The sequence below is a fragment of the Streptomyces sedi genome (assembly GCF_006335015.1).
Taxonomy (GTDB): domain Bacteria; phylum Actinomycetota; class Actinomycetes; order Streptomycetales; family Streptomycetaceae; genus Streptomyces; species Streptomyces sedi.
On the sequence record NZ_VDGT01000005.1, the window covers coordinates 110,678 to 167,834 of the forward strand.

50 protein-coding genes and 2 pseudogenes (2 of these 52 cut by a window edge) are annotated in these 57,157 nt (G+C 73.0%); 30 read left to right on the plus strand and 22 right to left on the minus strand.

The annotated features are described in order from the left end of the window. The 8 genes from FH715_RS08855 to FH715_RS08895 form a co-directional block, all read left to right on the plus strand. Positions 1–607, plus strand: partial view of a phosphoadenylyl-sulfate reductase gene (locus tag FH715_RS08855; protein ID WP_139642580.1) — the 3' portion only. The gene continues 107 nt to the left of window position 1, outside the view; the window shows 607 of its 714 coding nt (coding positions 108–714); the start codon falls outside the window, past its left edge; it ends in the stop codon at positions 605–607. A 46-nt stretch (positions 608–653) separates the two neighbouring features. Continuing rightward, the gene (gene cysC, locus FH715_RS08860; protein ID WP_139642582.1) at positions 654–1,199 is read left to right on the plus strand and encodes an adenylyl-sulfate kinase; all 546 of its coding nucleotides are present in this window, start codon (positions 654–656) and stop codon (positions 1,197–1,199) included. A gap of 77 nt (positions 1,200–1,276) precedes the next feature. Then, positions 1,277–2,212: a sulfate adenylyltransferase subunit CysD gene (gene cysD, locus FH715_RS08865; RefSeq protein ID WP_139642585.1), complete on the plus strand. Its 936-nt coding sequence runs from the start codon at positions 1,277–1,279 to the stop codon at positions 2,210–2,212. Continuing rightward, complete coding sequence (locus tag FH715_RS08870; RefSeq protein WP_139642588.1) at positions 2,212–3,558, plus strand: sulfate adenylyltransferase subunit 1; 1,347 nt, start codon at positions 2,212–2,214, stop codon at positions 3,556–3,558. Before cysD ends, FH715_RS08870 begins: the two co-directional genes overlap by 1 nt. A gap of 209 nt (positions 3,559–3,767) precedes the next feature. Then, entirely contained in the window at positions 3,768–4,883 is a 1,116-nt protein-coding gene (locus FH715_RS08880; RefSeq protein WP_139642594.1) for an ABC transporter substrate-binding protein, read from the plus strand. Between the two features lie 66 nt (positions 4,884–4,949). Further along, positions 4,950–5,747: an ABC transporter ATP-binding protein gene (locus FH715_RS08885; RefSeq protein WP_139642598.1), complete on the plus strand. Its 798-nt coding sequence runs from the start codon at positions 4,950–4,952 to the stop codon at positions 5,745–5,747. Then, positions 5,734–6,684, plus strand: a complete 951-nt coding sequence (locus FH715_RS08890; RefSeq protein ID WP_139642601.1) for an ABC transporter permease — start codon at positions 5,734–5,736, stop codon at positions 6,682–6,684. Before FH715_RS08885 ends, FH715_RS08890 begins: the two co-directional genes overlap by 14 nt. Continuing rightward, on the plus strand, positions 6,681–7,451 hold the full coding sequence (locus FH715_RS08895) for a sirohydrochlorin chelatase (protein WP_139642604.1): 771 nt from the start codon (positions 6,681–6,683) through the stop codon (positions 7,449–7,451). Before FH715_RS08890 ends, FH715_RS08895 begins: the two co-directional genes overlap by 4 nt. 59 nt (positions 7,452–7,510) lie before the next feature. Here FH715_RS08895 and FH715_RS08900 read toward each other — a convergent pair whose 3' ends face one another. The 3 genes from FH715_RS08900 to FH715_RS29515 all read right to left on the minus strand — a co-directional run bounded on the left by FH715_RS08900 (position 7,511) and on the right by FH715_RS29515 (position 9,414). Then, entirely contained in the window at positions 7,511–8,113 is a 603-nt protein-coding gene (locus FH715_RS08900) for a winged helix-turn-helix domain-containing protein (RefSeq protein WP_425472699.1), read from the minus strand. After that, on the minus strand, positions 8,110–9,045 hold the full coding sequence (locus tag FH715_RS08905) for a TauD/TfdA dioxygenase family protein (protein WP_139642610.1): 936 nt from the start codon (positions 9,043–9,045) through the stop codon (positions 8,110–8,112). Before FH715_RS08905 ends, FH715_RS08900 begins: the two co-directional genes overlap by 4 nt. A gap of 285 nt (positions 9,046–9,330) precedes the next feature. Further along, positions 9,331–9,414, minus strand: coding sequence for a putative leader peptide (locus tag FH715_RS29515; RefSeq protein WP_369333353.1), 84 nt, complete (start codon positions 9,412–9,414; stop codon positions 9,331–9,333). A 466-nt stretch (positions 9,415–9,880) separates the two neighbouring features. Here FH715_RS29515 and FH715_RS08915 point away from each other — a divergent pair, with 466 nt between their 5' ends. Beyond that, positions 9,881–10,387, plus strand: a complete 507-nt coding sequence (locus FH715_RS08915; protein ID WP_139642611.1) for a cysteine dioxygenase — start codon at positions 9,881–9,883, stop codon at positions 10,385–10,387. 13 nt (positions 10,388–10,400) lie between these two features. Next, a complete protein-coding gene (locus FH715_RS08920) occupies positions 10,401–10,877 on the plus strand; it encodes a rhodanese-like domain-containing protein (RefSeq protein ID WP_139642614.1) in 477 nt (158 codons plus the stop codon). 484 nt (positions 10,878–11,361) lie between these two features. Here the strand turns inward: FH715_RS08920 and FH715_RS29520 are convergent. Beyond that, positions 11,362–11,913: pseudogene (locus tag FH715_RS29520) on the minus strand (NAD-dependent epimerase/dehydratase family protein); the annotation flags it as partial. A gap of 154 nt (positions 11,914–12,067) precedes the next feature. Between FH715_RS29520 and FH715_RS08930 the strand changes: the two are divergent. Beyond that, on the plus strand, positions 12,068–12,616 hold the full coding sequence (locus FH715_RS08930; protein WP_246108642.1) for a GNAT family N-acetyltransferase: 549 nt from the start codon (positions 12,068–12,070) through the stop codon (positions 12,614–12,616). A gap of 169 nt (positions 12,617–12,785) precedes the next feature. On the opposite strand, the gene FH715_RS08935 is transcribed toward FH715_RS08930, so the two are convergent. Continuing rightward, positions 12,786–14,009, minus strand: coding sequence for an SAV2148 family HEPN domain-containing protein (locus FH715_RS08935; RefSeq protein ID WP_139642620.1), 1,224 nt, complete (start codon positions 14,007–14,009; stop codon positions 12,786–12,788). A gap of 123 nt (positions 14,010–14,132) precedes the next feature. On the opposite strand from FH715_RS08935, the gene treY reads away from it, so the two are divergent. Together treY and FH715_RS08945 are read left to right on the plus strand one after the other, a co-directional pair. Then, positions 14,133–16,550 (plus strand): malto-oligosyltrehalose synthase, encoded by a 2,418-nt coding sequence (treY, locus tag FH715_RS08940; RefSeq protein WP_139642622.1) that lies wholly within the window; start codon positions 14,133–14,135, stop codon positions 16,548–16,550. 280 nt (positions 16,551–16,830) lie between these two features. Then, positions 16,831–17,730: a lytic polysaccharide monooxygenase auxiliary activity family 9 protein gene (locus FH715_RS08945; RefSeq protein ID WP_139642625.1), complete on the plus strand. Its 900-nt coding sequence runs from the start codon at positions 16,831–16,833 to the stop codon at positions 17,728–17,730. Positions 17,731–17,910: 180 nt separating this feature from the next. Here FH715_RS08945 and FH715_RS08950 read toward each other — a convergent pair whose 3' ends face one another. Beyond that, on the minus strand, positions 17,911–18,477 hold the full coding sequence (locus FH715_RS08950) for an FHA domain-containing protein (protein ID WP_139642628.1): 567 nt from the start codon (positions 18,475–18,477) through the stop codon (positions 17,911–17,913). Between the two features lie 230 nt (positions 18,478–18,707). On the opposite strand from FH715_RS08950, the gene FH715_RS08955 reads away from it, so the two are divergent. Both FH715_RS08955 and treZ read left to right on the plus strand, forming a co-directional pair. Further along, positions 18,708–19,643: a GNAT family N-acetyltransferase gene (locus FH715_RS08955; protein WP_139642631.1), complete on the plus strand. Its 936-nt coding sequence runs from the start codon at positions 18,708–18,710 to the stop codon at positions 19,641–19,643. Positions 19,644–19,705: 62 nt separating this feature from the next. Beyond that, the gene (gene treZ, locus FH715_RS08960) at positions 19,706–21,454 is read left to right on the plus strand and encodes a malto-oligosyltrehalose trehalohydrolase (protein ID WP_139642634.1); all 1,749 of its coding nucleotides are present in this window, start codon (positions 19,706–19,708) and stop codon (positions 21,452–21,454) included. Positions 21,455–21,518: 64 nt separating this feature from the next. Here the strand turns inward: treZ and msrB are convergent, their stop codons facing one another. The 4 genes from msrB to FH715_RS08980 form a co-directional block, all read right to left on the minus strand. Next, on the minus strand, positions 21,519–21,926 hold the full coding sequence (gene msrB / locus FH715_RS08965) for a peptide-methionine (R)-S-oxide reductase MsrB (protein WP_139642638.1): 408 nt from the start codon (positions 21,924–21,926) through the stop codon (positions 21,519–21,521). 48 nt (positions 21,927–21,974) lie between these two features. Beyond that, positions 21,975–23,369, minus strand: coding sequence for a UDP-N-acetylmuramate--L-alanine ligase (gene murC, locus FH715_RS08970; RefSeq protein ID WP_139642640.1), 1,395 nt, complete (start codon positions 23,367–23,369; stop codon positions 21,975–21,977). Between the two features lie 80 nt (positions 23,370–23,449). Beyond that, positions 23,450–23,917: an indole-3-glycerol phosphate synthase gene (locus FH715_RS08975; RefSeq protein ID WP_139642644.1), complete on the minus strand. Its 468-nt coding sequence runs from the start codon at positions 23,915–23,917 to the stop codon at positions 23,450–23,452. A gap of 136 nt (positions 23,918–24,053) precedes the next feature. Beyond that, entirely contained in the window at positions 24,054–24,893 is an 840-nt protein-coding gene (locus FH715_RS08980) for a dihydrofolate reductase family protein (RefSeq protein ID WP_139642647.1), read from the minus strand. A 66-nt stretch (positions 24,894–24,959) separates the two neighbouring features. Here FH715_RS08980 and zapE point away from each other — a divergent pair, with 66 nt between their 5' ends. From zapE to FH715_RS08995, 3 genes and pseudogenes are all read left to right on the plus strand, one after another. After that, positions 24,960–26,039 carry a cell division protein ZapE gene (zapE, locus tag FH715_RS08985; RefSeq protein WP_281290723.1) on the plus strand — a complete coding sequence of 360 codons (1,080 nt, stop codon included), beginning with the start codon at positions 24,960–24,962 and terminating at the stop codon, positions 26,037–26,039. A 225-nt stretch (positions 26,040–26,264) separates the two neighbouring features. Further along, a pseudogene (locus tag FH715_RS08990) lies at positions 26,265–27,552 on the plus strand (MbnB/TglH/ChrH family RiPP precursor modification enzyme). Between the two features lie 5 nt (positions 27,553–27,557). Continuing rightward, positions 27,558–28,448 carry a TIGR04222 domain-containing membrane protein gene (locus tag FH715_RS08995; protein ID WP_246108654.1) on the plus strand — a complete coding sequence of 297 codons (891 nt, stop codon included), beginning with the start codon at positions 27,558–27,560 and terminating at the stop codon, positions 28,446–28,448. 23 nt (positions 28,449–28,471) lie between these two features. Here FH715_RS08995 and hemQ read toward each other — a convergent pair whose 3' ends face one another. The 3 genes from hemQ to hemE all read right to left on the minus strand — a co-directional run bounded on the left by hemQ (position 28,472) and on the right by hemE (position 31,756). After that, on the minus strand, positions 28,472–29,182 hold the full coding sequence (gene hemQ, locus FH715_RS09000; protein ID WP_139642652.1) for a hydrogen peroxide-dependent heme synthase: 711 nt from the start codon (positions 29,180–29,182) through the stop codon (positions 28,472–28,474). Then, positions 29,179–30,591 carry a protoporphyrinogen oxidase gene (gene hemG / locus FH715_RS09005; RefSeq protein ID WP_139642655.1) on the minus strand — a complete coding sequence of 471 codons (1,413 nt, stop codon included), beginning with the start codon at positions 30,589–30,591 and terminating at the stop codon, positions 29,179–29,181. The genes hemQ and hemG overlap by 4 nt, the downstream gene beginning before the upstream one ends. Before the next feature lie 133 nt (positions 30,592–30,724). Further along, on the minus strand, positions 30,725–31,756 hold the full coding sequence (gene hemE, locus FH715_RS09010) for a uroporphyrinogen decarboxylase (RefSeq protein ID WP_246108643.1): 1,032 nt from the start codon (positions 31,754–31,756) through the stop codon (positions 30,725–30,727). 90 nt (positions 31,757–31,846) lie between these two features. Here hemE and FH715_RS09015 point away from each other — a divergent pair, with 90 nt between their 5' ends. From FH715_RS09015 to FH715_RS09045, 7 genes are all read left to right on the plus strand, one after another. Next, positions 31,847–32,479 (plus strand): DUF3000 domain-containing protein, encoded by a 633-nt coding sequence (locus FH715_RS09015; protein ID WP_170184677.1) that lies wholly within the window; start codon positions 31,847–31,849, stop codon positions 32,477–32,479. Positions 32,480–32,668: 189 nt separating this feature from the next. After that, positions 32,669–33,328, plus strand: a complete 660-nt coding sequence (locus FH715_RS09020; protein WP_122399705.1) for a response regulator transcription factor — start codon at positions 32,669–32,671, stop codon at positions 33,326–33,328. An 87-nt stretch (positions 33,329–33,415) separates the two neighbouring features. Further along, entirely contained in the window at positions 33,416–34,675 is a 1,260-nt protein-coding gene (locus FH715_RS09025) for an HRDC domain-containing protein (protein ID WP_139642660.1), read from the plus strand. Between the two features lie 125 nt (positions 34,676–34,800). Continuing rightward, complete coding sequence (locus tag FH715_RS09030) at positions 34,801–36,012, plus strand: thiolase family protein (protein ID WP_139642663.1); 1,212 nt, start codon at positions 34,801–34,803, stop codon at positions 36,010–36,012. A 46-nt stretch (positions 36,013–36,058) separates the two neighbouring features. Then, positions 36,059–38,185, plus strand: coding sequence for a 3-hydroxyacyl-CoA dehydrogenase NAD-binding domain-containing protein (locus tag FH715_RS09035; protein ID WP_139642667.1), 2,127 nt, complete (start codon positions 36,059–36,061; stop codon positions 38,183–38,185). Positions 38,186–38,195: 10 nt separating this feature from the next. Continuing rightward, positions 38,196–38,615, plus strand: a complete 420-nt coding sequence (locus FH715_RS09040) for an NYN domain-containing protein (protein ID WP_139642670.1) — start codon at positions 38,196–38,198, stop codon at positions 38,613–38,615. Positions 38,616–38,689: 74 nt separating this feature from the next. Further along, on the plus strand, positions 38,690–39,094 hold the full coding sequence (locus FH715_RS09045) for a VOC family protein (RefSeq protein ID WP_139642672.1): 405 nt from the start codon (positions 38,690–38,692) through the stop codon (positions 39,092–39,094). Between the two features lie 216 nt (positions 39,095–39,310). On the opposite strand, the gene dxs is transcribed toward FH715_RS09045, so the two are convergent. The 9 genes from dxs to acnA form a co-directional block, all read right to left on the minus strand. After that, on the minus strand, positions 39,311–41,233 hold the full coding sequence (gene dxs / locus FH715_RS09050) for a 1-deoxy-D-xylulose-5-phosphate synthase (protein WP_139642675.1): 1,923 nt from the start codon (positions 41,231–41,233) through the stop codon (positions 39,311–39,313). A gap of 137 nt (positions 41,234–41,370) precedes the next feature. Then, a complete protein-coding gene (locus tag FH715_RS09055) occupies positions 41,371–42,600 on the minus strand; it encodes a sugar ABC transporter permease (RefSeq protein ID WP_139642678.1) in 1,230 nt (409 codons plus the stop codon). Beyond that, entirely contained in the window at positions 42,600–43,442 is an 843-nt protein-coding gene (locus FH715_RS09060) for an ATP-binding cassette domain-containing protein (RefSeq protein ID WP_139642680.1), read from the minus strand. Before FH715_RS09060 ends, FH715_RS09055 begins: the two co-directional genes overlap by 1 nt. Before the next feature lie 84 nt (positions 43,443–43,526). Further along, a complete protein-coding gene (locus tag FH715_RS09065; RefSeq protein ID WP_139642682.1) occupies positions 43,527–44,630 on the minus strand; it encodes a substrate-binding domain-containing protein in 1,104 nt (367 codons plus the stop codon). A 269-nt stretch (positions 44,631–44,899) separates the two neighbouring features. After that, the gene (locus FH715_RS09070) at positions 44,900–46,081 is read right to left on the minus strand and encodes an ROK family transcriptional regulator (RefSeq protein ID WP_139642685.1); all 1,182 of its coding nucleotides are present in this window, start codon (positions 46,079–46,081) and stop codon (positions 44,900–44,902) included. Between the two features lie 174 nt (positions 46,082–46,255). Beyond that, complete coding sequence (locus FH715_RS09075) at positions 46,256–47,161, minus strand: carbohydrate ABC transporter permease (RefSeq protein ID WP_139642688.1); 906 nt, start codon at positions 47,159–47,161, stop codon at positions 46,256–46,258. Between the two features lie 75 nt (positions 47,162–47,236). Then, a complete protein-coding gene (locus FH715_RS09080) occupies positions 47,237–48,295 on the minus strand; it encodes a carbohydrate ABC transporter permease (protein WP_425472693.1) in 1,059 nt (352 codons plus the stop codon). Between the two features lie 16 nt (positions 48,296–48,311). Continuing rightward, positions 48,312–49,724, minus strand: a complete 1,413-nt coding sequence (gene ngcE, locus FH715_RS09085) for an N-acetylglucosamine/diacetylchitobiose ABC transporter substrate-binding protein (protein ID WP_139642690.1) — start codon at positions 49,722–49,724, stop codon at positions 48,312–48,314. A 314-nt stretch (positions 49,725–50,038) separates the two neighbouring features. Further along, complete coding sequence (acnA, locus tag FH715_RS09090; protein ID WP_211367501.1) at positions 50,039–52,759, minus strand: aconitate hydratase AcnA; 2,721 nt, start codon at positions 52,757–52,759, stop codon at positions 50,039–50,041. 324 nt (positions 52,760–53,083) lie between these two features. Between acnA and FH715_RS09095 the strand changes: the two genes are divergently transcribed. From FH715_RS09095 to FH715_RS09115, 5 genes are all read left to right on the plus strand, one after another. After that, a complete protein-coding gene (locus FH715_RS09095; RefSeq protein ID WP_139642696.1) occupies positions 53,084–53,593 on the plus strand; it encodes a hypothetical protein in 510 nt (169 codons plus the stop codon). Further along, entirely contained in the window at positions 53,590–53,955 is a 366-nt protein-coding gene (locus tag FH715_RS09100; protein WP_139642698.1) for a transcriptional regulator, read from the plus strand. Before FH715_RS09095 ends, FH715_RS09100 begins: the two co-directional genes overlap by 4 nt. A 38-nt stretch (positions 53,956–53,993) precedes the next feature. Beyond that, positions 53,994–54,887 (plus strand): ABC transporter ATP-binding protein, encoded by an 894-nt coding sequence (locus tag FH715_RS09105; RefSeq protein WP_139643083.1) that lies wholly within the window; start codon positions 53,994–53,996, stop codon positions 54,885–54,887. Further along, positions 54,884–55,798, plus strand: a complete 915-nt coding sequence (locus tag FH715_RS09110) for an ABC transporter permease (RefSeq protein ID WP_139642701.1) — start codon at positions 54,884–54,886, stop codon at positions 55,796–55,798. The genes FH715_RS09105 and FH715_RS09110 overlap by 4 nt, the downstream gene beginning before the upstream one ends. Positions 55,799–56,041: 243 nt before the next feature. Next, on the plus strand, positions 56,042–57,157 hold the 5' portion of the coding sequence (locus tag FH715_RS09115; protein ID WP_139642704.1) for a UDP-N-acetylglucosamine 1-carboxyvinyltransferase. It continues 414 nt past the right edge of the window; the window shows 1,116 of its 1,530 coding nt (coding positions 1–1,116); the start codon lies at positions 56,042–56,044; the stop codon falls past the right edge of the window.

Here is a 57,157-nt window from a genome sequence, read left to right on the forward strand (position 1 = left end):
GGCCGCCGACACCTTCGGCGACCGGTTCTGCGTGACCTCGTCGATGGAGGACGCGGTCGTCGCGCATCTCGCCTCCCGCGCCAGGCCGGGTGTGGACGTGGTCTTCCTCGACACCGGCTACCACTTCACCGAGACCATCGGCACCCGCGACGCGGTGGCCGCCTCGATGAACGTCAACGTGCTGACGCTCACGCCCGAGCGGACCGTCGCCGAGCAGGACGCCGAGTTCGGCCCGCACCTGTACGCGCGCGACCCGGACCGCTGCTGCGCGCTGCGGAAGGTCGCGGTCCTGGAGCGCGGCCTGGCCGGCTACGAGGCGTGGGCCACCGGGCTGCGCCGCGACGAGTCGCCGACCCGGGCCCACACGCCGGTCGTCGGCTGGGACGAGCGCCGGGGCAAGGTCAAGGTCGCGCCGATCGCCCGCTGGACCCAGGAGGACGTGGAACGTTACGTCGCCGAGCACGGCGTGCTGACCAACCCGCTGCTCCAGGACGGCTACGCCTCGGTCGGCTGCGAGCCCTGCACCCGCCGCGTCGTCGAGGGCGAGGACGCGCGGGCCGGCCGCTGGTCGGGGCTCGGCAAGACCGAGTGCGGGCTGCACGGCTGATGGGCGAGACGACACCGACGGGCAACGGGAGACGAGGAGTACGGAGATGAGCGGGACCGACCTGGGCGCCACCGTCTGGCTCACCGGCCTGCCCAGCGCCGGCAAGACCACCCTCGCGCGGGCGCTGGCCGAGCGGCTGACCGCCGAGGGCCACCGCGTCGAGGTGCTCGACGGCGACGAGATCCGCGCGTTCCTCTCCGCCGGCCTCGGCTTCTCCCGCGAGGACCGGCACACCAACGTGCGGCGGATCGGCTTCGTCGCCGAACTCCTCGCCTCGCACGGCGTGAAGGCCCTGGTCCCCGCGATCGCGCCGTACGCCGACAGCAGGGAGGCCGTCCGCAAGCACCACGAGGCCGCCGGCACCCGCTATCTGGAGGTGCATGTCGCCACCCCGGTCGAGGTCTGCTCCGCACGGGACGTCAAGGGCCTGTACGCCAAGCAGGCCAGCGGCGAACTGACCGGGCTGACCGGCGTCGACGACCCCTACGAGGCCCCCGTCGACCCCGAGCTGCGGATCGAGACCCACGAGCGGCCGGTCGCCGACTCGGCCGCCGCGCTCCACGCGCTGCTGACCGCGCGGGGGCTGGCGTGAGCGGCACGGCGCGGAGCACGGAGCGCGCGGCCCCGGGTGGCGCGAGAGACCGAACCGGCGAACGAGAGGAACCCCCCATGACGGCGGCAGTCCCGGTCACCGAAGGAACCGGCGGGCCCTTCGCCCTCTCCCACCTGGACGTGCTGGAGTCGGAGGCGGTCCACATCTTCCGCGAGGTCGCCGGGGAGTTCGAGCGTCCGGTGATCCTCTTCTCCGGTGGCAAGGACTCGATCGTCATGCTGCACCTGGCGCTCAAGGCGTTCGCGCCGGCGCCGCCGCCGTTCTCCCTGCTGCACGTCGACACCGGGCACAACTTCCCCGAGGTCCTCGCCTACCGCGACCGGGTGGTGGCGCGGCACGGGCTGCGGCTGACCGTGGCGCTGGTGCAGGACCTCATCGACAGCGGCGAGTTGCGCGAACGCCCCGACGGCACCCGCAACCCGCTCCAGACCGTTCCGCTGCTGCGGGCCATCGAGGGCAACCGCTTCGACGCGGTCTTCGGCGGCGGCCGGCGCGACGAGGAGAAGGCCAGGGCCAAGGAGCGGGTGTTCTCGCTGCGCGACGAGTTCGGCGGCTGGGACCCGCGCCGGCAGCGGCCCGAGCTGTGGCAGCTGTACAACGGGCGGCACGCGCCCGGCGAGCACGTGCGGGTCTTCCCGCTCTCCAACTGGACCGAGCTGGACGTCTGGCAGTACATCGCCAGGGAGAAGATCGAGATCCCGGAGATCTACTTCGCCCACCGGCGCGACGTCTTCCGCCGCGACGGGATGTGGCTGGCCCCGGGCGACTGGGGCGGCCCGAAGGACGGCGAGCCGGTGGCCTCCCGCCGGGTGCGGTACCGCACCGTCGGCGACATGTCCTGCACCGGCGCGGTGGAGTCGGAGGCGGAGACCGTCGAGCAGATCATCGTCGAGATCGCCGCCTCCCGGCTCACCGAGCGGGGCGCGACCCGGGCCGACGACAAGCTGTCGGAGGCCGCCATGGAGGACCGCAAGCGCGAGGGGTACTTCTGATGACCGCGGCCGAGACCGCCGACACGGCGGCGATATCCGCCACCTCCCTGCTGCGCTTCGCCACCGCCGGCTCCGTCGACGACGGCAAGTCGACGCTGGTGGGGCGGCTGCTGCACGACTCCAAGTCGGTGCTCAGCGACCAGCTGGCCGCCGTCGAGCTGGCCTCACGCAACCGGGGCCAGACCGCGCCCGACCTGGCGCTGCTCACCGACGGGCTGCGCGCCGAGCGGGAGCAGGGCATCACCATCGACGTGGCCTACCGCTACTTCGCCACCCCGCGCCGCCGGTTCATCCTGGCCGACACCCCGGGGCACGTGCAGTACACGCGCAACATGGTGACCGGCGCCTCCACGGCCGAGCTGGCGATCATCCTGGTCGACGCGCGCAACGGCGTGGTGGAGCAGACCCGCAGGCACGCGGCGGTCGCCGCGCTGCTGCGGGTGCCGCAGGTGGTGCTGGCGGTCAACAAGATGGACCTGGTGGGGTACGAGGAGCCGGTCTTCGCGCGGATCGCGGAGGAGTTCGGCCGCTACGCGGCCTCGCTCGGCCTCCGGGACGTGACCGCGATCCCGATCTCGGCGCTGGCCGGGGACAACGTGGTGACGCCCTCGGCCACCATGGACTGGTACGGCGGGCCGACCGTGCTGGAGCACCTGGAGACGGTGCCCGTCGCCCACGACCCGTCGGCCGAGCCGGCGCGGTTCCCCGTGCAGTACGTGATCCGGCCGCAGTCCGCCGACCACCCCGACTTCCGCGGCTACGCGGGGCAGTTGGCCTCCGGCGTGCTGCGCGTCGGCGACCGGGTCACCGTGCAGCCCTCCGGGCTCACCAGCACGGTCACCGGGATCGACGCGCTGGGGCAGGCGGTCGACCTGGCCTGGGCGCCGCAGTCGGTGACGGTCAGCCTCGCCGACGACCTGGACATCTCCCGGGGCGACCTGCTGGCGCCCGCCGGCTCCACCGCGCCGACCAGCCAGGACGTGACGGCCACCGTCTGCCATCTGCACGACCGTCCGCTGCTGCCGGGCGCCCGGGTGCTGTTGAAGCACACCACCCGCACCGTCAAGGCGATCGTGCGGGAGGTCCCGTCCCGGCTGACGCTGGACGACCTCTCCCCGCACCCGGAACCGGGGCGCCTCGAGGCCAACGACATCGGCCGGGTGGTGCTGCGCACCGCCGAGCCGCTGGCGTTGGACGACTACGCGCTCTCCCGCACCACGGGCTCGTTCCTGCTGCTGGACCCGGCCGACGGCGCGACACTGACCGCCGGCATGGCGGGCGAGGCGTTCGCCGACACCGCGACGGGGCCCGAGGCGGGCGCCACGGACGACGGGTGGGACTTCTGACCATGCTCAGGGATGTCTTCTCGACCTTCGCCAAGGAGGGCGGACGCGTCGGCAGCGGCGCGCTCGGCGCCGGCCACGGCGGGATAGCGCGATGTGCCGGCTGAGTTGACGCACCCCCGCGTCCGCTCCGCCGCCGTCCCGCCCCTTCCCGTCCGCCACGTCGTCCGACGCGTGGGCCACCGCCCACGTCCCCGAGAGGAACCCGCGCCATGTTCGCCACGTCACGCCGCTCCCGCCGGAGAGCGCCGCTGCTCGCCCTCGCCCTGCTGCTCACCCCGTTGGCCGCCTGCGGCTACGGCTCCGACGCCGAGGACGACGAGCCGGCCTCCGACGGCGCGGCGAGCGGTCCCGCGCTCTCCACCGACGAGGTGCGCATCGGGTACTTCGCCAACATCACCCACGCCACGGGCGTGATCGGCCTGGGCAACGACGGCGCCATCCGCGAGGAGCTGGGCGGCACCGAGATCTCCACCCAGGTCTTCAACGCCGGCCCCTCGGCCATCGAGGCGCTGAACGCCGGCGACCTGGACCTCACCTTCATCGGCCCCAACCCGGCGATCAACGGCTACGCCGGCTCCGGCGGCCAGAGCCTGCGGGTGGTCGCGGGCGCGGCGTCCGGCGGCGCCTCGCTGGTGGTCAACCCGGAGACGGTCGACGGGCTCGACGACCTGGCCGGCAAGCGGATCGCCACCCCGCAGCTCGGCAACACCCAGGACGTGGCGCTGCTCAGCTATCTCAACGACGAGGGCTACGAGGTGGACCCGCAGAGCGGCCGGGGCGACGTCTCGGTGCTGCGGATCGCCAACTCCGAGATCCCGGCGGCCTTCGACGGCGGCGACATCGACGGCGCCTGGGTGCCGGAGCCCACCGCGGCCAACCTGGTCAGCCGTGGCGCCGAGACCCTGCTGGACGAGGGCGAGCTGTGGGACGACGGCCGCTACGTGGTCACCCACGTCATCGCCTCCCAGGACTTCCTGGAGGAACACCCCGACGTCGTCGAGGCAGTGGTGCGCGGCGTGGTGCGGACCAACGCCTGGATCAACGACAACAGGGACGAGGCCAAGACGCTCTTCAACGAGGCGCTGGGCCGGATGCCCGGCGGCAGTGAGCTGCCCGCCGAGGTGCTGGACCCGGCGTTCGACCACGTCGAGTTCCTGGACGACCCGCTGGCCGAGACGCTGCGGGTGGGCGCGGAGAACGCCACCGAGGTCGGGCTGCTGGAGGAGACCGACCTGAGCGGCATCTACGACCTGTCCCTCCTCAACGGGGTGCTGGCCGACGAGGGCCTTCCGGAGGTCGGCGACGCCGGCCTGGGCGTCGGCTGAGTCGCGCACCGCTCCTCGCGGCCATCCGCCACGTTCATCCGTTCCTCACCCAGGAGGTGACTCCCGATGACCCTCGCCCTCGACAGCACGGTCGACGAGGACGCCACGGCCGAAGCGGACTACGCGGTGCGCTTCGCGCACGTGTCGAAGTCCTTCGGCCGGCCGGGCAAGCAGCAGTTGGTACTGGACGACATCAGCCTCGACGTCGCGCCGGGAGAGTTCGTCACCCTGATCGGCGCCTCGGGCTGCGGCAAGTCCACGCTGCTGAACCTGACCGCCGGGCTGGACGCCGCCTCCACCGGGCGGATCTCCGTGCCGGGCGGCCGGCCGGCGCTGATGTTCCAGGAGCACGCGCTCTTCCCGTGGCTGACCGCCGGCCGCAACATCGAGCTGGCGCTGCGGCTGCGCGGCGTGCCGAAGGCGGAGCGCCGCGAGGAGGCGGAACGGCTGCTGTCGCTGGTGCGGCTGAACGGCTCGTACGGCAAGCGGGTGCACGAGCTGTCCGGCGGGATGCGGCAGCGCGTCGCGCTGGCCAGGGCGCTCGCCCAGGACAGCCAACTGCTGCTGATGGACGAGCCGTTCGCCGCGCTGGACGCGATCACCAGGGACGTGCTGCACGAGGAGCTGACCAGGATCTGGTCGGAGACCGGGGTCTCGGTCCTGTTCGTCACGCACAACGTACGGGAGGCGGTCCGGCTGGCGCAGCGCGTCGTCCTGCTCTCCTCCCGCCCCGGGCGGGTGGTCACCGAGTGGCGCGTGGACATCGAACACCCGCGCCGCATCGAGGACGCCGAGGTGTCCGCGCTCTCGGTGGAGATCACCGAGCGCCTCAGGGAGGAGATCCGCCGCCATGGCCAGCAGTGAGACGGCCGCCACCGCGGCGGAGGAGAAGGACGCGGACGCCGGTTCCGCCGAGGCGAGGGGGCGCCCGGACTCCTCGGGTGACCTGGCGGGCCTTGAGGCGGGACTGGACGCGTTGGACAGCGGGGGCGGCGGCGACCGGGTCCCGGTCGGGCGGGTGCTGCTCACCCGGGTGCTGCCGCCGATCGTCGCGATCGCGCTGGTGCTGACGGCGTGGCAGCTCACCTACTGGGCGGAGGTGCAGCCGGACTACCTGCTGCCCAGCCCGGGCGACGTGGGCGCGGTCTTCGCCGAGATGTGGCGGGAGGGCACGCTCCTTGAGTACATCTGGACCAGCGTCTCGCGCGGCCTCCTCGGCTTTCTGATCGCCATCGCGGTCGGCACCCCGCTGGGGCTGCTGGTGGCCAGGGTGAAGCTGGTGCGCGCGGCGATCGGACCGGTGCTCACCGGGCTCCAGTCACTGCCGTCGATCGCCTGGGTGCCGGCGGCGATCATCTGGTTCGGGCTGACCAACGGCACCATCTACGCGGTGGTGCTGCTCGGCGCCGTGCCCTCGATCGCCAACGGCATCGTCGCCGGCGTGGACCAGATCCCGCCGCTCTATCTGCGGGCCGGGCGGATGCTGGGGGCGCGGGGGCTGAGCAGCGTGCGGTTCGTGCTGCTGCCGGCGGCGCTGCCCGGGTACCTGGCGGGGCTGAAGCAGGGCTGGGCGTTCTCCTGGCGTTCCCTGATGGCGGCCGAGCTGATCGTGCACTCCCCCGATCTGGGCACGGGGCTCGGGCAGTTGATGGAGAACTACCGCACCATGCAGAACATGTCGGGCGTGCTGGCCACCATCATCCTGATCCTGGTGGTGGGCGTGGCGATCGACCTGCTGTTCTTCTCGCCGCTCGAACGGCGGGTGCTGCGCTCCCGAGGGCTGCTGGCCAGGGTGTCGTGACCCGGACAGGCTCCCCGGCGCTGCTGCTGGTCGCCCACGGCAGTCGGGACCCGCGCCACGCGGCGACGGTGCTGGCGCTGACCGAGAGGGTGCGGGCGGCGGCCGGCGGGACCGAGGTGGCCTGCGGCTTCCTGGACTTCGCGCTGCCGGAGGTGGGCGGCGCGCTGGGCGGGCTGCGGGCGGCCGGCCACCGCGCGGTGGTGGCGGTGCCGCTGCTGCTCAACCACGCCTTCCACGCCGCGTCCGACCTCCCCGAGCTGCTGGCACGGGAGCGGGCGCGGCTGCCGGGGCTCGCGGTGTGGCAATCGGAGGTGCTGGGCCCCGATCCGCTGCTGAACGGGCTGCTGGAACGGCGGTTGGCCGAGGCGAACGGCGGCCCGCTGACCGCGCGTGCGGAGACGGGGGTGGTGCTGGCCTCGGCCGGCACCTCCGACCTCGGGGGCCGGGCGGCGCTGGAGCGGCTGGCGGAACGGTGGCGTGCCGAGGCCGGCTGGGGCGCGGTCGTCTCGGCGTACGCCTCGGCGGGCGCGCCCGATCCGGGGCGCGCCGTGCGGGAGTTGCGCGCGGAGGGGGCGCGCCGGGTCGCGGTCGCGCCCTACGTCATCGCGCCCGGCCGGCTGCCGGACCGCGTCCTGGCCGGCGCGCGGGAGGCGGGCGCCGACCTGGTGGCCCCGGTCCTGGGCGCCGCCCCCGAGCTGGCCCGGGTCGTGCTGGACCGCTACCGCGCCGCCGTGCGGCGCCACTCGGCGCTGCCCCTGGCGGGCTGAGACGCGGGTGACGCCCCACGGCCGGTGCCGTGGGGCGTCACCCGGGGGTCCGCCGGGAATCAGCTCGCCGGGGGCACGTACTTGTAGCCGACGCGCCGCACCGTGACGATGCGCTCCCGGTAGGCCGCCCCCAACTTCCGCCGCAGCCTGGCCACATGGACGTCCACGGTCCGCTGGTCGCCCACCGGCCCGTAGCCCCAGATCGTGGCGACCAGCGACTCGCGGGTGTAGACCCGGTGCGGGTGGCGCACCAGGTGCGCCAGCAGTTCGAACTCCAGATAGGTCAACTGCAACGGCGCGCCGTCCACGGAGGCCGTGCGTTCCTCGGTGTCCACCACGATGCCGCGGGGCGCGGGCCGTTCCTCGGGCGGGACGGCGGCGGGCCGGTTGGCGGGGGGTGACGAGGACGCCTGCGCCGCGAACAGCTCGCTCAGCTGCGCGGGTTGGGTCCCGGCCGGGGCCAGCACCAGATAGCCGACCAGCGGCACGGAGCCGTCCGCCGTCTGGCTCTCCGGTGCCAGGGTCACCGTCACGTCGGAGAGTTCGGACAGGTCGGGGAGCGCGGTAAGGTGCCGCATCTTCGGCTCCTTCCTTCCTTGGGTCGTCGCACCCGGCGCGGACCGTGGCTGTCGCCGGGTCCGCGCCGGGTGCGGGGAGGTCAGGCCGCCGAGGCGGGGGTGTAGTGCTCCGCGACGTCGCCCTCGACGACACGGCTGCGTCGGCCGTCCACGCCGACGGGAACGTCTCCCGCGACCGTCACCCGGTGGAGCAGGCGCGGCAGGGTGCCGTAGTCGTCGGGCGCGTAGTGCTGGGTACTGCGGTTGTCGAAGGCCACCAGGTCGCCGGGGGCCCAGCTCCAGCGGACGACGTTCTCCGGGCGGGTCACATAGCCCTGGAACAGGCGCAGCAGGTCGCGGGAGTCGTCGGCGTCGAAGCCGACCAGGCGCTGGGCGAACCCTCCGATGAACAGCCCGCGTTCGCCGCTCTCCGGGTGGACCCGCACCACGGGGTGGGCGGTGCGGTATGTGCGGGAGACGAACCGCCTGCGGTGCTCCGCGGCGCGCTCGGTCCTCGGCTCCGCGTAGTCGTGGTCGTTGGTGTGGACGGCCCAGAGGCGGTCGGCCAGCTCGCGCAGCGGCTCGGGCAGGTCGCGGTAGGCGGTGGCGCTGTTGGCGATCAGGGTGTTGCCGCCGTGCGGCGGGACCACGAGGGCGCGCAACGTGGTCACCCGGGGCGGGGTGCGCAGGAAGGTGACGTCGGTGTGCCACCGGTTGGAGCGCACCCCCTCGCCGTCGACCGCCAGCACGTGCGGCTGGCCCTCGGCCGAGGGGACGGTGGGGTGGGCGGTCGTCAACTCGCCGAAGAGCGAGGCGAACCTGAGCTGCGCCGCGTCGTCGAGGGACTGGTCGCGGAAGAAGAGCGCCTTGTGCGTGATGAGCGCGGCGTTGATCTCGTTGACCACGGCGGGGTCGAGGGGCGCGGAGAGGTCGACGCCGAGGATCTCGGCGCCGATACGGCCGCCCACCTGACGGATGTCGAATTCACCGCGGGAGCTCGGGGAGTGAGCGCTCGGGGAGTGAGAACTGTGGGACATGGAACTGCACTGCCTTTCCCGTGGGAAACGCCTTCTGTGACGGGTGGGGCCGAAAGGGACCCTCGGCAGCCTTCGAAACTCCCCGGCCCACCGGGAACCCGCGTGGTGGTCTGTCCGCCACGTGTTCGCCCGGTCGTTTCCGCGCGCCTCGGGGCTGTCTGACCGCGAGGCGTGGAACGGGGCGAACGGATTCCGGTGGGCCGGCGTCACCCGTCGCGCACGCGGGGAGGCGATGCGGGGGTGAACGGCGTCGGGAGGAGCGTCGGCTGGGCGCTGTTCGAAGGGTCAGCGTGCGTCGGCACAGATCGCGCTGGCCTGCCGTCGAAGGTCGACGTGCAGCCGCGTCACGAGAAACTCAGCCTGGCTCACGATATGTGAGGATGCCAGTACCCGTGGAGCACGTCAAGATTGCGCTCCCGCGTCTCACATCACGGACAGCAGGCGTCCACTTCCCGATACGCCGAACGCGTGCCGTTCGCCCCCGGGTCGCGCCCTCCGCCCTTCTCCCGCACGGCCCTTCCCCGGGTCCTCCCAGCGGGCCTCCCCCGAGCCTTACTTGACCGCCGCCGGCCTCTCGCGGTACTCCTTTCGCCATGCCGACCAGCAAGCGCCTTTTCTCGCGGTGCCATGTGGACCTCGTCCGCGTGGCCAGCGCGCTGTGTCGCCCCGGCCGTCGCTGAGCGCGGCCCCGCCGGCAGCGGCCGGCCATCCGTTCGAGGATCGCCCCTGAGTCGAGGGCGCCGCCCACCGGTGTCCGCACGGCTGCCTCCGCCTCGCGCTCGACGACCCCACGCGCCCACCCCCCTCGCTCCTCGTCCTACCGTGAGGTCCTCCCATGCCCACCGTCGCGCCCACCCCGCCGGCCGTCGTCGAGAACCCCCGCACCCCCCACGAACTGGCAGCCACCGTACGTGCCTTCGCCGCCCGGAGGGAGCTGTGGGAGCCGCTGGTCCGCTTCACCAGGCCCGAACGCTGGTACCAGCGGCTGGCGGTAGGCGCCGACCACGAGGTCTGGCTGCTGACCTGGCTGCCGGGGCAGGGCACCGAGATCCACGACCACGGCGGCGCCTCGGGCGCGTTCGGCGTGGTCAGGGGCGAGCTGACCGAACGCACCTTCGCCCTGCCGGCAGTGGACGCGCCCCGCCCGCCCCGGCTGCGCAGCCTGACGCCCCCGGCGGTGCGCGCCTTCGGGCCGCGCCACGTGCACCAGGTGACCAACCCCGGTCCGGAACCGGCGGTGAGCATCCACGCCTACGCCCCGGCCCTGGCCACCATGTCGTACTACACAGAGACTGACGAGGGCGCCCTCCAACTGGAGCGCACCGACGGCGTCGACGACTGAGGGGACCGCGGCGATGGAGAGGACTCCGCAGGCGGAGCGGGCCGGGGGGACCGGGACGCACCACGACGACACACCCGGACGACGCACCACCATCGAGGCCCAACTCGCCTCGGCACGCGCCACCTTGGACCGCGTGACGGCGGAGGACGCCTACCGGGAGTGGGGAGCCGGGGCCGTGCTGGTGGACACCAGGATCCACGACCAGCGCGCCGAGGACGGCACGGTGCCCGGGGCGCTGGTGATCGAACGCAACCACCTGGAATGGCGCTGCGACCCGACCAGCGGGGCCAGCGTCCCGCAGGCGGTCGACACCGAGGTGCGCTGGATCGTGCTCTGCGACGAGGGCTACGCCTCCTCGCTCGCCGCCGCCTCGCTCCGCTCGCTCGGGCTGCGCCGGGCCACCGATCTGATCGGCGGCTTCCAGTCCTGGCGCGCCGCCGGCCTGCCGGTGACGCCGCCCGGTCAGGAGGCGCGGCCACGCGCCGCCTGACGCCCGCCCGCTCCGCCGGGGCGGGCGCCCGACGGTCCCCGTCTCCCCGTCCCTCAGCCGAGGGCCGCGGCCTCCTTCTCCTCCGGCAGGCCGACCGGGAACGGCGCCCGCCCCACACGGCGCCGGGAGGCAGCGCCCCGAGCCAGGCCCAGGTGTCCCTGACGGTCTCCACGACGGGACGCACGGTCAGCCCCGCGGCCAGCGCCCGGGAGACGTCCGAGCCGTGCAGCGCGGCGTGCGACGGCCCGGGCGGCAGCCACACCGGCAGCTCGGTCCAGGGCGCGATCCCGGCCGCCGCCACCCGCTCGGGCGTCACCCACCGCAGGGTCGCCTCCGAGCCGGTGACCGCGCGGCAGCCCTCCAGCAGCTCGCCCATGGTGGCCGCCCCGGGCGGGCTCACCAGGTCGAAAGGGCCGTGCAGCCCGTCCCTCGCCGCGTCCCATGTCCAGGCCGCCATATCCCTGATGTCCAGGTACTGGAGGGGTAGTTCGGCCGGCCCCGGCGCCAGCACCTCGCCGCCGCGCGCGATCCGCCGCAGCCACCAGGGCAGCCGCCCCACGTCCTCCCCCGGGCCGAGCAGCAGCCCGCAGCGCACCAGCAGCGCCCGCTCGCCCCCCATCTCCCGCTCCACGGCCAGCTCCGCGCCACGCTTGTCCGCCGCGTACCCGCTCCCGTGCGCGTCGGGTGAACCCTCCACCAGAGGGGCGGTCTCGTCGGCGCCGGCGGGCGCCGGGAAGCGGTAGACGGAGCGGGAGGAGACATAGGCGTAGAGGCCCACCCGGTCGGCCAGCAGCCGCGCCGAGTCCCGCGCCACCCGGGGCGCCCCGCTCCAGGTGTCGACGACCAGGTCCCACTCCCCGCGCTCCAGGGCGCCCAGGCCGTCGCGCGCCAGCCGGTCGCCGCGCAGCGCCCGCACGCCAGCCCGGTCCGGGGAGCGCCCCCGGTGGAAGGTCGTGACCTCCCAGCCCCGCGCCAACGCCTCGTCCACCAGGGCGGGACCGGCGAACGCCGTACCGCCGAGCACCAGTACTCTCATGGCTTCGAGCCTGCCCCGCGCGGCGCCGGACGCCCACCCCGCTCGGCCCGGAGCGAATTCGCCCACGGCAGAGCCGCGCCAGCGCCCCGCACCACGCCCGCATAACGGCGGCCGGGCTCCGACCGCCCCGCCGTCCCGCCGTAGTCTGGGGTCCGTGAAGGATCTCCTCTCCGCCGCCGGCGGTCTGACGCTGCGTCCCTGGCACGAACGTGACCTGACGGCCGTCCGCGACGCGTTCAACGAGCCGGGGATGTACACGCAGTTCGGCTCGGTGCTGGACGAGGGGCAGGTCGACGACGCGGCGGCCGGGCGCTGGATCGACCGCCACACCGAGCGCTGGGAGCAGGGCAGCGCCTTCTCCTGGGCCGTCGTGGAAGGCCCCGCCGCCGACGCGCCGCTGCTCGGCAACGTGGCGGTCTCCCAGGTCAACCACGTCCACGACGGCGGCTGGATCTCCTACTGGACCGTCGGGGCCGCCAGGCGCCGGGGCGTCGCCGGCGCGGCCCTGCGGGCGCTCAGCACCTGGTGCTTCGAGGAACTGGGGCTCTACCGGCTGGAGTTGGGGCACCGGGTGGAGAACGACGCGTCCTGCAGGACCGCGCTGTCCGCCGGCTACCTCGTCGAGGGGCGGCAGCGCGCGAAGCTGCGCTACGGCACCACCCGTCACGACGTGGAGCTCCACGCCCGGCTGGCGACCGACTGACCCCGCCCACCGGCCAGCCGTCCCCGCCGTCGGCACCCCCCGTCGACCGCCGCCCACATCGCCCCCGCGCGGCAGCGCCACCCGGGTCACCGTTCCCACTCGCTCACTCATGGTGACGAAGATAGGGGCCACCACTGACAATCCGTGGCGACAGCGGCGAAGGCCCAGCTCAGGACACGGACCTGGAGTGCTCCCAGGCCCACTCGAACTCCTCGCGGTAGGTCTCGAAGAGGCTCAGCTCGTCGCCCGAGGTCTCCTGGCCGACCAGCTCACGCCCCGCCCTCCGCAGCACCAGCGCCGGCGTCTCCACACCACGGCTCCGCCGCAGATACGACTGGACCACCGCGACCCCGTCCGCGCCGTCCCCGTCCACGAAGTAGGCGCTGAACCGGGGCGTGTCGTCGAACACGTGGATCTCGAACGCCTCCTGGTCCCGCAGCCGGGCGCGCACCCGGCGGACCTGAAGGATGTTGGTCTCCACGGCCCGGCCCAACTCGCCACGCTTGAGCCCCAGTTCCCGTTCGCGTCGCCGCATGGCCCCGCTGGCCGGGTTCAGGAAGAGCAGCCTGGTGCGGCACCCCGACTCGGCCAGGCGCACCAACCGGCGCCCGGGGAAGTTCTGCACCAGCAGGCCCAGCCCTATGCCCATCGCGTCCAGCCGCCGCGCCCCGCCGAACAGGTCCTCGGCCGGCAGTTGCCGCTGGAGCCGCACCCGGTCCGGGTGGACCCCGGCCACGTCGGTGAACCGGTCGCCGACCAGCTGCTCCACCACGTCCGCCGGCAACCGCCCCTCACCCGGCGGCGCGCCGGAGTCCAGCAGCCGCAGCAGCCGGGCGCAGCCGCGTTCCGCCTGTTCCAGCACGGCGCGGTTGATCCCGCGGTTGCGGCTGACGGCGCTGCGCGCCACCTCCAGCTCGTCGAGCGTCAGCTCGACCTCGCGCCGGTTGTCGAAATACGGCGCGAAGCAGGGCCAGTGCTGCACCATGAGTTCACGCAACTGAGGCAGGGTCAGAAAGGCGAGCACCGTGTCATCGGCAGGATCGAGCAAGTGTCCCTTGCGGCGGCTCACCTCGCGCAGCGCCGCCGCCCGCTGCACCCACTCCTGGCCGGTCGGACCGGCCGCCGCCGTCTCCCACTCGGCGCCGTGCACGGGCTCGTACACCGGGCGCAGCACCGCGCCGACCACCGAACGCAGGCGCTGCTCCACCAGGTTGAGCCAGACGTACGCGCGGCCGGCGCGCTCGACGCGCAGCCTGACGTCCGACCAGTCCTCGGCGCTCCACTCCAGGTCGGCCCCTATCTCCATGGGGCGCGGCACCGGTACGGCCCCCGCCGGCGCCTCGGCGGTCTCGCCGCCGTTGCCCGATGGCAGCTCCAGGCCCGAAGAGCCCACCTCGCGTACCGCCTTCCACGCCACTGATGGATCAAGGAAGCCTACTGTGGCACGTCCCGGCCACGCAGCAAGATCCCACATCCCCCGCGCTTGCCCGCCCCCGGCCCGGGGCAGGCGCATCTCATGACGTCCCCAGCGGTTCCCACGTCAACGTACCGGCTCCAGCTGGGTCCTGACTTCCCGTTCGCCGCCGCCGAGCGGACGGTTCCGTACGCGGCGTCGTTGGGCGTCTCCCATCTGCACCTCTCCCCCGTGCTGGACGCCGTCCCCGGCTCCGAGCACGGCTACGACGTCGTCGACCACGGCCGCGTGCGCCCCGAGCTGGGCGGCGAGGAGGGGCTGCGGCGCCTGGCGGCGACCGCCCGGGACCACGGGCTCGGGCTGGTGGCGGACGTGGTGCCCAACCACATGGCGCTGCCCGCCGACACCCGGCTGAACGGGCCGCTGTGGCAGGTGCTCAGGGACGGGCCGACGTCACCCGCCGCGCGGTGGTTCGACATCGACTGGGAGGCCGGCGGCGGCCGGCTGCTGCTGCCGGTGCTCGGGGGGCCGTTGGGCGAGGAACGGGAGCGACTGTCGGTGGTCGACGCTACGCTGCGTTACGCCGATCACGTGTTCCCCCTCCGCCCCGGCACCGAGGAGCTGCCCCTGGCCGATCTGTTGGACGCCCAGCACTACCGCCTGGCCTGGTGGCGGCTGGGCCGCAGCGAGGTGAACTACCGGCGGTTCTTCACCGTCAGCGACCTGATCGCCATCCGCGTCGAGGACCCCGACGTCTTCCGGGCCAGCCACGCGCTGCTGCTGCGCCTGATGACCGAAAGGGTGATCGAGGGACTGCGGGTGGACCACCCGGACGGGTTGGCCGACCCCGGCGCCTATCTCACCCGGCTGCGCGAGGAGACGGGCGCCTGGATCGTCGCGGAGAAGATCCTCGGCTCCGGCGAACAGCTGCCCGGCGGGTGGCCGATCGCCGGCACCACCGGATACGACGCGCTGCGGCACCTGGACGCCCTCTTCGTCGACGCGCGCGGCTGGGGCGAACTCACGGAGCACTACCGGGCGTTCACGGGCGCCCCGCCCGACCAGGGCGGCGCTTGGGAGGCCACGGTGCGCCGCGCGGCATACCGCATGATCAACCACGAGCTGGTCGCCGAGCGGGAGCGGCTGGTGCGGGTCGCCAGGCGGATCTGCCGCTCGGTGGACGGGCTGCGCCACCGCGACCACGCGCCGTGGGCGCTGCGCACCGCGATCACCGAGCTGCTGGTGCGGCTCCCGGTCTACCGGCCCTATGTCACCGCCGACGCGCCGCCGTCGCCAGTCGACGAGGCGCTGCTGGCCACGGCCGCCGACGGTGCCAGGGCGGCGTTCCGGGTGCCGGCCGAGGCGTCGGCCGTGGCCACGGTGCGCGACCTGGTGCTGGGCCGCTTCGGGGAGGACACCGACCGCGCGGACTTCCGGGTGCGCTTCGCCCAGGTCTCCTCGGCGCTGCGCGCCAAGGCCGTGGAGGACACCGCCTGTTACCGCTATGCCCCGCTGCTCTCGGCGGCCGAGGTCGGCGGCGACCCCGGCGCGCCCGCGCTGCCGCCCGCCGCCTTCCACGCCTTCTGTGCCCGGACGCAGCGCGACTGGCCCCGGACGGGCACGGTGTTGTCCACGCATGACACCAAACGCAGCGGCGACGTACGAGCCGCCCAGGCGACGCTCAGCGAACGGCCCAGAGACTGGGCCGCGTTGGTCACCCAGCTCACCGAGGCCACCGCGGCCACCGGGGTGCGCGCCCCCGATCCGCACCTCGCGTGGACCACCTGGCAGCAGGCGTTCGCGCTGGGCGCCCCGGAGCGCGAACGGCTGCTGGCCGCCCAGCTGAAGACCGTGCGCGAGGCGGCCCTCCACACCAGCTGGACCGAGCGCAACGAGGAGTACGAGGCGGCGGTCGAACGCTTCGTGCTGGCCGGGCCCTGCGGCCAGCCGTTCTCGCGACTCGCAGACTTCGCCGCCGAGTTGGCGCCGGCCGTCCGGGCCAACGTGCTCGGGGCCGCGTTGCTGCACCTCACCATGCCCGGTGTACCCGACGTCTACCGGGGCAGTGAGGGCCACTATCTGGCCCTCGTCGACCCCGACAACCGCACACCGCCCGCCCTGCCCACGGACCGCCTCGCCGACTGGGACGGCGAACCACCCGCCCTGGCGGACGACCTGTCCACCGCGAAGTCGCGGCTCACCGCGACGGCGCTGCGGCTGCGGCGCGCGCACCCGGAGTGGTTCGGCGAACGGGCCGGCTACCGGCCGCTGTCGGCCGAGGGCCGGGCCGCCGACCACTGCGTGGCGTTCGCCCGCGCCGGCCGGGTCGTCACCGCCGTCACCCGGCTCTCGCACCGTCTGGCGGCCGAGGGCGGCTGGGGAGGGACGACGCTCGCCCTTCCCCCCGGCACCTGGCGCGACGCGCTCGACGGGCGGCGGCACGAGGGACGGGTGGGGTTGGCCGAGCTGTTCGCCACCGCGCCGGTGGCGCTGCTGGTCGCCGCCGAGAGCCAGGACTGAACGGCCTGCGCCCCCATCCCTGGGAGCGCTCCCGAGAGCGCGGGACCGGAGGACGGCCGACGTGGGCGGCTGGCCACCGCGCCGCCCACGCGCCCGCCCTGGGCGCGCCACAAGCCCCGGAACAACTCCCCACGGCGGGAGGGACGCCGGCGGGAACGGATGGCGCACGCGTCTTTACACGCGACCGAGAGGCACGTTACCTTCCAGAACTGGGAGCGCTCCCACTCATGGCTCCCGTCACGGTCACCCCCACCTCATCACGGCGAAGGGACGCAACGCGATGAGCGACCAGAGGAAGCACCGCCTCCGCGGGATCGGGCTGCTCACGGCAGCAGCCACCCTGCCCGCCATGGCCGCCGTGGTGTTCACCGGCGGCAGCGCCGCGGCCCACGGCGCCCCGATGGACCCCGGCAGCCGCACCTATCTGTGCTGGAAGTACAGCGTCGGCGAGAACGGCGCGGTCGAACCCACCAACCCGGCCTGCGCGGCGGCGCTGGAGGCGAGCGGCGCCAACGGGTTCTACAACTGGTTCGCCGTGCTGCGCTCCGACGGCGCCGGCCGCACCGAGGGCTTCATCCCCGACGGGGAGCTGTGCAGCGGCGGCGCCACCGTCTACGACTTCTCCGGCTTCGACATCCCGAGCGAGGAGTGGCCCACCACCCATCTGACCTCGGGCGCCGACTGGGAGTTCACCTACAACCCCTGGGCCCACCATCCGGGGACCTTCCACCAGTACGTGACCGTCGACGGCTGGGACCCCAACGCGCCGCTCGGCTGGGACGACCTGGAGGACGCGCCGTTCCACTCCGAGACCGACCCGCCCTACCGGGGCGGGGTGGGCGACGCCGAGTCCGAGTACTACTGGGACGCCCAGCTGCCCGAGGGCAAGGAGGGGCGCCACATCATCTACACCGTCTGGGAGCGCTCCGACAGCGAGGAGACCTTCTACGGCTGCTCGGACGTCGTCTTCGACGGCGGGAACGGCGAGGTCACCGTCCCCGGCGACGACACGGCCGCCTCCCCCGAGGCGATGACGGCGTTCACCGCGCCCGTCGACGCGCGGGAGACCGGCGCGCACGACGCACACGCGGGGCACGCCGCCCACTCCCCCGACTCGGGGGCGACGGGCACCTCCGCCCTGGCCGTGCTCCAGGGCTTCCTGCCGGGCGCGGCCGGCTGACCAGCCGGCCCCGGCCGGCGATACTCCGGCCTGCCGCCTCACCTCCCAGCCCCCGCTAGAGGCGGCAGGCCGGCTCAGGCCCCCGCCCGGGCACGCGCGACGCCCGGGCGCGAGGGGCCCATGCGGGCCCCGAAGGGCGCCGTGCGTAAACGGCCGGTGCCCGGGCGCGAACGGCCGCCCTCAGTCCGTGGGTTGACGGTCGGCCAGCCGGTAGGACACCGCGCCGAAGCGGACCTGGTCGCCCGGGCGCACCGGAACGTTGTCGGCAACCCGGCGCCCGTTGACCCAGGTGCCGTTGGCCGAGCCGAGGTCGCGCAGTGTCCAGCCGGTCGGGGTGCCGCGCAGCTGGGCGTGGTAGCGGGAGACGCTGGAGTCGTTGAGGCGCAGCCCGGAGCCCGCCGCGCGGCCTATCGCCAGCGGCTTCGGCCCGGGTGCCGGAAGCACCAGTTCGGGCAACTGCTCGGCGCGCCAGGCGAGTCGGACCCGGTGGTGGAAGGCGGAGAGCCGGGTGACCGAGTCCAGCAGCCATCCCCTGTGCGGGGGCGCCGGCTCGCGGTGCGGCAGATCGCCGACCACCTCGGCCAGTTCCTCCGGATGCCGGGCCGCCATGATCAGTTCGATGCGGCGCACCAGCGTGTCCGGCGAGATGCGCCCCTCGGCCATTCCCTCCTTGAGCACGTCCATGGCCTTCTCCCGGTCCGCGTCGGAGACGCGCGGGCGTTGGGCCTCGGAGTCGTGCGTGGTCATGTTGCGGATTCTCGGTGAAGTCCCGCCCGGCTGTCCAGAATCGCCCTCGCGGGGTACGGTGTCGCCGACGCCCAGGAAGTCGGCCGCCGTGCGGCCACCCGGACGAGAAGGGAGGCGTTGACGATGCATGACGACACCACTGTCTGTCGCGTCCCGCGCCTCCGCCCGTCCAGCACCGGGCGTCCCAGCGACTGAGGCGAGCGCGGGGCGTTCCTCCCGAAGGGAACCCCGTGACCGCACTGGTCATCCGTCCGCTCGCCGAAGGCGAGACCGCGGACGTCTTCCGCTCACTCACCCCTGCCGTACCCGACACCGCGCTGGTCGGCCGCTCCCTGCTGCCGTATCCGAGGAACCTGTTCGAACTCGCCTCCGCCGGCGGCGAGTACCGTCCCGGGTGGAGCTGGGTCGCCCTGCGCGACGGCGTGGTGGTGGCCCGCGCGGCCTACTGGGGCGCGCCGGCCGACGAACTCCCCAAGGTGCTGGAGCACTTCGACTTCCTGGACCACGCCGACGGCGTCGCGCTGCTGCGTGCCGCCCCGTTCGACGCCGAGTACGAGCTGCTGCTCCCGTCGGGCTGGCGGGACGACCCGGCGGCGCGCCGGGCCGCCGAGCGCCGGATGGCGGCGGCGGAGGAGGCCGGGTACCGCCGGCTGACCGAGCGCTTCCGCTACACCTGGACGACGGAGTGCGGGCTGCCCGAGCGGCCGGGGCGGCTGGTCTTCCGGCCCGAGCCCGACGACGACGTGGTCCTGGACGTGCTCGCCCGGGTGCACAGCGACACCCGGGACCACCACGCCCTGCGCGCCATCGAGGCGGGTGGAGGCCCGGAGGCGGCGGCACGCGGGGAGTTGGCGTTCATCCGATGGTGTCCCTCGCCGCGCGAGTGGCTGCGGCTGGCCTACACCGAGGAGGGTGAGCTGGTCGGCATCCAGGTGCCGGCGCACAACCCGAGCGGCCCCTGTGTCGGGTTCATCGGCGTGGTGCCCGAGCAGCGGGGCCATTCCTACGGCTACGACCTGCTGGCCGAGTGCACGCACACGCTGGTGGCCGAGGGCGCCGAACGGATCGCCGCCGCCACCGACGTGGGCAACGTGGGGATGGCCGCCTCGTTCGCGCGGGCAGGTTATCCGATCACCCTGCATCGTTACTGCCTGGTGCGGGGCTGACGGCACCCGACTCCCCGGCGGGGGGTCTGGCCCCCGGGGTGGGTGGCGCCCAGCATGGACCCATGCTCTTCGAGGTCTGGGCGCCACGAGCCCGTGAGGTCACGCTCCGGTTGGACGGCCGGCCGCATCCGATGCGGCCGGCCCACGGCGGCGAGGGGTGGTGGGAGGCCGAGGCGCCGGCCGCGCCCGGCGCGCGCTACGGGTTCGCGCTGGACGGGGGCGAGCCACTCCCCGACCCGCGCGGGCGCGCGCTCCCCGACGGCCCGGAAGGGCTGAGCGCCGTCGTTGACCCGGCGCGCTTCGACTGGCACCACGCCTGGCCGGGGCGCGCGCTGGCGGGCGCGGTCCTCTACGAGCTGCACGTGGGCACCTTCACGCCGGCCGGCACGTTCGACGCGGCGACCGAACACCTCGCCCACCTGGCCGAGTTGGGCATCACCCACGTGCAGCTGATGCCGGTCTGCCCGTTCCCCGGGGTGCACGGCTGGGGGTACGACGGGGTGGCGCCCTGGGCCGTGCACCAGCCGTACGGGGGGCCTGAGGGGCTGGCGCGCTTCGTGGACGCGGCGCACGGGCACGGTCTGGGCGTGGTGCTGGACGTGGTCCACAACCACCTGGGCCCCTCGGGCAACCGGCTGCCCGCGTTCGGCCCCTACTTCACCGAGCGCCACCACACGCCCTGGGGAGCGGCGGTCAACCTGGACGGCCCCGGCTCCGACCAGGTGCGTTCCTACTTCGTCGGCAGCGCGCTGGCGTTTCTGCGCGACTTCCGGCTGGACGGGCTGCGGCTGGACGCGGTGCACGCGCTGGTCGACGACCGCGCCGAGCACGTGCTGGCCGAACTGTCGGCGGCGGTCGACGCGTTGGCCGAGGCGGAGCGGCGGCCGATGTTCCTGGTCGCGGAGTCGGACCGGAACGACCCGCGCACCCTCGCGCCCCGCCACGCGAACGGCCTGGGGGTGCACGCCCAGTGGAACGACGACTTCCACCACGCGCTGCACAGCGCGGCCACCGGCGAGGCGCAGGGCTACTACGCGGACTTCGCGCGCGCCCCGCTGACCGCGTTGGCCAAGACGCTGACCGGTGGCTTCTTCCACGACGGCGGGTACTCGTCGTTCCGCGGGCGGCGGCACGGCAGGCCGTTGGCGCGCGGGACGGTCCTCGGGCACCAGCTGCTCGGGTACGCGCAGACCCACGACCAGGTGGGGAACCGCGCGCTGGGCGACCGGCTCGCCGCGCTGCTGGGGCCGGAGGCGGTGGCGCCGCTGGCGGCGCTGGTGCTGTGCGGGCCGTTCACGCCGATGCTCTTCATGGGCGAGGAGTGGGGCGCCACCACGCCCTGGCAGTACTTCACCGACCATCCGGACCCGGCGCTGGCGGCGGCGGTACGGGACGGGCGGCGACGGGAGTTCGCCGCCCACGGCTGGCCGGCGGACCGGGTGCCCGACCCGCAGGACCCGGCGACCCGGGACCGTTCCGTACTGGACTGGGACGAGCCGGTACTGGACCCGGCGAAGGCGGCGCTGCTGGAGTGGTACCGACGGCTGATCCATGTGCGCCACCGCCATCTCCCGCCGGACCTGCCGCTGTCGGCGGTGCGCTGCGAGGCGGACGAGGCGGCGCGCTGGCTGGTGCTGCACAACGGCCCGCTGACCGTCGCCGTCAACCTGGCGGAGGACGCGGCGTCCCCGCCGCTGGGCCCGGGAACGTTCACCACGCTGGCCGCCAGCCACGGCGAGGAGCGGTCGGAGCCCTCGGACGGCGCGCTGGCGCTGCCGGCCGGCGGCGCCCAGGTGCTGCTGCGGACGTGAGGGCGCGACACACGCGCCCCGCGGGCCCGGCCGCGGGCGGCCGGGCCGTGGGGCGCGTGACCGGCTAGCTGGTCGGCTCCAGGCGGACGGCGATGGAGTTGATGCAGTACCGCAGGTCGGTCGGGGTGCCGTAGCCCTCGCCCGCGAAGACGTGGCCGAGGTGGGAGCCGCAGGTGCGGCAGAGCACCTCGGTACGCGGGCGGCCGGGCAGCGAGTCGTCGGACCTGGTCTCGACGGCCTCGCTGTCCGCCGGGTCGAAGAACGAGGGCCAGCCGCAGTGCGACTCGAACTTGGTGTCCGAGCGGAACAGCTCGGCGCCGCAGGCACGGCAGTGGTAGACGCCCTCGGTCTTGGTGTCGGTGTACTCACCGGTGAACGCCCGCTCCGTGCCCGCCTGGCGCAGCACCCGGTACTCCTCGTCGGACAGCTGGGCGCGCCACTCTTCGTCGGACTTCTCGACCTCGTAGGCCATGGTTCTCCTCCGTGTTCTTCCGTGGGGGCCGGGTGACGCCGGGGCGCCTCAGACCGCGAGGCGTCCCAGGACGAGCGGACCCAGCTCGGTGACGTCGCCCGCGCCCATGGTGAGAACGAGGTCACCGGGGCCCGCGATTCCCGCGACGGCGTCCGGAACCGCGCTCGCGGCGGCGACGGGGGTGACGTCGGCGCCGTGGTGGCGGGCGGCCTCGATGATCAGGTCGCTGGTCACGCCGGGGATCGGGTCCTCCCTGGCGGGGTAGATGTCCATCACCAGGCTGGCGTCGGCCAGGGCCAGCGCCTGTCCCATCTCGGTGCCCAGCTCCTGGGTGCGGCTGAAGAGATGCGGCTGGAAGACGACCAGCACCCGCCCCTCGCCGGCGCCCGCCCTGATGGCCTCCAGGTCGGCGGCCATCTCGGTGGGGTGGTGCGCGTAGGAGTCGATGACCCGCACGCCGCCCGCCTCTCCCTTGAACTGGAGCCGGCGGCGCACCCCCGTGTAGCTGGCGAGCGCGCGGGCCAGCCCGTCGGCCGGCACGCCGGCGGCGACGCCGGCGGCCAGCGCGGCGACCGCGTTGTGCGCGTAGTGGCGTCCGGGCACCGAGACGCCGAAGGTCAGCGTGCGACCGCCGAGTTCGACGGTGACCTCGCTGGTCAGCCCGTCGGGCCGCAGGTCGGTCACGCGCACGTCGGCGTCCTCGGCCTCGCCGTAGGTGACCAGGTTCAGCCCGGGGCGGCCCGCGAGCCTGGCGGTGAGCTTGCGGGCGCCCTCCTGGTCGGCGTTGATCACCAGCGTGCCGTCGGGGCGCACCCGGTCGACGAAGGTCTCGAAGGAGTCGTAGATCTCGTCCATCGACGCGTAGTTGGCGTGATGGTCCAGCTCCACGTTGAGGATGATCGCCACCTCGGGGCGGTAGTGGTGGAAGCTGCGGTCGCTCTCGTCCGCCTCGGCGACGAAGAGGTCCCCGGTGCCCTGCTCGGCGTTGGAGCCGGGGGCGTCCAGGTCGCCGCCGATCGCGTAGGAGGGCGAGAGGCCCAGCGCCGTGAGGGCGACGGCCAGCATCGAGGTGGTGGTCGTCTTGCCGTGGGTGCCGGCGACGGCGATGGCGCGGGTGTCCGCCATCAGCGCGGCCAGCGCCTCGGCCCGGTGGACCACGGGCAGCCCGCGCCCGGCGGCCTCGGCCAGCTCCGGGTTGTCCTCGCGGATGGCGCTGGAGACCACCACGCAGGTGGCGTCGTCGGCGAGGTGCTCGGCGCGGTGGCCGACGTGCACGGTGACGCCGAGGGCGGTGAGGGCGGCCACCGTCTCGGAGGCGCGGGAGTCGCTGCCGGCGACAGCGGCGCCGCGTCCGGCCAGCAGTTTGGCGATGCCCGACATGCCGGCGCCGCCGACGCCGATGAGGTGCGGTCGTTCCATGCCGGGCGGGATCGCCGTGGTCATTCGTCAGTCTCCCTGCTAGACGCGTTGGCTGCCCGATTCTCGCACCCGCGCCCGGGGAAGCCGCGCAGGCCGGCGCCCGGCTACTCGGTGTGCGCGAAGAGCCGCAGCACCGGCACGCCGACGCGGTGGCGCGCGCGGGAGGCCCAGTCGCGGTGGAACAGCTCCTCGACGTAGTGCGGCGCGGTCAGCACCACCACCTCGTCGGCGCCCGTCTCGCGCACCACGGAGGCCAGCACCGCGAGGGGGCGCTCCTCGACCAGCTGGCCGACGGCGTCGGCGCCGCTGTCGCGCAGCGCGTCCAGCGACAGTTCGAGCCCGCGCGCCGCGGGGGGCACCGCCGCCCCGCCCACCGGCTCCCTCGGCTCCCTGACGGCGTCGCCCAACTCGCCGAGCGCCACGTCGTCCAGCGCCCGCAGCAGCTGGTCCTGGTCGCCGCGCGGCTGCATCAGCACCACGAAGGACTGCTCCTCGTCGCCGTGCAGGGTGGTGACCAGCTCGGTGTCGGTGGGCACCAGGGGTTTCTCGATCATGAGGACAGTCGTGATCACGCTCTGCGCCCTTCGTCGGCCGGTCCGCGCTCCCCGTCGGCGGAACGCCGTGCTGAGACGGCGCCGCGCCCTTTCAGTCTGCCCACACCAGAATAAGCGGAACGTCACATTCCGCAGATTGTCAGACCCTCCCGAGTCAGTCCTCGGTCCCCACGGGCCCCGGCGGCTCGGCGGCTCGGTAGCGGTGGAAGAGAAAACCGTCCTCTTCCAGCAGGTCGGTGAGGTGGAAGTCGAGGGGCGAGGGAAGCTCGGGCCCGGTGGTGATCCGGGGCGCCGCGCCGAGTGCGATCCGGGGCGCGACCGTCAGGCACAGCTCGTCCAGCGCCCGCGCGCCGGCGAACGCGCCCAACACCCGGGGCCCGCCCTCGGCCAGCAGCCGGGTGAGCCCGCGGGCGGCGAGGCCCGCCCTGATCCGGTGCGGCTCCGCCGCGGCCCCCTCGCCGGCGACGACCACCTCCACGCCGGCGTCGGCCGCCGCGGCCAGCCGCCCGGTCGGCGCCCCGGCCCCGGTGAACACCAGGGTCGGCACCGAGGGCGCGGCGAAGAGCGGCGCGGTGAAGTCTAGGTCGAGGGCGGCGGAGACCACCGCGATCGCGGCGGCCGGCGCCTGCCCCGCGGCGGCCCGCCGCTCCGCGAACTCGGCGCGCACCCGCGCCGGCCGGTACCCCTCGCTCCGGACGGTCTCGGCGCCCACCACCACGGCGTCGGCCAACGCCCGCAGCACGCCGAAGATCCGCATGTCGGCCGGCCCGGAGAGCGGCTGGGAACGGTTGCCGTGATGGGCCGCGCCGTCCGCCGAGGCGACCATGTTCGCCCGCACCCAGCAGCCGTCGGCCGCGACGGGCGCCGGGTAGGCGTACGCCTCGGCCAGCTCGGCGAGCCCCGGCGTGGGCAGCGCACCGGGGGGCGCGGGGGCGTGCGGGGCGGCGGGCGGGGCGCCCGAGGGGGCGGGGGGCGGGGGAAACAGCCGGCGCATGGGGCGCAGTCTGGCACAGCGGTGCCGCACGGCCCGGGCCACCCGTCTGGCGTAGAATCGAAGACCGTGTCCACCCCCAGCGCACCCCAGCCGACCAGCCACGAGGGCGAGCCGCCGGCGCTCAGCGCCCGTTCACCCCAGGTGCCGGCCGAGCGGCTGGTGGCCGAGATGGTGCCGCCGCCGCGCTTCGACACGGTGCGCTTCGACACCTATGTGCCCGACCCCGCCCAGCCCAGCCAGCGCACCGCGATCAAGGCGCTGGAGGACTTCGCCGGCACCCTCGGCGGAAGCGCGACCAGAGGCGCGCGGCGCGGGCTCTTCCGCGCGCGCTCCCGCAGGAGCGAGCCGGCCGGGCCGCGCGGGATCTATCTGGACGGCGGCTTCGGCGTCGGCAAGACCCATCTGCTGGCCTCCCTGTGGCACGCGGCGCCCGCGCCCCCCGAGCGGAAGGCGTTCGGCACCTTCGTCGAGCTGACCAACCTGGTCGGCGCGCTCGGCTTCCAGCAGACCGTGCGCACCCTCGGGGGCCACCAGCTGCTGTGCGTCGACGAGTTCGAGCTGGACGACCCCGGCGACACGGTGCTGATCTCCTCGCTGCTGTCGCGGCTGGTCGACGAGGGCGTGGCGCTGGCCGCCACCTCGAACACGCTGCCCGGCAAGCTCGGCGAGGGGCGCTTCGCCGCCGCCGACTTCCTGCGCGAGATCCAGGGGCTCTCCGCGCACTTCAGGGCGTTGCGGGTGGACGGCGACGACTACCGGCACCGGGGCCTGCCCGAGGCGCCGGCGCCCCGGCCGACGGACGAGGTGGTCGCCGCCGCGCGGGCCACCGAGGGCGCGACGCTGGACGACTTCTCCACCCTGCTCGCACATCTGGCACGCGTGCACCCCAGCCGCTACGGCGCGCTCTGCGACGGGGTGGGCATGGTCTGCCTCACCGACGTGCGGCCGGTCGCGGACCAGGCCACGGCGCTGCGGCTCGTGGTGCTCGCCGACCGGCTCTACGACCGGGAGGTGCCGGTGCTGGCCTCGGGCGAGCCGTTCGACCGGCTCTTCAGCGAGGAGATGCGGCGGGGCGGCTACCGCAAGAAGTACTTCCGCGCCATCTCCCGGCTGACCGCTCTCGCCAGGGACGCGCACAGGAACTGACCCCGCCCGGTCCTCTTCTCTCCCCATCCGGTCGCCAACCGGGCGCCGCCCGGCGGGGGTTCGGGCGCGCGCCGGGCGGCGTTCGGGCGGGAAAGCTCAACTCCGCCTCAGCTCAGGCTCAGAAGTACCTCAAATCGTTCGCACCCCCCGGTTGCCCCGCCCAGCCTGGGGGATGAGCGAGTGCACGGACGGCCGGTGGGGGCCGGGGCACAGGGGAGGTTGTCCATGGGGGCGGACGCGAGGCTGGGGCTGGGGATCGGCTGGCGACCGGAGTTGGCGGAGTCCATCGAGGCGTTGACCGGAATCGACTGGGTCGAGGTCGTCGCGGAGAACATCTGTGTCGACGGGCTCCCCGCGGCCCTGGAGCTGCTCCGCGCCAGGGGCACCACCGTGGTGCCACACGGCGTGGGCCTCGGCCTCGGCGGCGCCGAACGCCCCTCGCCCGCACGGCTGGTGCGGCTCGCCTCCGTCGCGGAACGACTCAGGTCGCCGCTGGTCACCGAGCACATCGCGTTCGTCAGATCGGGCGGCGGGCTGACCGGCACGCCGTCCGTCGAGGCCGGCCACCTGCTGCCCGTCCCCCGCACCCACGACGCGCTGGACGTGCTCTGCGCCAACGTGCGCATCGCCCAGGACGCGCTGCCCGTGCCGCTGGCGCTGGAGAACATCGCGGCCCTCGTCTCCTGGCCCGACGAGGAGCTGACGGAGGCGCAGTTCCTCGGCGAGCTGGTCGAACGCACCGGCGTGCGGCTGCTGATCGACGTCGCCAACCTGCACACCAACCACGTCAACCGCGGCGAGGACCCCGCCGAGGCCCTGGCGGACCTGCCGCTTGAGGCGCTGGCCTACGTCCATGTCGCCGGCGGCGTGGAACGGGACGGAGTGTGGCACGACAGCCACGCGCACCCCGTCCCGCCCCGGGTGCTGGAGGTGCTGCGCGAGCTGTGCGCGCGGGTCGTGCCACCGGGCGTGATGCTGGAGCGGGACGCGGACTTCCCCTCGACGGGCGAGCTGGCCGGCGAGCTGGCGGCGATCCGCGCGGTGGTCCAGGCGGAGGTGGCGCGCCATGGCTGAGCCGCCCGAGCTGCTGGCGGCGCGGCGCCGGCTGGCCGCCGCGCAGGACGCGCTGCTCGCCTCGCTGGTGGGCGGCGCGCCGCCGCCCCCTGGCTTCGACCGGGACCGACTGCACGTGCAGCGGCGGGCGTTGGTCGCCAAGCGGGCCGCGGTGCTGGCGAAGGTGGCGCCCGAGCTGCCGGAGATCCTGGGCACCGCCTACCGCCCCGCCGTCGTCGCCCACGCGGCCCGACAACCGCTGAGGGACGGCTACCGGCCGGACGCGATCGCCCTCGTCCGGGGGCTGCTGGGCCCGGAGCCCGGCCTCGCGCTGGACCACGAGACGCGCCGGCGACTGACCCGCTGGCTCGCGGAGCACGAGCCCCCCACCCGCGGAACCGGCGCGCTGCGCCGGGCGGTCGGGGGCATGAGGCCGCGTGCGCGGCGGAAGGAGAGGTGAGCGCGATGACATGGCTCGCGTTGACGATCGTCCCGGGGGTGGTGGCGCTGCTGTCCCTGCTCCAGGCGGGAAGGCGGCGGTCCGGCTCCCGGCCGAGCGCCCCGGTGACGGCGAAGCCGGGAGTCGGCACCCTCGCCGAGGCCGCGTTCCTCGCCGGCGGCCCGAAGAGGGTCGCCGACACCGTGCTGGTCGCCCTCTGGGAGGACGAGCGGGTGACCATCGAGAACGACGAGATGCGGGTGGTCAGGCCCGTGGCCAGGGACCCGCTGGAGCGGGTCGCCATGGGCAGCGTCGGAGAGAGCTGGGGCGTCCCGCTGAAGCGGGTGCGGGCCGACATCCTCGCCTCCCGCGCCCTGCGGGACGTCGCCGACGGGCTGGTGGCCAGGGGGCTGATCTACCCGCCCGAGGAACGCGCCGCCTGGGAGCACGCGATCCGAAGCGCGCGCCTGATGGCCGGCCTCGCGCTGCTCGCCGCGCCCCTCGCGCTCGCCAACATCGACACCGGCTCGACCCCCGCGTTGTCCGGCGCGCTGCTCGGCTTCGCGCTGGGCGCGGCGGCCCTGCTCGGCTCCTGGGTGCTGGCGCCCCCGTCGAGCGCCCTGCCCCCGCTCGGGTACGAGACACTGCGGCAACTCCGCGAGCAGCGGCCCCCGTTGGTCGACAGCGAGGCCGGCCTGGTCGCGCTGGGCGGGGTGGCGGTGCTGAGCAGGAAGCTGCGCCGCTCGCTGAAGAGCGCCGCCGTCGAGGGCGGCCAGGCACACACCAGCTCGTCCACCGGCTGGGCCGTCGGCTGCGGCTCGGTCGACGCCGGCTCCGGTGGCGACTCGGGCGGCGGGGCCTCCGGCTGCGGCTCCAGCTGCGGCGGAGGCGGCGGCTGTGGCGGGGGCGGCGGCTGAACGGGCCGCCGCCGACCGACCGCTCAGGCCAGCCCGGCCACCAGCTCGGCCAGGGACCTGCGGCGCCCCGTATAGAAGGGAATCTCCTCCCGCACGTGCTGCCGCGCCTTCGAGGCCCGCAGATGGCGCATCAGGTCGACGATCCGGTGCAGCTCGTCGGCCTCGAAGGCCAGGATCCACTCGTAGTCGCCCAGCGAGAACGAGGCGACCGTGTTCGCCCGCACGTCCGGATAGCCCCTGGCCATCTTGCCGTGCTCGGCCAGCAGCCCCCGCCGCTCCTCGTCGGGGAGCAGATACCAGTCGTAGGAGCGGACGAACGGGTAGACGCTCACGTAGTCGCGCGGGGTCTCGTCGGCGAGGAACGCCGGGATGTGCGACTTGTTGAACTCCGCGGGCCGGTGCAACGCCATGTTGGACCAGACCGGCTCCAGCCGCCGGCCGAGCGCGGTGCGGCGCAGCAGGTTGTACGCCCGCTGGAGCGCGTCCGACGTGGGCGCGTGCCACCAGACCAGCACGTCGGCGTCGGCCCGCAGCCCCGAGACGTCATAGGTGCCGCGCACCACCACGTCCTCGGCCGCCAGCCGCTCGAAGAGCGCCTCCACCTCGTCCGCCAGCCCCGACCTGTCCTCGGGCAGCGCGTCCCGCAGCCGGAAGACCGACCACAGGGTGTAGCGGATGGTGTCGTTGAGTTCCTTGGCGCGCTTGCCGGTCGGCTTCTCGGGTGCGTTCGTCATGACGCCCATTCTCCCGACTCGCCGCGCGGCCCCGTCGGCAGGGTGCGCAGCAGCTCGGCCGCCGCCCGCTCGGCGCCGCCGACACACGCCGGCACGCCCACCCCGTCGTAGGCCGCGCCGCACAGACCGAGGCCGGGCAGCGCCGCGAGGTAGCCGCGCACCCGCGCGATCCGCGTGTCGTGGCCGACGGTGTACTGCGGCAGCCCCTGCCGCCAGCGGGTGACCACGCGGTCCACGGGCGTCGCGCGCAGCCCGGCCGCCTCTCCCAGGTCGTCCAGGGCCACCCGCACCAGATCGGCGTCGTCCCACGCCAGCGGGGACTCCTCGCCGAAACGGCCGACCGAGGTCCGCAGCACGAACAGGCCGGGGTCGGCGGCGGCTGCCCAGTCCCACTTGGCGCTGGTGAAGGTCGCCGCCTTGATCGTCCGCCCCTCGACCGCCGGCACCAGGAAGCCGCTGCCGCGCGGCAGCGTGGCCAGCTCGGAGCGGCGGAAGGCGAGCGTGACGATCGCCATCGAGGCGTACTCCACCGCCCCCAACTCCCCCGCCGCCGCCGGAGCCTCGGCCGCCAGCAGCCGCGCGGCGGCCGGCGCCGGCACCGCGAGCAGCACCCCGTCCGCGACCAGCGAACGGCCGTCGTCCAGCGCGGCGGCCCAGCCGCGCGCCGTGCGGCGCAGCCCGGTGACGCCGACGCCGGTCTCGATCACGGCCCCGCGCCCCGCCACGTTCTCCGCGACGGCGGCGGCCAGGGTGCCGACGCCGCCCTCGATCCCGACGAAGACCGGCGCCCGCGCGGCCTCGGGCGAGGGCGCCGGGCGCAGGGAACGGACGGCGGCCAGCAGCGAGTCGTGCGCGCGCACCGCCTCGTAGAGCCGGGGCACGGAGGACCGCAGCGAGATCCGGTACGCGTCGCCGGCGTAGACCCCGCCCAGCAGCGGGTCCACCAGCCGGTCCACCACCTCGCCGCCCATCCGCTCGGCGACCAGCGCCCCGATCCCGACGTCCTCGTTGACCCGCAGCGGCGGCAGCTCCGCGTCCCTGGCGATCCGGGCGAGGCCCGCGTCGGAGAGCACCCCGGCCAGCGCCGCCGCGCTGTCGGGCACCCCCATCACCTGGCCGCGCGGCATCGGCCGCAGATCGCCTCTGGTCCAGATCGCCGCGCTGGTCACCGACGGCGGTCGCAGCGCGTCCCCGAGCCCGACGGCCTTGGCGAGCTCGGTCGCCTCGGGGCGTCTGGCCAGCAACGACTCGGCGCCCAGGTCGACCTGGACGCCGGCGATCTGCCCGGTGCGGAGTTTGCCGCCCAGTCGGCGGTCGGACTCGACGACGGTCACCCGCACGCCGGCGGCCAGCAGCCGATGGGCGGCGGCGAGCCCCGAGATCCCGCCGCCGACGACGATCACATGCATGGCACTACTTTCCCAGACCGCCCCGACCGCCCGTCCCGCGAGGGCCCTTCACCCCGTCAGAAACGCCCGGAACCCGCCGTTCGGAAACCCGGGGCCCCGGAAGAGAGGCCCCTGAGATCGTCTCGGCCCAGCGCTAGCGCGCCGTCCGCTCGTGCACATAGGCCGTCAGCCGGGTCAAGGCGTCCGGGTCGGTGTCGGGGAGCACGCCGTGGCCGAGGTTGAAGACATGGCCGGGCAGACCCTTCGCCGCGGCCAGCACCCGGTCGGTCTGCTCCTCGACGGCGGCGGTCGGCGCGAAGAGCACCGCCGGGTCCAGGTTCCCCTGGAGCGCGTACCCGGGGCCGACCCTGCGGGCCGCCTCGTCCAGCGGCACCCGCCAGTCCACGCCGATCATGTCCGCGCCGGCCTCGGCCAGCAGCGGCAGCAACTCGCCCGTCCCGACGCCGAAGTGCACGCGCGGCACCCCGTGGTGCGCCACCGCGTCGAAGATCCGCTTCGAGGCCGGCAGCACCGAGCGCCGGTAGTCGGCCGGCGCCAGCGCGCCGACCCAGGAGTCGAAGAGCTGCACCGCGGAGGCGCCCGCCTCGATCTGCACGGACAGAAACGTCGAGGTGATCTCCGCCAGCCGGGACAGCAGCGCTTCCCACAGCTCCGGGTCCCCGTACATCAAGGCCTTGGTGTGCTCGTGGTTCTTCGAGGGCCCGCCCTCGACGAGATAGCTGGCGAGCGTGAACGGCGCGCCGGCGAAGCCGATCAGCGGGGTGTCCCCCAGCTCCGCCGTGGTCAGCCGCACCGCCTCCGTGACATAGGAGACGTCCTCGGGCGTCAGCGGGCGCAGCCGCTCCAGGTCCGCGCGGGTGCGGAACGGCTCGGCGACCACCGGGCCGACGCCCGGCTTGATGTCCAGGTCGACGCCGATCGCCTTGAGCGGCACCACGATGTCGCTGAAGTACACCGCCGCGTCGACGCCGTGCCTGCGCACCGGCTGGAGGGTGATCTCGGTGACCAACTCCGGCCGCGTGCAGGAGTCCAGCATGGCGATGCCCTGCCGCACCTTGCGATACTCGGGCAACGAGCGGCCCGCCTGGCGCATGAACCACACGGGGGTGTGCGGCACCGGCTCACGGCGGCACGCCTTCAGAAACACGGAGTCGGTCACAGTCACGGAAGAAGTCTCGCACGGCACACGGTTGGGCCCGCTCCCCCGGGTGTGGCTACCGGCGGCGGACCGCTCGGGCGCCTAGGGTTACCGGCCATGGCAGCGTCACGCACTCACACGGCGGAGGAGTCGGCGGAGATGAGCGACCCCGGGGCTGGGGCACCGTCCACGTTCCGACAGGCGGTGGCGGCGCTCGACGCGGTCCGCCCCAGGCCGGAGGTCACGCTCTCCCCGCTGCCCCCGCCCCGTCGCCTCGCCCCGTACGCGCACGCGATGGGCGCCTCGGTGACCGAGGGCGGCGAGGAGCTGGCCGACGGCCGTTTCGTCCTCCTGCACGATCCGGCGGGCGACGAGAGCTGGGGCGGCGAGTTCCGTGTGGTCACGCTGGCCAGGGCCGACCTGGAGCCGGACGTGGCGGGCGACCCGCTGCTGCCGGAGGTGGCCTGGTCCTGGCTGACCGAGGCCCTCTCCGCCAGGGCGCTGCCGCTCGACCTGCCCAGCGGGACGGTGACCAGGGCGGACTCCGCCTTCTTCGGCGGTCTCGCGGAGCGCGAGGGCAAGGCGGAGCTGGAGCTGCGCGCCTCGTGGACCCCGGCCGGCCCGGGGGACGCGGCGGGTCATCTCCTCGCCTGGTGCGGGCTGTTGGCGCAGTGCGCGGGGCTGCCGCCGGAGTCCAGCGGCACCCCGGTGACGGCGCTGCCCCGCCGGCGCGGACCGCGGCCGAGCTGACCCGTTCGCGGGGCGCCCGGTGACACGCCGGCTGTCAGGGCGGTGAAGCGGAATCACCGGTTCGTGATCATCCCTAAAGGCGCCGGAGCTTCGTGCCGAAGAGGTCTGTGACCCTTCCATCCGGATCGCCCCGACTCCTCACCTTACGACGGGTCGGGTTCCTTCCCACACCACTTCCCGGGAGGCCCGGTGTCTGTTCTCCTTGAGCACCCCGCAAGCCTGGTCGCCTACCGCCCCAACAAGCCGACCGCCATGGTCGTCGTGGCCGACCCCCGCGTCCGTTCCACCGTGACCCGCCATCTGTGGGCTCTCGGGGTCAGGGACGTGATCGAGGCGTCGTCCATCGCGGAGGCCCGTCCCAGAGTCGCGAACCCCCGCGACATCTGCGTCGCCGATGTCCACCTGCCCGACGGTTCGGGCCTTACCCTCCTCTCCGAGACCAGGGCCGCCGGCTGGCCCAACGGTCTGGCTCTCTCCGCCGCCGACGACATCGGCGCGGTGCGCAACGCACTCGCCGGTGGAGTCAAGGGCTACGTGGTCACCGGCACCCGTAACAACCTGGGCCCGCCCACCCGCCACGGCGCGGCGCACATCGGCGCCGCCGCCCGGATGCACCGCCGACAGCCCGGAGCCCCCGCCCACCAGGGCGGATTCCGCGAGCTCTCGGGCCGCGAGGTCGAGGTGCTGCGACTGGTGGCGGAGGGCCAGTCGAACAAGGCCATCGGTGTCTCGATGGGCCTCTCGGCGCTCACCGTCAAGAGCCACCTGGCCCGGATCGCCCGCAAGCTGGGCACCGGGGACCGCGCCGGCATGGTCGCGGTCGCCCTGCGCACCGGCATCATCCACTGACCCCCGCTCTCGGCGCGCGCCCCCAGGCGTGCGCCGGGGGCGCGGGCGACACGTTGTACTCCATGAGCGCACAGTTACCCTTGACAGGTGAGCGACGCCCAACAGATCACCGAGTCAACGTCTGAAGTGCCCTCCCAGGAGGCCGCCGGCCCCGCGCCGGTACCGCTGCTCACGCCCCGGGAGGGCGTCCCCCCGGTGGTCGCCGACGAGGCCGCGCTCGACGCGGTGGTCTCCGCCCTGGCCGAGGGCTCCGGCCCGGTGGCCGTGGACGCGGAACGCGCCTCCGGCTACCGCTACGGGCAGCGCGCCTACCTGGTGCAGTTGCGCCGCGAGGGCGCCGGCACCTCGCTGATCGACCCCGTCGCCTGCCCCGATCTCTCCGCGCTGGGCGAGGCCGTCTCCGACGCCGAGTGGGTTCTCCACGCGGCCACCCAGGACCTGCCCTGCCTACGCGACATAGGCATGCGTCCCACCCGCCTCTTCGACACCGAACTGGCCGGCCGGCTCGCCGGGTTCGCCCGGGTCGGCCTCGGCGTGATGGTGGAGACCGTCCTCGGCTACAGCCTGGAGAAGGGCCACTCCGCCGTCGACTGGTCCAGCCGCCCGCTGCCCGACCCCTGGCTGCGCTACGCGGCGCTCGACGTCGAGCTGCTGGTCGACCTGCGGGACGCGCTGGAGGAGGAGCTGGGCCACCAGGGGAAGCTGGAGTGGGCGCTGGAGGAGTTCGCCGCCATCGCGGCGGCCCCGCCCCCGCCGCCGCGCAAGGACCCCTGGCGCCGCACCTCGGGCGTGCACAAGGTGCGCAGGCGGCGGCAGTTGGGCGTGGTGCGGGAGCTGTGGGAGGCGCGGGACGAGACGGCTCGTCGCCGGGACCTCTCCCCCGGCAAGGTGCTCGCCGACGCGGCGATCGTCGCCGCCGCGCAGGCCATGCCGAAGGACACCAGGACGTTGGCCGCGCTGCCCGGCTTCGGGCACCGCACGAACAGACGCCAGCTCCAGCAGTGGCAGGCGGCGATCGACCGGGCCAGGGAGCTGCCCGAGGAGGAGCTGCCGCAGACGGCGCAGCCGCCGCAGGGCCCCCCGCCGCCGCGCGCCTGGGCGGAGCGCGACCCGGTCGCCGCCGCCCGGCTGACGGCGGCCCGCGCCGCCGTCACGGCGCACGCCGAGGAGCTGAGGATGCCCCAGGAGAACCTGCTCACCCCCGAGTTGGTGCGCCGGGTCTGCTGGGAGCCGCCGGCCGACGGCGGCCCGGAGGCGGTCGGCGCCGCGCTGCGGGCGCTGGGCGCCAGGGAGTGGCAGATCGGGCAGACCGCCGGGCTGCTGGCGAAGGCGCTCTCCGAGTCCTGAGCCGGGCTCCGCCCGTCACCGAATGTGATCTGCGCCCCGTGCGGAGGGCGGCACTTGCCTGACGGTTACCCGCTAGTAGCATGGGCGCAGGATCGCAATGTCTCGGCGTGGAGAGAGAGGGCATCGTGCCGCGTACCGCTAGGGACGTCGTGTTCGTCGACGGCGTCCGTACCCCGTTCGGCAAGGCGGGTCCCAAGGGGATCTACCACGAGACCCGCGCCGACGACCTGGTCGTCAAGTGCGTACGGGAGCTGCTGCGGCGCAATCCGCAGCTCGCGCCCGAGCGGGTCGACGACGTGGCCATCGCCGCCACGACACAGATCGGTGACCAGGGTCTGACCATCGGCCGCACGGCCGCGCTGTTGGCCGGGCTGCCGCAGTCCGTGCCCGGCTACTCCATCGACCGCATGTGCGCGGGCGCGATGACGGCCGTGACCACGAGCGCCGGCTCGATCGCGTTCGGCGCCAGTGACATCGCCGTCGCCGGCGGTGTGGAGCACATGGGCCGCCACCCGATGGGCGAGGCGGTGGACCCCAACCCGCGCTTCGTCTCGGAGAAGCTGGTGGACGAGTCCGCCCTCTTCATGGGGATGACGGCGGAGAACCTGCACGACAGGTTCCCGCACCTGTCCAAGGCGCGGGCCGACGAGTACGCGGTGCGCAGCCAGGAGAAGGCGGCGAAGGCGTACGCGGACGGCAAGGTCCAGCCGGACCTGGTGCCGGTCTCGGTGCGTCGCACCGAGGGCGAGGGCGAGCTGGGCTGGGGCCTGGCCACGGCGGACGAGCCGATGCGCCCGGGCACCACGCTGGAGGGCCTCGCGACGCTCAAGACCCCCTTCCGCCCGCACGGCCGGGTCACGGCGGGGAACGCGGCGGGTCTCAACGACGGCGCCACCGCCTCGCTGCTGGCCGCCGAGGACGTCGCGACCGAGCTGGGACTGCCGGTCAAGATGCGGCTGGTCTCCTTCGCCTTCGCCGGTGTCGAGCCCGAGGTGATGGGCTTCGGCCCGATCCCCGCCACCGAGAAGGCGCTGGCCAAGGCCGGCCTGTCGATCGACGAGATCGGCCTCTTCGAGATCAACGAGGCGTTCGCCGTCCAGGTGCTGGCGCTGCTCGACCACTACGGCATCGCCGACGACGACCCCCGGGTCAACCAGTACGGCGGCGCCATCGCCTTCGGGCATCCGCTGGCCTCCTCCGGGGTGCGGCTGATGACGCAGCTCGCCCGGCAGTTCGAGGACCAGCCGCACGTCCGCTACGGGCTGACCAGCATGTGCGTCGGCTTCGGCATGGGCGGCACGGTCATCTGGGAGAACCCGCACTGGGAGGGCGCGTGAGCGCGCTTTCGGCACCCCGGTCGAGCGAGAAGGCGAAGGAGTCACAGTGAGTACCGCTGAGCAGCTGCGCGGAGCGGCCGAGAGCTTCCCCGACGAGGTGGTCACCCAGGCGCACGTGCGCCATCTGGAACTGCCGCACGGCGCGGGCCGGTTCGCGCTGATCACCCTGGACAACGGCTTCGACCACAAGAAGCCCACCACCTTCGGCCCCCGGTCGCTGGCGAACCTGGACGCGGCGATCGACCAGGTCGCCGCCGAGGCGGACGCCGGCGAGATCGTCGGCGTCGGCCTGACCGGCAAGCCGTTCGTCTTCGCCGTGGGCGCCGACCTCAAGGGCGTCGAGGTCATCTCCGAGCGGGAGCAGGCGCTGGCCATCGGCTCCAGCGGCCACGCGATCTTCCGCCGGCTCGGCGGGCTGGCCGTGCCGACGTTCGCCTACTACAACGGCGCCGCCCTCGGCGGCGGCGTCGAGGTCGGGCTGCACTGCGACTACCGCACGGTCTCCGCGACGCTGGGCGCGTTCGGGCTGCCGGAGGTCTTCCTCGGCCTGCTGCCCGGCTGGGGCGGCTGCACCCTGCTGCCGAACCTGATCGGCGCGGAGCGCGCGGTCCGCGTGATCGTGGAGAACGCGCTCAACCAGAACCGCATGCTGTCCGGTCCCCAGGTCTACGAGCTGGGCATCGCCGACGCCCTCTTCGAGGCGGCGGACTTCCTGGAGCAGTCGCTGCTGTGGACCTCCGCCGTGCTGCGCGGCGAGATCGAGGTCGAGCGGCAGGACCCGGACCGGGGCGAGGCCTGGGACCAGGCCGTCGCCAGGGGCAGGGAGATCGCCGACGAGAAGGTGCACGGCGCCGCCCCGGCCGCCTATCTGGCGCTGGACATCATCGCCCAGGTGCGCAACGGGGACCTGCGGGCCGGTTTCGACGCCGAGGCCCGCGCCCTGGCCGACCTGATCATGAGCGACGAGCTGCGCAGCGGGCTCTACGCGTTCAACCTGGTGCAGCGCCGCGCCAAGCGCCCGGTGGGCGCTCCGGACAAGTCGCTGGCCCGCAAGGTGACCAAGGTCGGGATCGTGGGCGCGGGGCTGATGGCCTCGCAGCTGGCGCTGCTCTTCGCGCGACGGCTCCAGGTGCCGGTGGTGCTCACCGACATCGACCAGGAGCGCGTCGACAAGGGCGTCGGCTGGGTCCACGAGCAGCTGGACATGCTGCTGCTGAAGGGCCGGCTCAACCAGGACCAGGCGAACCGGCTGAAGGCCAACGTCACGGGTTCGCTGGACAAGGCGAGCGCCTTCGCGGACGCGGACTTCGTGATCGAGGCCGTCTTCGAGGAGATGGGCGTCAAGCAGCAGGTCTTCGCCGACCTGGAGGCCGTGGTCCCCGAGCACGCCATTCTGGCCACCAACACCTCCTCGCTGTCGGTCACGGAGATGGCCTCCCGGCTGAAGCGCCCCGAGCGGGTGGTGGGCTTCCACTTCTTCAACCCGGTCGCGGTCCTGCCGCTGCTGGAGATCGTCCGCGCCGAGCGGACCGACGACGCGTCGCTGGCCACGGCGTTCGCCGTCGCCAAGGAGCTGAAGAAGTCGGCGGTGCTGGTCAAGGACGCCCCGGCGTTCGTCGTCAACCGCATCCTGACCCGGTTCATGGGCGAGGTGCTGGCCTCCATCGACGAGGGCACTCCCGTGGAGGTCGCGGACAACGCGCTGGCGCCGCTGGGCCTGCCGATGTCGCCGATGGTGCTGCTCGAACTGGTGGGCCCGGCCGTGGCGCACCATGTGGCGGGCACGCTGCACGAGGCGTTCCCCGAGCGGTTCGGTGTCTCGGAGAACCTGGGCCGGGTGGTGGCCGCCGGCAAGCGGACGCTCTACGACCACTCCGGCGGCAAGCCGGAGTTGGATCCTGAGGTGGCGGCGCTCTTCGAGGTCGGCGACCGGGTGCTGTCGGAGGAGCAGGTGCGGACCCGCGCGCTGGACGCGATCGCCGAGGAGGTCGGGCTGATGCTCGACGAGGGCGTGGTCGCCGAGGCGCAGGACATCGACCTGTGTCTGATCACCGGCGCCGGCTGGCCGTTCCATCTGGGCGGGATCACCCCCTATCTGGACCGGGCCGGGGTCTCCGAGCGGGTGCTCGGGCGCAGGCTGTTGGCGCCGGGGGTCGCGAGCCTGCCGCAGTAGAGTCCGTGGAGTGACGGACGGAGAGACGAAGCGCGCGGCGCCCGACCCGGTGGACCCGGGGCGGGCGCCGCTGCTGTTGGTGGACGGCGCCAACGTGGTGGGCTCGGTGCCCGACGGCTGGTGGCGGGACCGGCGGGGTGCCGCCGAACGGCTGCGGGACCGGCTGTCGCGCCGGGGCGGCGACGAGGAGCTGGTGCTGGTCGTCGAGGGCAGGGCGCGCGGGGTGGAGTCGCTGCCGGGGGTGCGGGTGGTCTCCGCGCCGGGCAGCGGGGACGACACGATGGTGGAGCTGGTGGCGGCCGAGGGGGCGGAGCGGAGATGCCTGGTGGTCACGGCGGACCGGGGGCTGCGGGACCGGGTGCGGGCGCTGGGCGCCGAGGTCGTGGGGCCGCGTCAGCTTCTCGCCGAAGTTTCACCTGACGGGCTGTAAGTTTTCACCGGGTGGCCGGTATGTTCTCCCAGAGGCCACCGCGAACGATGGTGGCAGAGTGAAAAGGGAGCGCTATGGCGACCATGATTTTCGTGAACCTTCCGGTGAAGGATCTCGACAAGTCGAAGGACTTCTTCACCAAGCTCGGATACTCCTTCAACCCGCAGTTCACGGACGGCAACGCCGCCTGTCTGGTGATCAGCGACACCATCTTCGCGATGCTGCTGACGGAGGAGCACTTCAGCACCTTCACCAAGAAGCAGATCGCGGACACCGCCACCCACCAGGAGACGTTGATCGGGCTGAGCGCCGACAGCCGGCAGGCCGTCGACGAGCTGGCCGACCGCGCCCTGGCCGCCGGTGCCACCGCGGCCGGCGACGCCGTGGAGCTGGAGGGCATGTACGGCCGCAGCTTCTTCGACCTGGACGGCCACCACTGGGAGGTCACCTGGATCGACCCGGCGACCGCGCAGGCCTGACGGCCCGGGGGTCGGACGGTCTGAGGACCCGACGACCTGAGTGAGGCCGTCGTCTGTCCCCGGGGGCGCGGGCGGTGGCTGTGTGAAGTGAACTGGTAGGGCGGCCTGTTGTGGGGGCCGCCCTCCTCTGGTGTCCGCGCCGTTGTACGGCGGCGTCGGGCGCCGTCGGACGTCGGGTGCCGTCAGACGTGGTGCGCCGTCAGACGTTGTGCGCCGTCAGACGTGGTGCGCGCTGTCGCCGCCGAGGCCGGCGGGGGCGAGCCTGCCCTCCAGCCGGGCGACGAGACCGGTGACCTGGCGCGCGATGTCCGGCCCCGTGAGCCCCACCTCGGCCAGCACCTCGTTCCTGCTGCCGTGGTCGAGGAAGCGCTCGGGGATGCCGAAGTCCCGCAGCGGCACCTCCACGTCGGCGTCGCGCAGCGCCTGGGCGATGGCCGAACCGACGCCGCCGGCGCGGCTGTTGTCCTCCACCGTGACGATCACCCGGTGCTCGGCCGCCAGCGCGGGCAGCTCCGGGTCGACCGGCTTGACCCAGCGGGGGTCGACGACGGTGGCGCTGATCCCCTGCCGGTCCAGCAGGTCCGCCGCCTCCAGGCAGACCGGGGCCAGCGCGCCGACGGAGACCAGCAGCACGTCGGGCCGGTCGCTCCCGGCCTCGCGCAGCACGTCCATCCCGCCGATCCTGCCGACGGCCGGCACCGGGGTCCCGACCTTGCCCCGGGAGTAACGGACCACCGTGGGCGCGTCCTTGACCTCGACGGCCTCCCGCAGCTGCGCGCGCAGCTGGTCGGCGTCGCGCGGGGCGGCCAGCCGCAGCCCCGGCACGACCTGGAGGATCGACATGTCCCACATCCCGTGGTGGGAGGCGCCGTCGGGCCCGGTGATGCCCGCGCGGTCCAGCACGAACGTCACGCCGCAGCGGTGCAGCGCCACGTCCATCAGCAGCTGGTCGAAGGCGCGGTTGAGGAAGGTGGCGTAGACGGCGAAGACCGGGTGGAGCCCGCCGGTGGCGAGCCCCGCGGCGGAGACCGCGCCGTGCTGCTCGGCGATTCCGACGTCGAAGACCCGCTCGGGGAACTCCTCGGCGAAGCGCTTGAGCCCGACCGGTCGCAGCATGGCGGCGGTGATGGCGACGAGGTCGGGACGCTCGCGCCCGATCCGCACGATCTCGTCGCCGAAGACGGAGGTCCAGTCGGCGCCCGAGGCGCTGACCGGGAGGCCGGTGTCCGGGTGGATGACGCCCACCGCGTGGAACTGGTCGGCCTGGTCGTCCCTGGCCGGCTGGTAGCCGCGGCCCTTCTCCGTGAGGCAGTGCACGATCACCGGGCCGCCGAAGCGCTTGGCGCGCTGGAGCGCGGACTCCAGGGCCTGGATGTCGTGGCCGTCGATGGGGCCCAGGTACTTGATACCGAGGTCCTCGAACATGCCCTGCGGGGCGATGACGTCCTTCAGCCCCTTCTTGGCGCCGTGCAGCGTGCCGTAGAGCTGCCGGCCGACCACGGGGGTGCGGTTGAGCACCTGGCGGCCACGCTCCAGCCAGCGCTCGTAGCCGTCGGTGGTGCGCAGGGTGGCGAGGTGGTTGGCGAGGCCGCCGATGGTGGGGGCGTAGGAGCGCTCGTTGTCGTTGACGACGATGACCAGGGGGCGGTCCTTGGCGCCCGCGATGTTGTTGAGCGCCTCCCAGGCCATGCCGCCGGTGAGGGCGCCGTCGCCGGTGACGGCGACGACGTGCCGGTCGATGCCGCGCAGTTGGTTGGCCTTGGCGAGGCCGTCGGCCCAGCCGAGGACGGTGGAGGCGTGGCTGTTCTCGATGACGTCGTGCTCGGACTCCTGGCGCGAGGGGTAGCCGGAGAGGCCGTCCCTGGTGCGCAGCCCGGAGAAGTCCTGGCGGCCGGTGAGCAGCTTGTGCACGTAGGACTGGTGGCCCGTGTCCCACAGCACGCGGTCCGCCGGGGACTCGAACACCCGGTGGAGCGCGATGGTCAGCTCGACGACGCCGAGGTTGGGGCCGAGGTGTCCGCCGGTCTTGGAGACCTCCTGGATCAGGAAGGCGCGGATCTCCCCGGCGAGCTCGACCAGCTCCTCGGGGGTCAGCCCGTCCAGGTCACGCGGTCCCGAGACACCGGTCAGCAACGACACCGTTCCTCCTCGTTTCTGGGCACTCCCATCACCCGGAGAGTCTAGTGCGCCACCCGCGTTGTGGCGTTCTCAGGATGCGGGATGGGTCACCCGGGCCGTCGCCGACCCGGGTGACCTGCCTCTCGCCTGAACAGGAACTATGTTCGACCAGCCGTGCGTTGGGTGCGCCGGGAGATCGAGTCGAGGACGACGGCGACCAGCAGCACGGCGCCCGTGATCATGTACTGGATCTCGCTGGCCATGCCCATCAGGTTCAGGCCCGTGGTGATGGACTGGATGACGAGGGTGCCCAGCAGCGCCGACCAGATCCAGCCGCGTCCGCCGAAGAGGCTGGTGCCGCCGATGACGGCCGCGGCGATGACGTTCATCAGCAGGTTGCCGGAGCCCAGGCTCTTCGAGGCGCCGCCGGCCTGGGCCGCGTAGAAGAGGCCGCCGAGGGCGGCCAGCGCGCTGGCCAGGGTGAAGACGGTCAGCCTGACCCGTTCCACGTTGATGCCGGCGCGGCGTGCGGCCTCGGCGTTGCCGCCGACGGCGAAGATCTGCCGGCCGTAGGTGGTGCGGCGGATCATGAAGTCCGCGGCCAGCAGGATCGCCAGGAAGATCACCAGCGCCAGCGGCAGGCCGCGGTGCTGGTTGAGGGTGTAGGCGGTGACGAACGCGGCCACCGCGACCAGGCCCGCCCGCAGGATGATCTCGCTCAGCGGCCGGGTGGGCAGCGTCGCCCGCTCGCGCCTGCGCTCCTGGAAGAGCAGCGCCCCCAGGTAGCCGAGGCTGAGCACGGCGGCCAGCCCGTAGGCGGCCGAGATGTCGGAGAAGTAGAAGTTGTTGAAGTCCCGCACCAGGCTGTCGCGGGGGATGTTGATGGTGCCCTCGTCGCCCATCACCCAGATCTGGAGCCCGCTCCAGCCGAGGAAGCCGGCGAGGGTCACCACGAAGGCGGGCACCCCGATCTTGGCGAAGAAGAAGCCGTGCAGGGTGCCGACGGCCGCGCCGGCCAGGATGGCCAGGACGATGGCGAGCAGGTCGTTGACCCCGTGGCTGACGGAGAGCACCGCCCAGACCGCCGCGGACAGGCCGGCCATGGAGCCGACCGACAGGTCGATCTCGCCGAGCAGCAGCACCAGCACGATGCCGACGGCCATGATGCCGGGGCCCGCGATGTAGACGGAGATGTTGCTGATGTTGCGCGGCGAGAGGAACGTGCCGGTCTGGGACTCGAAGACCACGGCGATGATGATCATGCCGATGATCACCGGGATCGAGCCCAGCTCGCCACCGGTGATCCGGCGCCGGAAGTCCTCCAGGTAGCCGGCCAGGCCGCGTTCCCGCACCAACAGGCGGGGGTCGGGCGCGAGTTTGTCGCTCATCAGGCTTCCTCCCCCGCGCCCTCGGCGTCGGTGTTCTGCTCGGGCTCGGGCTCGGGCTCGGCCTCGGAACCCTGGTGGTCCCTGCGGAGGCTTCGTCGGGTGACCGCGTTGTCCGTGGCCCCGGTGATGGCGGCGATGATCTCCTCGCCGCTGGTCTCGGCGGCCGGGAAGACGCCGTTGTTGCGGCCCAGCCGCAGCACCGCCACGTCGTCGGCGACGGCGCGGACGTCGGCCACGTTGTGGCTGATGAGGACGACGCCGAGGCCACGGTCACGCAGCCGCTCCACGAGGTCGAGCACCTGGGCGGTCTGCTCGACACCGAGCGCGGCCGTCGGCTCGTCGAGGATGACCACCTCGGGCGAGCCGACCAGCGCGCGGGCGATGGCGACGACCTGCCGCTGCCCGCCGGAGAGCGACGCGACGGGGATGCGCACGCTGGGGATGCGGATGGAGAGGGTCTCCAGCAGTTCGCGGGCCTCGCGCTCCATCGCGACCTGGTCGAGGATGTGCGCGGTGCGCAGCTCGCGACCGAGGAAGAGGTTGGCGACCACGTCGAGGTTGTCGCACAGGGCGAGGTCCTGGTACACGGTGGCGATGCCCAGTTCCTGGGCGTCGTGGGGCTTGGAGATCCGGACCTCCCGCCCCTTCCAGGAGATGCTGCCGGCGTCGATCGGGTGGACCCCGGCGATGGTCTTGATGAGGGTGGATTTTCCGGCGCCGTTGTCGCCCACGAGGGCGGTCACGCGGCCGGGACGGATCTCCAGGTCGACGTCGGTCAGTGCCTGCACGGCACCGAACCGCTTGGAGACGCCGTGCAACGCCAGAACGGGTGCGGCGGTCATGCGTGGGGTCAGCTCCTTGCGCTGCGTCGGCCGGCCCCGCCCCCGACGGTGGTGGGGCGGGGCGGGGTCCGGACGGTGCGACGGTCAGCCGAGGCCGACTTCCTGGCAGGCGTCGGCGAACTCGGCGGTGCAGATGTCGGCGGGGGCGTAGAACTCGTCCGCGATCACGGTGTCCTCGATGGTGTCCAGGGTCACCGGGACGGGCTCCAGCAGGGTGGACGGGATACCCTCGTCGGTCGCGCTGTCGGCGCTGTCGGGCGTGAGCTCGGCGAAGTCCTCGCCGCGCAGCAGGCGGACGGCGACCTCGGCGGTGATCTCGGCCTCGGGCTGGAGCGCCTTGTAGATCGAGAACGTCTGCGCGCCGGTGACGATCCGCTGGAGGCCCGCGAGTTCGGCGTCCTGGCCGCCCACGGGGACGTCGGAGATGCCGGCGGCCTCCAGGGCGTTGATCACGCCGGCGCCCATGCCGTCGTTGGCGACGTAGACCGCGTCGAAGCCGTCGGCGCCGAGCGAGTCGATGGCGGCGTTCATCTCCTCGTTGGCCAGGGCGGCGTCCCAGCCGTCGATGTCCTGGGAGAAGACGATCTCGGCGGTGCCCTCAAGGACGGACTCGGCGCCGGACTTGAACTGCGCGGCGTTGGGGTCGGTGGGCGAGCCGTTGATCATCACGACGCGGGAGCCCTCGGCCTCGTCGCCCAGGGCGTCGAGCAGGGCCTGGCCCTGGAGTTCGCCGACCCGCTCGTTGTCGTAGGAGACATAGGCGTCGATCGGGCCCTCGGCCAGCCGGTCGTAGGCGACGACGGGCACGCCCTCGGCGTCGGCCTCCTCGACCCAGGTGGAGGTCGTCGAGGCGTCCACCGCGTCCAGGATGATCACGTCGACGCCGTCGGTGAGCATCGCGTCGAACTGCTGCTTCTGGAGGTTGGCGTCCTCGCTGGCGTTGTTGTACTGGACCGTGCAGTCCGGGCACAGCTCGCCGATCTTGCCCTCGATGAAGGGGCGGTCGAAGGACTCGTACCGGGTGGTGCGGTCCTCGGGGAGCAGAAGGCCGATGGTGCCACCACCGTCCCCGCCGCCGCCCTCGTTGTCGTCGTCGTCGCCCCCGCCGGCTTCCCCGCAGGCGGTCAGCGCCAGGGCAAGGGACAGGGACGCGACGCCGAAGCCGGCAAGTCGCTTGTGTTGACGCATCGTTCCTCAAGCCTCCCGCTCGGGCCGCGAGTTGACGGCCATATCGGTCGGTTGAGAGCTAACTCCGACGACTTGTTGCCGTCAATACATAAATCCAGCTTCAACCAAATCGAGATCTTCCCTCGGGCCGGAAGAGAAGGTTTACGGCGAGGTTTCGACGGGAATTTGACGGCCCGCGCCGCGAGGCGTCGCGGGAGCTTCACCCGTTCTTCCCTCGCTTTACCTCTTGAAGGTTCAACGAGCAGGGTCCGACGCTCAGCCGCGCGCGTTCAGCCGCCCCGACCCGAGCCGAGCAGCATCCCGTCGCCCATCTCCCGCAGCACCAGGGCCAGCGCCCCCAGCACCTCGGCCCGGCCGCCCAGCGCGCCGGCGGCCACGGTGAGCTGGCGGGCCGCGCTGGGGATGGCGTAGCGGCCGACGGAGTCCCTGATGGGGCCGAGCACGATCTCGCCGGCCTCGGCGACGTCCCCGCCGAGCACCACGCGGTTGAGGTTGAGCACGTTGCACAACTGCGCCACCGCCGTGCCCACATGGCGGCCGACGTCGGCGATCACCCGCTGGCAGCCGGGGTCGCCGTCGCGGGCCAGCTGGACCACGCGCCGCATGGTCAGCTCGGTGCCGTGCACGGGCGCCAGCAGCGGCAGCACGTGACGCGCCGCGGTGTAGGTCTCCAGACAGCCCCGGTTGCCGCAGCGGCAGACCGTGCCCGACTCGTCGAGGGTGATGTGACCTATCTCCCCCGCCGTGCCGCCAGAACCCCGGTACAGACGCCCGTTGATCACCAGACCGGCGCCGACCCCGCTGGCCACCTTGATGTACGCCAGGTCGCCCGCGCCGCGCCCGCTCCCCCACACCGACTCGCCCAGCGCGCCCAGGTTCGCGTCGTTGTCCACGTGCACGGGGACGCCGGTCCTGGCCCTCAGCTCCTCACGCGGGTTGGTGCCGCGCCAGCCCGGCAGTATCGCGGTGGAGCCGATGGCGCCGCTGGTCATGTCGATCGGCCCCGGCACGCCGAGACCGATACCGATGATCTTGGAACGGTCCATCCCCGCCACCGCCAGCAGCCGGTCGACCAGCTTCTCGGCCCGGTCGAAGCCCTGGTCGGCCGAGGCGTCCACGTCCAGCGGCTCGGCCTCCTCCGCGAGTACCTGGTGCGCCAGGTTCCCCACGGCCACCCGCAGGTGGGAGTGGCCGAAGTCCACGCCCACCACGATCCCCGCGTCACTGGAGAGCGAGACGCTGCGGGCCCGCCGGCCACCCGCCGAGGTGGAGCGCACCTCGACCGTGCCCAGCTCCTTCAACTCCCGAACGATGTTCGAGACGGTGGCCGCCGAGAGACCCGTGGTCCTGGCGATGTCGGCCTGGGTGAGCGAACCGGCGGCCCGGACCGCCCTGATCACCCGTTCCAGATTGGCCCGGTGCAGCGAGGACTGCGATCCCGGAGTCTTCACGGCTCACTCCACTTCCCACATACCGAGCGTCCCGCCGCCCCAAACGGGCCGGCGGCTCGCCTCCCAACGGCCGTCCCACCTGCGACGGAGGGCGACGCCGGGCCCACTATAGGAAGTCGGCGCCTTTCGTGGTGGTCGCGTGCGGGAATCGACCGAAGTCCGGAACCGCGGTCGTCATCGCACCGCGCCCGCCGTCAGGCCGTTCTGCACCTGCCTCTGGAACGCCACGTACACCGTCAGCACCGGCAGCATCGCCAGCGAGACGCCCGCGTAGAGCGCGCCCCAGTCCCCCTCGTACCCCTGCTGCACCATCAGCGCGGCCAGGCCCTGCGGCAGCACCGCGTCGTCCGGGTCGCCGACGTTGAGCACCCGGGGCAGCACGAACTGGTTCCACTGGCCGAGGAAGTTGAAGATCCCGATGCTGATCAGGCCCGGCTTGGCCATCGGCAGCATGATCTGGAAGAACGTCCTGCTGTGCGAGGCGCCGTCCAGCATCGCCGCCTCCTGCACCCCGCCGGGCAGGGTGCGGAAGAAGGAGACCAGGAAGAAGATCGTGAACGGCAGCGAGTAGGCGATGTAGACGAGGATCAGGCCCTGGCGCGTGTTGAGCAGGCCCATGTTGTTCAACACGAAGAACAGGGGCACCAGCGCGAGGAAGATCGGGAACATCATCCCGCCGACGAACAGCAGGTGCAGCAGCCTGTTGCCGGGGAAGTCGAAGCGGGCCAGCACATAGGCGGCCATCGCCCCCAGCAGCATCGTGCCGGTGAGGGAACCCGCCAGGATGATCAACGAGTTGAGGGCGTAGCGGCCGATGTTGGCCGAGGTCCAGGCGTTGGTGAAGTTCTCCCACTCCAGGCTGGTCGGCAGCCCGAAGGGCTCCGAGACGATGTCGCCGTGCGGGCGGAAGCTGTTGAGGACGACCAGCACCAGCGGCGCCGCCGCCATAAAGAGCCAGACGACGAGGAAGGTGTGCGAGAAGACGTTCAACGTGGTGCCGGTGACGCTCCGGCCGTGCTGCTCGGGCGACCGCTCCGGCTCCTCGACCGGCCGCTCCTCCGTGGTTTCGGTGACGCTCATCTGCGGTGCTCCCAAAGGCGGTTGGCGTGGTGGATACGAGGCCCCGGGGCGTCGGGCGGCGCCCCGGGCACCCGCCTACATCTCGATCCGGTCCCGGCGGCCGATCCGCATCATGACCGTGGCGAACACCAGCGTGATCAGGAAGAGCGCCACCCCGATGGTGATCGCGTAGCCGGCCTGACCGTCCCTGAACGCCTTCGAGAACAGATAGCTGGGCAGCACGTCCATGCCGTGCTCGGGCACCATCACGTTCACCAGCGCGAAGGCGTCCAGCGCCTGGATGCCCATGTAGACCCACCCGGTGCGGACGGTCTCCCAGGTGAGCGGGAAGGTGATCCGGAAGAACGTCAACGACCGTCCCGCGCCGTCCAGTCGGGCCGCCTCGTAGATCTCGTTCGGGATGGAACTCATCGCCGCCGAGAACAGCACCACGTAGAAGCCGACGAACGACCAGCACAGCACGATCAGCACGCACCAGATCGCCCAGGAGCTGCCCAGCCAGTCCTCGCGCTGCCAGGAGCCGAGGCCGACGGCGTCCAGCCCGGCGTTGAGCGCGCCGCTGCGCGGGCTGTAGATCCGCGCCCAGATCACGGCGATGATCGCCAGCGAGAGCACCTGCGGGAAGAAGTAGACGATCTTGTAGAGCCCGGAGCCGGTGACCCCCGCCACCGCCTCGCTCCGGCGCCGACCGCCGGCGGTGAGCATGTACGAGAAGAAGAGCCCCAGCGCCAGCGTCACGACGGGGGCGATCACCAGCAGCAGCAGGCTGTTCTTGGTGGCGTCCCAGAACTTGTCGTCGTTCCACATCCTCTCGTAGTTCTCGAACCCGGTGAAGTTGTAACTGGAGCTGTATCCGGTCCAGTCCGTCATCGAGTAGAAGAACGCCTGCACGAAAGGCGATATCACGAATATGCCGTACACCAGAAGGGGTGCGGCGAGAAACCAGACGATAAAACGGTACTGGTCGAGTTTGCGGTAACGCCGGTCGTAGCGGACGCTGTCCGGCGTGAAGCGGGGCGGCAGCACGAACGCCACGGCCAGTCGGAGTCTCATCCCCGGGGTCAGGCGGTCCTCGCTCCCGCGCCCACCGCTCCCGGTGACGTCCTTGCCGGCCCGCTGCGTTGTGTCTTCCATGCCGCCCCCTTCGCGCTCAGACGTGCTGGAACTTCTGGACGGAGTCGTCGCTCGCGGTCGCGTCGGCGGCGCGCTGGCAACGGTTGATGGCCTCGTCGGCGTCGATGTCGCCGGCCATCATGGCGGCGACGGCACCGCCGACCTCCTCGTCGTTCAACTGCTTGTACCAGTCGGGCAGTCGGGGCACGAGCAGGTTCTCACCCGCCGCCTCGAAGACCTGCTTGGCGCTGGCCAGGCCGGGCGGCAGCTCCAGGTCGTCGGCCGCCCCGCGCACACAGGTGAGCGAGGAGACCAGCTCGGTGAAGTTGCGCGCCGACTGCTGGCCGAGCATCACCCGCAGGAACTCCAGGCCGCCGATCGGGTTCTTGGCGTCGGCCGGCACGAAGAACGGCTCGCTCGCCGAGGCCCAGAGCGTCTCGAACGGCATGGCGTCCGAGGAGTCAAGGCTGGTGGGCGGGCCCACGGCCATGTCGAAGTCCTCGGGGGTGTTCCGCCGCGACTCGTTCTCCACCCAGGAGCCGTTGGGGATGAAGAGGGCCTGGTAGCCGTTCCACTCGTCCTGGGACTCCTCGTGCGTCATGCCCGGGCTGCCCCGCAGGACATAGCCGCGCGCGGCCAGCTCGTGGTACGCCTCGAAGGCGGCCTTCACCGCGTCGTGGCGCCAGGCGTTCGGCTCCAGGTTGTCGATCGCCTTGAGGACGTCGGGGCCGCCGATCTTCCCGATGAACGGGTAGAGCGTGAAGTTGAAGTAGTACGGATAGACGCCCGCGTAGGTCCAGCCGGCCATTCCCTGCCGCTTGGCGGCCTCGCAGACGGCGATCATCTCGTCCCAGGTGCGCGGGTACTCGACCTCCAGGCGCTCCAGGGCGGTGCGCGAGTACCACTGGCCGTAGACGGTGAATGCGTAGTTGAGCCGCCAGACCTCCTGCGAGCCGAACTGCCCCATCTCGACCGTGCTCGGCATCAGGGTGTCGCGCACGGTGACGTTGGGGTCGTCCAGCGAGGGGGCGTCCAGCAGCTCGTTCAGGTCGTAGATCTGGTCGTTGCGGGTCAGCGCCGCGATGTCCATGGCGTCGGCGCCGCTGTTGTTGACGACGTCCGGCGGGTCGCCCTGGTTGAACCGGGACTGGAGCCTGGTCTGGATCTCGGTCGTCTTGACGTGCGCGACCTGGCCGTAGCTCTCCTGGTATATCGCCTCGGCGTCCAGCGCGTACTGGTCGCCGAAGCCGCCGTCGAAGATGACGACCTCCAACTCGGCGTCCGGATCGACGCCCAGCGGGTTGCCCTCCGAGGTCTCGCCGCGCTCGACGGTGTTGTCGTCACCACCGCCGCTGGCGCAGCCGGAGAGGGCGCTCACCGCCGGCACCGACAGCAGGCCGGCCGCGGCGGAACGGGTCAGCAGGGAACGGCGGTTGAGTGGGGACGTCATATGCAGCCTCGTCTTCCTCTGGGAGCCGAACGGGATGGCCGCCGGTGCCCGACAGGTATAGTCCACTTGGCGCGTGCACGGAAGATCGGGAGCCAAGATCGCCCGGAGGCTTTTCCGAGTTGAGATCTCCCTGACACACGCGAAGGACCGGCCACGTCCGAGTGAACCTCGAACGACCGGCCGGCCCTTGGGCTGAGCTGCGACTTCCTTCGTTGTGCCGAGGGCGGCGCGGGCCGCGCCGCCGCCCGGGAACGCCGGGTCGCGATGACCCGGCGGTGACCCGGACGAGAGCGCGAACCGCCCGCCCGCGCCCCCTACTTGCGCAGCAGGGAACGCAGCACGTACTGCATGATCCCGCCGTTGCGGTAGTAGTCCGCCTCGCCGGGGGTGTCGATCCGGACGACGGCGTCGAACTCGACCCCGCTGTCCGTGGTGACCTTGACGGTCTCGGGCGTGGTGCCGTCGTTGAGCGCGGTCACGCCGGTGAAGGAGAAGGTCTCCTCGCCGGTGAGGCCCAGGGTGGCGGCGGTCTGCCCGGCCGGGAACTGGAGCGGGAGCACGCCCATGCCGATCAGGTTGGAGCGGTGGATGCGCTCGTAGGACTCGGCGATGACGGCGCGCACACCGAGGAGCGCGGTGCCCTTGGCCGCCCAGTCGCGGGACGAGCCCGAGCCGTACTCCTTGCCGGCCAGCACGACCAGGGGCACGCCGGCCGCCTGGTAGTTGCTCGACGCGTCGTAGATGAACGACACCGGCGCGCCGTCCTGGGTGAAGTCCCTGGTGTAGCCGCCCTCGGTGTCGGGGGCGATCTGGTTGCGCAGCCGGATGTTGGCGAAGGTGCCCCGGATCATCACCTCGTGGTTGCCCCGGCGGGAACCGTAGGAGTTGAAGTCCCTGCGCTCGACGCCGTGCTCGGTCAGATAGCGCCCGGCGGGGGTGTCCGCCTTGATGGCGCCGGCCGGGGAGATGTGGTCGGTGGTGACCGAGTCCCCCAGCTTGGCCAGCACCCGCGCGCCGGCGATGTCCGAGACCGGCTCCGGGTCCCTCGTCATGCCCTCGAAGTACGGGGGCTTGCGGACGTAGGTGGACTCGGCGTCCCACTCGAAGGTCGAACCGGTCGGGATGGACAGCGCGTTCCACTGGGCGTCGCCGGCGAAGACGTCGGCGTAGCTCTGGCCGAACATCTCCTGGCCGATGGCCGAGGCCACGACGTCCTCGATCTCCTGCTCGGTGGGCCAGATGTCCCGCAGGTAGACCGGGCGGCCCTCGGTGTCGGCGCCCAGCGGCTCGCTGGTGATGTCGACCTTCATCGAGCCGGCGAGCGCGTAGGCGACGACCAGCGGCGGCGAGGCCAGGTAGTTCATCTTGACGTCCGGGTTGATCCGGCCCTCGAAGTTCCGGTTGCCGGAGAGGACCGAGACCACGGCCAGGTCGTGCTCGTTGACCGCCTGCGAGATCTCCTCGGGCAGCGGGCCCGAGTTGCCGATGCAGGTGGTGCAGCCGTAGCCGACCAGGTTGAAGCCGAGCTTGTCCAGGTAGGGCGTCAGACCGGCGCGGTCGTAGTAGTCCATGACGACCTTGGAGCCGGGCGCCAGGGTGGTCTTCACCCAGGGCTTGCGGGTCAGCCCGCGCTCCACGGCCTTCTTCGCCAGCAGGGCGGCACCGACCATCACCGAGGGGTTGGAGGTGTTGGTGCAGGAGGTGATGGCCGCCACGGTGACCGCGCCGTGGTCCAGCTGGAACGAGCTGCCGTCCGCCAGGGTCACCGTGACCGGGTCGCTGGGCGTGCCGTTGCTGACGGCGGGGGCGTCGGAGGCGGGGAAGGACTCCTTGCCCGCCTCGTCGGCGTCCGCGTGCGGGACGTAGACACGCACGTCGTCGCCGAACTTGGCCTTGGCCTCGGAGAGGGCGATCCGGTCCTGGGGACGCTTGGGGCCCGCGATGGAGGGCACCACGGTGGACAGGTCCAGCTCCAGGTACTCGCTGAACTCCGGCTCGCTGGCCGGGTCCAGCCACAGCCCCTGCTCCTTGGCGTAGGACTCGACCAGCGCGAGCTGCTGGGCGTCCCTGCCGGTCAGGCGCAGGTAGTTGATCGTCTCGGCGTCGATCGGGAACATGGCGGCCGTCGAGCCGAACTCGGGCGACATGTTGCCGATGGTGGCGCGGTTGGCCAGCGGGATGGCGCCGACACCCTCGCCGTAGAACTCCACGAACTTGCCCACCACTCCGTGCCTGCGCAGCATCTCGGTGATGGTGAGCACCAGGTCGGTCGCGGTGGTGCCGGTGGGCAGCTGGCCGGTGAGCTTGAAGCCGACCACGCGCGGGATCAGCATGGAGACCGGCTGGCCCAGCATCGCGGCCTCGGCCTCGATGCCGCCGACGCCCCAGCCGAGCACGCCGAGGCCGTTGACCATCGTGGTGTGCGAGTCGGTGCCGACCAGGGTGTCCGGGTAGGCCTGACCGCCGCGCACCATGACGGTGCGGGCCAGGTGCTCGATGTTCACCTGGTGGACGATGCCGGTGCCCGGCGGGACCACCTTGAACTCGTCGAACGCGGTCTGGCCCCAGCGCAGGAACTGGTAGCGCTCGCGGTTGCGGCCGTACTCCAGCTCGACGTTCTGCTGGAAGGCGTTGGCGGTGCCGAACTTGTCGGCGATGACGGAGTGGTCGATGACCAACTCGGCCGGCGCCAGCGGGTTGATCCGCGCCGGGTCGCCGCCCAGCTCACGCACCGCCTCCCGCATGGTGGCCAGGTCCACCACGCAGGGCACGCCGGTGAAGTCCTGCATGATCACACGGGCCGGGGTGAACTGGATCTCCTGGCTGGGCTGCGCGGCGGCGTCCCAGCCGGCCAGGGCCCTGATGTGATCGGCGGTGATGTTCGCCCCGTCCTCGGTCCGGAGCAGGTTCTCCAGGAGCACCTTCAGGCTGTAGGGCAGTCGGTCCGAGCCCGCCACCTTGTCCAGCCGGAAGATCTCGTAGGACTCGTCGCCCACCCGCAGGGTGCTGCGAGCGTCAAAGCTGTTCGCCGACACGACTGTCTCCTTCACCACATGATTCGCACGATCTACCGCAATCCTGCCGTGCGCGCCGGGCCACCACTCGCTAAGGGAACCCTAAGTAGGCCCCTCGGAAAGGCGCGCCGCCAGACGGTCCTCGTGTTCCTTCGGCGTCGAGCTCGACGCCAGGTATCTCGATGTCGAGATAACCCTAACCCATCACCCCCTCCGACCGCGGAGGCGGACCGGGGCCCCCGTCGACTTGCCTACCTGGAAAGTAAGTGTTAGCTTTCCTGGCAGGAAAGTCAAGCTGGGTCACGGAGAGCCAACTCCGGGGCCCGGAAGGGGAGGGCGACGGCCATGAGCGCGACGATCGACGCCGAGCAGGCGTGGCGGGACCTACAGCGAGTGAGGGTTCCGCAGGAGCGGGTGTACGACGAGGTGGAGCGCTCGGTCTCCGGCGGCGCCGATCCGTCCACCTGGGGCACCGCCGCGCTGCTGTGGCTCTTCCTCGCGGGGATGGGCCTGGATCCGCCCCTGTGGGGCGTGCTGCTGGCCGGCACCGTGTATGTCGCGCTGCTGGCCGCGCTGGCCAGACACGCGCACCGGGGCAGCCGGGTGCGGCTGCATCACACCCGGTACAACTGGCGGGCGTTGGCCACCCTGGTCGCCGGCGCGCTGGTCACCGGGGGGACCGTCCTGCTCACCGGCCGGTTGGCCGCGCCGCTGGAGCCGGCGTGGGCCGGCCTGACGCAGGCCACGGTGACGGCCGCCGTCTTCCTGCTCTTCATCGGCCCGGCGAGCCGCTGGTCCACGGGTTCGCTGCGCGGCCACGGTCAGCGTGTGGAGCGCGAGGGGGTCCGCTCATGAGCACCCCGGCCGGCTTCGACGAGCTGATCCATCCCTCCACCCGGCTCTCCGTGGTCGCCCTGCTGGCCACCACGGAGTGGGCCGACTTCGCCTTCGTCCGCGACAGCCTCTCGCTCAGCGACTCGGCGCTCTCCAAGCAGCTGCACACCCTGGGAGAGGCCGGGTATCTGGAGATCCTCAAGGAGGGCGGAGGGAGGAAGCGCCGGACGCGGGTGCGGCTGACGGGCCGCGGCAGGACCGCCTTCGAGGGCCATGTGGCGGCGCTCCGGGCGATCGTCGAGGGCGCCGGGACCTTGCCGGACGCGGTGCCGGGCGCCGGGGCCGCGAAGGCCGCCGCGCCGGGGCGGGAGGCGGCGCGGTGACCGGGCGCGCGGCGGACGCGGTCGTCCAGGCGCGGGGGATGACGATGTCCTACGGCGGGAGGGACGTGCTGCACGGCGTGGACCTGGACATCCGGCGCGGTGAGGTCTTCGCCCTGCTCGGGCCGAACGGCGCGGGCAAGACGACGAGCGTCGAGATCCTGGAGGGCTTCCGGCGGCGCTCGGGCGGGGAGGTCCGCGTCCTGGGCGCGGACCCGGAGCGGGGCGACGACGCCTGGCGCGCCCGCGTCGGGCTGGTCCTCCAGTCCTGGCGCGACCACGGGCGCTGGCGGGTGGCCGAGCTCCTGGCGCACTTCGCGACGTACTACCGCGGGCCGCGTGACCCGGCGGCGCTGCTGGCGCTGGTCGGCCTGAGCGAGCAGGCCGGCCAACGGGTGGAGCGGCTCTCCGGCGGTCAACGGCGGCGGCTGGACGTCGCGTTGGGCATCGTGGGTCACCCGGAGCTGCTCTTTCTCGACGAGCCGACCACCGGCTTCGATCCGCGGGCGCGACGCGAGTTCCACGCGCTGGTGGAGCGGTTGGCCCACGAGGAGGGCGTCACCGTCCTGCTGACCACCCACGACCTGGCGGAGGCCGAGCGGCTGGCCGACCGGATCGCGATGCTGGTCGCCGGCCGGATCAGGGCCATCGGCACCCCGGCGGAGCTGGCCAGTAGCGCCGCCGCCCGGGCGGAGGTCCGGTGGACGGACGCCGAAGGGACGCCCCGCCGCGAGCGCACCGGCGATCCGTCGCGGCTGGTCTGGGAGCTGCATCGGGCGGCGTCGGGGCCGATCGCCGATCTGGAGGTCAGCCGACCATCGTTGGAGGACACCTATCTGCGCATGGTCCACCGGGAGGGCGACGCCGCCGCCGGGGCGGGCGGGGGCGTCGGGCATCAGGACGGGGCGATGACCGAGGAGGTGTCGGCGGCATGACGGGCACGACGACGGCGGGCGGAGCCGGCGCGCGAGGGGTGGCGCCCCCGGGGCGTGCGGCCCCGAGGCACTGGCGCGCCGGGCTCCTCAGGGGCGGGGTCGAGCTCCGTCATCTGCTGCGGAACCCGAAGGAGCTGTCCGGCCACCTCACCAACGTGGTGGTCGCGTTGCTCCTGGTCGGCTACATCGGCGGGGAGGTGGCCGACACCGCGACGCCGATGTCCCATCTGGTGCTCGCGGGCTTCGCCGCCTATCTGCTCTTCCAGATCGGCCTGGTCAACCTTCCGCAGATGCTGGTGGCCGAGAGGGAGGAGGGCACCCTGTTGAGGCTGCGCGCCACCCCCGGCGGGATACCGGCCTATCTGGTCGCCAAGTGCCTGCTGGTGGTCACCGTCGCCGTCGGCACGCTGGGGTTGCTGCTCGTGGCCGCCGCGGTGGTGGCGGAAGGTCCGCTGCCGCGCGGGGTCGAGGGCTGGCTGACGCTGCTGTGGGTGAGCACGCTCGGGCTGCTCGCCGTGGTGCCGCTGGGTGCCGCGATAGGGGCCGTGCTGCCGAACCCGCGCGAGGCGCTGGCGTTGATCGTGCTGCCGACGATGGGACTGCTGGTCACCTCGGGCGCGGTCTTTCCGATCACCTCGCTGCCGGCGGTGGTCCAGCAGGTGGCCTCGGTCTTTCCGCTGAAGTGGATGGCTCAGGGACTGCGTGCGGCGCTGTTGCCGGACGCGGCGCGGGTCGCCGAGCCGGCCGGCTCCTGGGAGTTGCCCATGGTGGCGATGGTGCTGACCGCCTGGGCGATCCTCGGGTTTCTTCTGGCGATACCCCTGCTGCGCCGCGCGGCACGGCGTGAGTCCGGCTCCCGGCTGAGCGCGCGGTGGCACAAGGCCGCCCGAAGCGGTGCGGTGCCGGCTTAGGCCGTCTCGTCTGGATCTTCGCGGCGGCGCGACACGCCGGCGCGCGGAGCGTCGGGAGGTTGCGGGCACTGTCCGCGTGGTTTTCCGAGGACCGACCCGGGCGGTAGCCGGTCTCCACACGGGTCAGGCGCCGCTCGGCGCCGTCCGGAGGAACTCGGAGGCGGGAACGGCCCGTCGGCGTGTCACCACTCGAATGGAGCACCCCGAAATGAGAGATCTCATATGTGAGATAGGCTCGAAGGCATGATCGATGACTACCTGGCCCGGATCGGACAGCTCATTCGGGACGCCCGCCAACATCGCGGCTGGACACAATCACAGCTGGCGGAGGCTCTCAGCACCAGCCAGAGCGCGGTGAACCGCATCGAACGAGGCAACCAGAACATCAGCCTTGAGATGATCGCCCGCATCGGCGAGGCCCTCGACAGCGAGATCGTGTCCCTGGGTTACGCCGGCCCCATGCATCTGCGGGTGGTCGGCGGCCGGCGGCTCAACGGCGCGATCGACGTCAAGACGAGCAAGAACGCGTGCGTGGCGCTGCTCTGCGGCAGCCTGCTGAACTCCGGCCGCACGGTGCTGCGTCGGGTCGCCAGGATCGAGGAGGTCTTCCGCATCCTGGAGGTGCTCAACTCGATCGGGGTGCGTACCCGTTGGATCAACGAGGGCGCGGACCTGGAGATCACGCCGGCGGCCGAGTTGGACATGGACGCGATCGACCTGGAGGCGGCGCGGCGCACGCGGAGCATCATCATGTTCCTCGGACCGCTGATGCACCGCATGGACCAGTTCAAGATCCCGTACGCGGGAGGCTGCGACCTCGGCACCCGCACGGTCGAGCCCCACATGATGGCGCTGCGCCGCTTCGGCCTCGAAGTGACCGCCACCGAGGGTGTCTACCACGCGACGGTCACCCCCGGCACCTCCCCCGACCGCCCCATCGTGCTGACCGAACGCGGCGACACCGTCACGGAGAACGCGCTGCTCGCCGCCGCCCGGCACAACGGCACCACGGTCATCCGCAACGCCAGCTCCAACTACATGGTCCAGGATCTGTGCTTCTTCCTTGAGGAGTTGGGCGTCCACATCGAGGGCGTGGGCACGACCACCCTGACCGTGCACGGCGTTCCGCACATCGACAGGGACGTGGACTACTCCCCTTCCGAGGACCCGGTCGAGGCGATGAGCCTGATCGCAGCCGCCGTGGTCACGGAGTCGGAGCTGACGGTGCGACGGGTGCCGCTGGAGTTCCTGGAGATCGAGCTGGCCGTGCTGGAGGGCATGGGCCTGGACCACGACCTCGGCCCCGAGTACAAGGCGGACAACGGCCGCACGCGCCTGGCCGATCTGACCGTGCGCCCC

What these genes read in the sequence shown, in the direction of transcription:
- FH715_RS09015 (WP_170184677.1), top strand. Translation starts at nt 31,847, where the DNA reads ATGGCAGCGTCACGCACTCACACGGCGGAGGAGTCGGCGGAGATGAGC.
- FH715_RS09110 (WP_139642701.1), top strand. Translation starts at nt 54,884, where the DNA reads ATGACGGGCACGACGACGGCGGGCGGAGCCGGCGCGCGAGGGGTGGCG.
- murC (WP_139642640.1), bottom strand. Translation starts at nt 23,369, where the DNA reads ATGACCACGGCGATCCCGCCCGGCATGGAACGACCGCACCTCATCGGC.
- FH715_RS09095 (WP_139642696.1), top strand. Translation starts at nt 53,084, where the DNA reads ATGAGCGCGACGATCGACGCCGAGCAGGCGTGGCGGGACCTACAGCGA.
- FH715_RS08945 (WP_139642625.1), top strand. Translation starts at nt 16,831, where the DNA reads ATGAGCGACCAGAGGAAGCACCGCCTCCGCGGGATCGGGCTGCTCACG.
- FH715_RS09045 (WP_139642672.1), top strand. Translation starts at nt 38,690, where the DNA reads ATGGCGACCATGATTTTCGTGAACCTTCCGGTGAAGGATCTCGACAAG.
- FH715_RS09080 (WP_425472693.1), bottom strand. Translation starts at nt 48,295, where the DNA reads ATGGAAGACACAACGCAGCGGGCCGGCAAGGACGTCACCGGGAGCGGT.
- msrB (WP_139642638.1), bottom strand. Translation starts at nt 21,926, where the DNA reads ATGGCCTACGAGGTCGAGAAGTCCGACGAAGAGTGGCGCGCCCAGCTG.
- cysC (WP_139642582.1), top strand. Translation starts at nt 654, where the DNA reads ATGAGCGGGACCGACCTGGGCGCCACCGTCTGGCTCACCGGCCTGCCC.
- FH715_RS08950 (WP_139642628.1), bottom strand. Translation starts at nt 18,477, where the DNA reads ATGACCACGCACGACTCCGAGGCCCAACGCCCGCGCGTCTCCGACGCG.
- ngcE (WP_139642690.1), bottom strand. Translation starts at nt 49,724, where the DNA reads ATGACGTCCCCACTCAACCGCCGTTCCCTGCTGACCCGTTCCGCCGCG.
- FH715_RS08915 (WP_139642611.1), top strand. Translation starts at nt 9,881, where the DNA reads ATGCCCACCGTCGCGCCCACCCCGCCGGCCGTCGTCGAGAACCCCCGC.
- cysD (WP_139642585.1), top strand. Translation starts at nt 1,277, where the DNA reads ATGACGGCGGCAGTCCCGGTCACCGAAGGAACCGGCGGGCCCTTCGCC.
- FH715_RS09055 (WP_139642678.1), bottom strand. Translation starts at nt 42,600, where the DNA reads ATGAGCGACAAACTCGCGCCCGACCCCCGCCTGTTGGTGCGGGAACGC.
- FH715_RS09100 (WP_139642698.1), top strand. Translation starts at nt 53,590, where the DNA reads ATGAGCACCCCGGCCGGCTTCGACGAGCTGATCCATCCCTCCACCCGG.
- FH715_RS08980 (WP_139642647.1), bottom strand. Translation starts at nt 24,893, where the DNA reads ATGCGCCGGCTGTTTCCCCCGCCCCCCGCCCCCTCGGGCGCCCCGCCC.
- hemQ (WP_139642652.1), bottom strand. Translation starts at nt 29,182, where the DNA reads ATGACGAACGCACCCGAGAAGCCGACCGGCAAGCGCGCCAAGGAACTC.
- FH715_RS08995 (WP_246108654.1), top strand. Translation starts at nt 27,558, where the DNA reads ATGACATGGCTCGCGTTGACGATCGTCCCGGGGGTGGTGGCGCTGCTG.
- FH715_RS08890 (WP_139642601.1), top strand. Translation starts at nt 5,734, where the DNA reads ATGGCCAGCAGTGAGACGGCCGCCACCGCGGCGGAGGAGAAGGACGCG.
- FH715_RS08905 (WP_139642610.1), bottom strand. Translation starts at nt 9,045, where the DNA reads ATGTCCCACAGTTCTCACTCCCCGAGCGCTCACTCCCCGAGCTCCCGC.
- FH715_RS09060 (WP_139642680.1), bottom strand. Translation starts at nt 43,442, where the DNA reads ATGACCGCCGCACCCGTTCTGGCGTTGCACGGCGTCTCCAAGCGGTTC.
- FH715_RS08920 (WP_139642614.1), top strand. Translation starts at nt 10,401, where the DNA reads ATGGAGAGGACTCCGCAGGCGGAGCGGGCCGGGGGGACCGGGACGCAC.
- treY (WP_139642622.1), top strand. Translation starts at nt 14,133, where the DNA reads ATGACGTCCCCAGCGGTTCCCACGTCAACGTACCGGCTCCAGCTGGGT.
- treZ (WP_139642634.1), top strand. Translation starts at nt 19,706, where the DNA reads ATGCTCTTCGAGGTCTGGGCGCCACGAGCCCGTGAGGTCACGCTCCGG.
- FH715_RS09065 (WP_139642682.1), bottom strand. Translation starts at nt 44,630, where the DNA reads ATGCGTCAACACAAGCGACTTGCCGGCTTCGGCGTCGCGTCCCTGTCC.
- hemG (WP_139642655.1), bottom strand. Translation starts at nt 30,591, where the DNA reads ATGCATGTGATCGTCGTCGGCGGCGGGATCTCGGGGCTCGCCGCCGCC.
- FH715_RS08885 (WP_139642598.1), top strand. Translation starts at nt 4,950, where the DNA reads ATGACCCTCGCCCTCGACAGCACGGTCGACGAGGACGCCACGGCCGAA.
- FH715_RS08870 (WP_139642588.1), top strand. Translation starts at nt 2,212, where the DNA reads ATGACCGCGGCCGAGACCGCCGACACGGCGGCGATATCCGCCACCTCC.
- FH715_RS09105 (WP_139643083.1), top strand. Translation starts at nt 53,994, where the DNA reads ATGACGATGTCCTACGGCGGGAGGGACGTGCTGCACGGCGTGGACCTG.
- FH715_RS09075 (WP_139642688.1), bottom strand. Translation starts at nt 47,161, where the DNA reads ATGAGCGTCACCGAAACCACGGAGGAGCGGCCGGTCGAGGAGCCGGAG.
- FH715_RS08880 (WP_139642594.1), top strand. Translation starts at nt 3,768, where the DNA reads ATGTTCGCCACGTCACGCCGCTCCCGCCGGAGAGCGCCGCTGCTCGCC.